The organism is Telluria antibiotica, assembly GCF_011682055.1.
Classification (GTDB): Bacteria; Pseudomonadota; Gammaproteobacteria; order Burkholderiales; family Burkholderiaceae_D; genus Telluria; species Telluria antibiotica.
On record NZ_JAAQOM010000010.1, the window covers coordinates 109,186 to 165,639 of the forward strand.

General features: G+C 66.1%; 55 protein-coding genes (2 of these 55 cut by a window edge). 32 read left to right on the forward strand and 23 right to left on the reverse strand.

Annotated features, from left to right (window positions below):
• The 10 genes from murG to lpxC form a co-directional block, all read left to right on the forward strand.
• Positions 1–383, forward strand: partial view of an undecaprenyldiphospho-muramoylpentapeptide beta-N-acetylglucosaminyltransferase gene (murG, locus tag HAV22_RS17235; protein WP_229421285.1) — the end only. 700 nt of this gene lie to the left of the window's left edge; only the last 383 of its 1,083 coding nucleotides appear in the window; the start codon falls outside the window, past its left edge; it ends in the stop codon at positions 381–383.
• Positions 380–1,777 carry a UDP-N-acetylmuramate--L-alanine ligase gene (gene murC, locus HAV22_RS17240; protein ID WP_166860664.1) on the forward strand — a complete coding sequence of 466 codons (1,398 nt, stop codon included), beginning with the start codon at positions 380–382 and terminating at the stop codon, positions 1,775–1,777. Before murG ends, murC begins: the two co-directional genes overlap by 4 nt.
• Entirely contained in the window at positions 1,774–2,745 is a 972-nt protein-coding gene (locus tag HAV22_RS17245; protein ID WP_166860665.1) for a D-alanine--D-alanine ligase, read from the forward strand. The genes murC and HAV22_RS17245 overlap by 4 nt, the downstream gene beginning before the upstream one ends.
• Before the next feature lie 17 nt (positions 2,746–2,762).
• A complete protein-coding gene (locus HAV22_RS17250; protein WP_166860666.1) occupies positions 2,763–3,581 on the forward strand; it encodes a cell division protein FtsQ/DivIB in 819 nt (272 codons plus the stop codon).
• 20 nt (positions 3,582–3,601) lie between these two features.
• The gene (gene ftsA, locus HAV22_RS17255; protein WP_052233471.1) at positions 3,602–4,834 is read left to right on the forward strand and encodes a cell division protein FtsA; all 1,233 of its coding nucleotides are present in this window, start codon (positions 3,602–3,604) and stop codon (positions 4,832–4,834) included.
• A gap of 216 nt (positions 4,835–5,050) precedes the next feature.
• Positions 5,051–6,253, forward strand: a complete 1,203-nt coding sequence (gene ftsZ / locus HAV22_RS17260) for a cell division protein FtsZ (RefSeq protein WP_166860667.1) — start codon at positions 5,051–5,053, stop codon at positions 6,251–6,253.
• Positions 6,254–6,483: 230 nt separating this feature from the next.
• Complete coding sequence (locus HAV22_RS17265) at positions 6,484–6,987, forward strand: peroxiredoxin (protein ID WP_166860669.1); 504 nt, start codon at positions 6,484–6,486, stop codon at positions 6,985–6,987.
• 7 nt (positions 6,988–6,994) lie between these two features.
• Positions 6,995–7,444, forward strand: a complete 450-nt coding sequence (locus HAV22_RS17270) for a GNAT family N-acetyltransferase (RefSeq protein WP_166860670.1) — start codon at positions 6,995–6,997, stop codon at positions 7,442–7,444.
• A gap of 50 nt (positions 7,445–7,494) precedes the next feature.
• On the forward strand, positions 7,495–8,337 hold the full coding sequence (locus tag HAV22_RS17275) for a DMT family transporter (protein WP_166860903.1): 843 nt from the start codon (positions 7,495–7,497) through the stop codon (positions 8,335–8,337).
• A gap of 72 nt (positions 8,338–8,409) precedes the next feature.
• Positions 8,410–9,345 (forward strand): UDP-3-O-acyl-N-acetylglucosamine deacetylase, encoded by a 936-nt coding sequence (lpxC, locus tag HAV22_RS17280; RefSeq protein WP_166860671.1) that lies wholly within the window; start codon positions 8,410–8,412, stop codon positions 9,343–9,345.
• Between the two features lie 144 nt (positions 9,346–9,489).
• Here lpxC and HAV22_RS17285 read toward each other — a convergent pair whose 3' ends face one another.
• Positions 9,490–9,993, reverse strand: a complete 504-nt coding sequence (locus tag HAV22_RS17285) for a DciA family protein (RefSeq protein ID WP_166860673.1) — start codon at positions 9,991–9,993, stop codon at positions 9,490–9,492.
• Between the two features lie 245 nt (positions 9,994–10,238).
• Here HAV22_RS17285 and secA point away from each other — a divergent pair, with 245 nt between their 5' ends.
• Both secA and HAV22_RS17295 read left to right on the forward strand, forming a co-directional pair.
• Positions 10,239–13,022, forward strand: coding sequence for a preprotein translocase subunit SecA (gene secA, locus HAV22_RS17290; protein WP_166860674.1), 2,784 nt, complete (start codon positions 10,239–10,241; stop codon positions 13,020–13,022).
• Between the two features lie 153 nt (positions 13,023–13,175).
• Positions 13,176–13,961, forward strand: coding sequence for a hypothetical protein (locus HAV22_RS17295; protein WP_166860675.1), 786 nt, complete (start codon positions 13,176–13,178; stop codon positions 13,959–13,961).
• Between the two features lie 28 nt (positions 13,962–13,989).
• Here the strand turns inward: HAV22_RS17295 and HAV22_RS17300 are convergent, their stop codons facing one another.
• Positions 13,990–15,000, reverse strand: coding sequence for a MerR family transcriptional regulator (locus tag HAV22_RS17300; RefSeq protein WP_166860677.1), 1,011 nt, complete (start codon positions 14,998–15,000; stop codon positions 13,990–13,992).
• 289 nt (positions 15,001–15,289) lie between these two features.
• Between HAV22_RS17300 and HAV22_RS17305 the strand changes: the two genes are divergently transcribed.
• From HAV22_RS17305 to HAV22_RS17315, 3 genes are all read left to right on the forward strand, one after another.
• Positions 15,290–15,676, forward strand: coding sequence for a hypothetical protein (locus HAV22_RS17305; protein ID WP_166860678.1), 387 nt, complete (start codon positions 15,290–15,292; stop codon positions 15,674–15,676).
• A gap of 595 nt (positions 15,677–16,271) precedes the next feature.
• The gene (locus tag HAV22_RS17310; protein WP_208296242.1) at positions 16,272–17,261 is read left to right on the forward strand and encodes a TauD/TfdA family dioxygenase; all 990 of its coding nucleotides are present in this window, start codon (positions 16,272–16,274) and stop codon (positions 17,259–17,261) included.
• Positions 17,255–18,175 carry an AEC family transporter gene (locus tag HAV22_RS17315; RefSeq protein WP_166860681.1) on the forward strand — a complete coding sequence of 307 codons (921 nt, stop codon included), beginning with the start codon at positions 17,255–17,257 and terminating at the stop codon, positions 18,173–18,175. Before HAV22_RS17310 ends, HAV22_RS17315 begins: the two co-directional genes overlap by 7 nt.
• Positions 18,176–18,181: 6 nt before the next feature.
• Here HAV22_RS17315 and HAV22_RS17320 read toward each other — a convergent pair whose 3' ends face one another.
• Positions 18,182–19,258, reverse strand: a complete 1,077-nt coding sequence (locus tag HAV22_RS17320; protein WP_166860682.1) for an AI-2E family transporter — start codon at positions 19,256–19,258, stop codon at positions 18,182–18,184.
• 173 nt (positions 19,259–19,431) lie between these two features.
• On the opposite strand from HAV22_RS17320, the gene argJ reads away from it, so the two are divergent.
• The 3 genes from argJ to HAV22_RS17335 are packed head-to-tail and all read left to right on the forward strand — an operon-like array spanning position 19,432 to position 21,989.
• Complete coding sequence (gene argJ / locus HAV22_RS17325; protein WP_166860683.1) at positions 19,432–20,670, forward strand: bifunctional glutamate N-acetyltransferase/amino-acid acetyltransferase ArgJ; 1,239 nt, start codon at positions 19,432–19,434, stop codon at positions 20,668–20,670.
• Positions 20,671–20,674: 4 nt separating this feature from the next.
• The gene (locus tag HAV22_RS17330) at positions 20,675–21,580 is read left to right on the forward strand and encodes an ATP-binding protein (RefSeq protein ID WP_166860685.1); all 906 of its coding nucleotides are present in this window, start codon (positions 20,675–20,677) and stop codon (positions 21,578–21,580) included.
• A complete protein-coding gene (locus tag HAV22_RS17335) occupies positions 21,573–21,989 on the forward strand; it encodes an NUDIX domain-containing protein (RefSeq protein WP_166860686.1) in 417 nt (138 codons plus the stop codon). The genes HAV22_RS17330 and HAV22_RS17335 overlap by 8 nt, the downstream gene beginning before the upstream one ends.
• 24 nt (positions 21,990–22,013) lie before the next feature.
• Here HAV22_RS17335 and HAV22_RS17340 read toward each other — a convergent pair whose 3' ends face one another.
• Entirely contained in the window at positions 22,014–22,505 is a 492-nt protein-coding gene (locus HAV22_RS17340; RefSeq protein ID WP_166860688.1) for a YfbM family protein, read from the reverse strand.
• A 251-nt stretch (positions 22,506–22,756) separates the two neighbouring features.
• On the opposite strand from HAV22_RS17340, the gene HAV22_RS17345 reads away from it, so the two are divergent.
• The 6 genes from HAV22_RS17345 to HAV22_RS17370 are packed head-to-tail and all read left to right on the forward strand — an operon-like array spanning position 22,757 to position 27,148.
• On the forward strand, positions 22,757–23,557 hold the full coding sequence (locus tag HAV22_RS17345) for a S8/S53 family peptidase (RefSeq protein ID WP_166860689.1): 801 nt from the start codon (positions 22,757–22,759) through the stop codon (positions 23,555–23,557).
• A gap of 12 nt (positions 23,558–23,569) precedes the next feature.
• Complete coding sequence (locus HAV22_RS17350; protein ID WP_166860691.1) at positions 23,570–24,487, forward strand: cyanobactin maturation protease PatG family protein; 918 nt, start codon at positions 23,570–23,572, stop codon at positions 24,485–24,487.
• The gene (locus tag HAV22_RS17355; protein WP_166860692.1) at positions 24,484–25,398 is read left to right on the forward strand and encodes a hypothetical protein; all 915 of its coding nucleotides are present in this window, start codon (positions 24,484–24,486) and stop codon (positions 25,396–25,398) included. The genes HAV22_RS17350 and HAV22_RS17355 overlap by 4 nt, the downstream gene beginning before the upstream one ends.
• A 26-nt stretch (positions 25,399–25,424) precedes the next feature.
• Positions 25,425–25,667, forward strand: coding sequence for a hypothetical protein (locus HAV22_RS17360; protein ID WP_166860694.1), 243 nt, complete (start codon positions 25,425–25,427; stop codon positions 25,665–25,667).
• Positions 25,664–26,602, forward strand: a complete 939-nt coding sequence (locus HAV22_RS17365) for a hypothetical protein (RefSeq protein ID WP_166860695.1) — start codon at positions 25,664–25,666, stop codon at positions 26,600–26,602. The genes HAV22_RS17360 and HAV22_RS17365 overlap by 4 nt, the downstream gene beginning before the upstream one ends.
• A 15-nt stretch (positions 26,603–26,617) precedes the next feature.
• A complete protein-coding gene (locus HAV22_RS17370; protein WP_166860697.1) occupies positions 26,618–27,148 on the forward strand; it encodes a hypothetical protein in 531 nt (176 codons plus the stop codon).
• A 13-nt stretch (positions 27,149–27,161) separates the two neighbouring features.
• Here the strand turns inward: HAV22_RS17370 and yidD are convergent, their stop codons facing one another.
• The 6 genes from yidD to HAV22_RS17400 form a co-directional block, all read right to left on the reverse strand.
• The gene (gene yidD / locus HAV22_RS17375; RefSeq protein ID WP_166860699.1) at positions 27,162–27,650 is read right to left on the reverse strand and encodes a membrane protein insertion efficiency factor YidD; all 489 of its coding nucleotides are present in this window, start codon (positions 27,648–27,650) and stop codon (positions 27,162–27,164) included.
• Positions 27,647–28,027, reverse strand: a complete 381-nt coding sequence (locus HAV22_RS17380; protein WP_166860700.1) for a tautomerase family protein — start codon at positions 28,025–28,027, stop codon at positions 27,647–27,649. Before HAV22_RS17380 ends, yidD begins: the two co-directional genes overlap by 4 nt.
• 17 nt (positions 28,028–28,044) lie before the next feature.
• Entirely contained in the window at positions 28,045–28,227 is a 183-nt protein-coding gene (yacG, locus tag HAV22_RS17385; protein WP_166860702.1) for a DNA gyrase inhibitor YacG, read from the reverse strand.
• A 25-nt stretch (positions 28,228–28,252) separates the two neighbouring features.
• The gene (gene zapD / locus HAV22_RS17390; protein ID WP_166860704.1) at positions 28,253–29,008 is read right to left on the reverse strand and encodes a cell division protein ZapD; all 756 of its coding nucleotides are present in this window, start codon (positions 29,006–29,008) and stop codon (positions 28,253–28,255) included.
• 73 nt (positions 29,009–29,081) lie between these two features.
• Entirely contained in the window at positions 29,082–29,732 is a 651-nt protein-coding gene (gene coaE / locus HAV22_RS17395; protein WP_371869672.1) for a dephospho-CoA kinase, read from the reverse strand.
• A gap of 44 nt (positions 29,733–29,776) precedes the next feature.
• Positions 29,777–30,649, reverse strand: a complete 873-nt coding sequence (locus HAV22_RS17400; RefSeq protein ID WP_166860708.1) for a prepilin peptidase — start codon at positions 30,647–30,649, stop codon at positions 29,777–29,779.
• A gap of 269 nt (positions 30,650–30,918) precedes the next feature.
• On the opposite strand from HAV22_RS17400, the gene HAV22_RS17405 reads away from it, so the two are divergent.
• Positions 30,919–31,377 carry a RidA family protein gene (locus HAV22_RS17405; RefSeq protein WP_166860710.1) on the forward strand — a complete coding sequence of 153 codons (459 nt, stop codon included), beginning with the start codon at positions 30,919–30,921 and terminating at the stop codon, positions 31,375–31,377.
• A 12-nt stretch (positions 31,378–31,389) separates the two neighbouring features.
• Here HAV22_RS17405 and HAV22_RS17410 read toward each other — a convergent pair whose 3' ends face one another.
• Together HAV22_RS17410 and HAV22_RS17415 are read right to left on the reverse strand one after the other, a co-directional pair.
• Complete coding sequence (locus HAV22_RS17410; protein ID WP_229421297.1) at positions 31,390–33,636, reverse strand: putative bifunctional diguanylate cyclase/phosphodiesterase; 2,247 nt, start codon at positions 33,634–33,636, stop codon at positions 31,390–31,392.
• Positions 33,637–33,790: 154 nt separating this feature from the next.
• Entirely contained in the window at positions 33,791–35,554 is a 1,764-nt protein-coding gene (locus HAV22_RS17415; RefSeq protein ID WP_166860714.1) for an ArnT family glycosyltransferase, read from the reverse strand.
• Between the two features lie 303 nt (positions 35,555–35,857).
• On the opposite strand from HAV22_RS17415, the gene HAV22_RS17420 reads away from it, so the two are divergent.
• Positions 35,858–36,193 (forward strand): sunset domain-containing protein, encoded by a 336-nt coding sequence (locus tag HAV22_RS17420; RefSeq protein WP_166860468.1) that lies wholly within the window; start codon positions 35,858–35,860, stop codon positions 36,191–36,193.
• Positions 36,194–36,240: 47 nt separating this feature from the next.
• On the opposite strand, the gene HAV22_RS17425 is transcribed toward HAV22_RS17420, so the two are convergent.
• Positions 36,241–37,476: an SGNH/GDSL hydrolase family protein gene (locus HAV22_RS17425; RefSeq protein ID WP_166860716.1), complete on the reverse strand. Its 1,236-nt coding sequence runs from the start codon at positions 37,474–37,476 to the stop codon at positions 36,241–36,243.
• Between the two features lie 97 nt (positions 37,477–37,573).
• On the opposite strand from HAV22_RS17425, the gene HAV22_RS17430 reads away from it, so the two are divergent.
• Positions 37,574–38,497 (forward strand): LysR family transcriptional regulator, encoded by a 924-nt coding sequence (locus HAV22_RS17430; protein ID WP_166860718.1) that lies wholly within the window; start codon positions 37,574–37,576, stop codon positions 38,495–38,497.
• Here HAV22_RS17430 and HAV22_RS17435 read toward each other — a convergent pair.
• The 10 genes from HAV22_RS17435 to HAV22_RS17480 all read right to left on the reverse strand — a co-directional run bounded on the left by HAV22_RS17435 (position 38,482) and on the right by HAV22_RS17480 (position 50,021).
• Complete coding sequence (locus HAV22_RS17435; RefSeq protein ID WP_166860719.1) at positions 38,482–38,721, reverse strand: hypothetical protein; 240 nt, start codon at positions 38,719–38,721, stop codon at positions 38,482–38,484. The genes HAV22_RS17430 and HAV22_RS17435 overlap by 16 nt on opposite strands.
• A 771-nt stretch (positions 38,722–39,492) precedes the next feature.
• Positions 39,493–40,731, reverse strand: coding sequence for a type II secretion system F family protein (locus HAV22_RS17440; RefSeq protein ID WP_166860720.1), 1,239 nt, complete (start codon positions 40,729–40,731; stop codon positions 39,493–39,495).
• A gap of 9 nt (positions 40,732–40,740) precedes the next feature.
• Entirely contained in the window at positions 40,741–42,474 is a 1,734-nt protein-coding gene (gene pilB / locus HAV22_RS17445) for a type IV-A pilus assembly ATPase PilB (RefSeq protein ID WP_166860721.1), read from the reverse strand.
• Positions 42,475–42,721: 247 nt separating this feature from the next.
• A complete protein-coding gene (locus HAV22_RS17450) occupies positions 42,722–44,029 on the reverse strand; it encodes an HlyC/CorC family transporter (protein WP_166860722.1) in 1,308 nt (435 codons plus the stop codon).
• A gap of 37 nt (positions 44,030–44,066) precedes the next feature.
• Positions 44,067–44,909, reverse strand: a complete 843-nt coding sequence (locus HAV22_RS17455; protein ID WP_166860723.1) for a slipin family protein — start codon at positions 44,907–44,909, stop codon at positions 44,067–44,069.
• Positions 44,910–44,937: 28 nt separating this feature from the next.
• The gene (locus tag HAV22_RS17460) at positions 44,938–45,654 is read right to left on the reverse strand and encodes a hypothetical protein (protein WP_166860724.1); all 717 of its coding nucleotides are present in this window, start codon (positions 45,652–45,654) and stop codon (positions 44,938–44,940) included.
• Between the two features lie 288 nt (positions 45,655–45,942).
• Positions 45,943–47,514 (reverse strand): methyl-accepting chemotaxis protein, encoded by a 1,572-nt coding sequence (locus HAV22_RS31680; protein WP_166860725.1) that lies wholly within the window; start codon positions 47,512–47,514, stop codon positions 45,943–45,945.
• A 67-nt stretch (positions 47,515–47,581) separates the two neighbouring features.
• Entirely contained in the window at positions 47,582–47,986 is a 405-nt protein-coding gene (locus HAV22_RS17470; protein WP_166860726.1) for a type 2 periplasmic-binding domain-containing protein, read from the reverse strand.
• An 11-nt stretch (positions 47,987–47,997) separates the two neighbouring features.
• Positions 47,998–49,245 (reverse strand): hypothetical protein, encoded by a 1,248-nt coding sequence (locus HAV22_RS17475; RefSeq protein WP_166860727.1) that lies wholly within the window; start codon positions 49,243–49,245, stop codon positions 47,998–48,000.
• A gap of 218 nt (positions 49,246–49,463) precedes the next feature.
• On the reverse strand, positions 49,464–50,021 hold the full coding sequence (locus HAV22_RS17480) for a ClpP family protease (RefSeq protein ID WP_166860729.1): 558 nt from the start codon (positions 50,019–50,021) through the stop codon (positions 49,464–49,466).
• 226 nt (positions 50,022–50,247) lie between these two features.
• Here HAV22_RS17480 and xdhA point away from each other — a divergent pair, with 226 nt between their 5' ends.
• The 5 genes in view from xdhA to HAV22_RS17505 are tightly spaced (at most 51 nt apart) and all read left to right on the forward strand, a layout consistent with a single transcriptional unit that may run on beyond the window.
• On the forward strand, positions 50,248–51,717 hold the full coding sequence (xdhA, locus tag HAV22_RS17485; RefSeq protein WP_166860731.1) for a xanthine dehydrogenase small subunit: 1,470 nt from the start codon (positions 50,248–50,250) through the stop codon (positions 51,715–51,717).
• Positions 51,718–51,727: 10 nt separating this feature from the next.
• Positions 51,728–54,073 carry a xanthine dehydrogenase molybdopterin binding subunit gene (xdhB, locus tag HAV22_RS17490; protein WP_166860733.1) on the forward strand — a complete coding sequence of 782 codons (2,346 nt, stop codon included), beginning with the start codon at positions 51,728–51,730 and terminating at the stop codon, positions 54,071–54,073.
• A 1-nt stretch (position 54,074) separates the two neighbouring features.
• A complete protein-coding gene (xdhC, locus tag HAV22_RS17495; RefSeq protein ID WP_166860735.1) occupies positions 54,075–55,082 on the forward strand; it encodes a xanthine dehydrogenase accessory protein XdhC in 1,008 nt (335 codons plus the stop codon).
• A gap of 1 nt (position 55,083) precedes the next feature.
• A complete protein-coding gene (guaD, locus tag HAV22_RS17500) occupies positions 55,084–56,391 on the forward strand; it encodes a guanine deaminase (protein ID WP_166860737.1) in 1,308 nt (435 codons plus the stop codon).
• A gap of 51 nt (positions 56,392–56,442) precedes the next feature.
• Positions 56,443–56,454 carry the 5' end (the start) of an adenosine deaminase family protein gene (locus HAV22_RS17505; protein ID WP_166860739.1) on the forward strand. It continues 1,479 nt past the right edge of the window, so 12 of the gene's 1,491 nt are visible here — the first part of the coding sequence; it begins with the start codon at positions 56,443–56,445; its stop codon lies off the right edge, out of view.

Below are 56,454 nucleotides of genomic sequence, written 5' to 3' on the forward strand. Positions count from 1 at the left end.
CGCAGGCAGGCGTGCAGGCGAATGTCGTCGACTTCATCGACGACATGGCGGCGGAATATGCGAACGCCGACCTCGTGATCTGCCGCGCGGGCGCGATCACCGTGTCGGAACTGACGGCGGCCGGCGTCGCGAGCGTGCTCGTGCCGTTCGTCGCCAGCACGACGAGCCACCAGCGCGACAACGCGACCTGGATGGCGGGGCAGAAGGCCGCGGTGCACCTGCCGCAAGGCGAATTGAATCCGCAGCGGCTCGCGCAGCTGCTGCAAACGACCACGCGCGACGACTGCCTGGCGATGGCCGAGGCGGCGCAGGCGGTGGGACGGCGCGACGCCAATGCGGCGATCGCGCGCGTACTCGAAGAACTGGCAAACGGCGGACAATGAAACACAAGATCAAACACATTCACTTCGTCGGCATCGGCGGCAGCGGCATGAGCGGCATCGCGGAAGTGCTGCTGAACCTCGGCTATAAAGTGTCCGGCTCGGACCTCGCGTCGAACGCGGCCAGCCAGCGCCTGCAAAGCCTCGGCGCCGACGTGCGCATCGGCCACGCGGCGGAGAACATCGCCGGCGCCGACGCCGTCGTCACGTCGACCGCCGTCAACGGAGCGAATCCGGAAGTCGTCGCCGCGCGCGCCGCGAAGGTGCCCATCGTCCCGCGCGCGATCATGCTGGGTGAGCTGATGCGCCTGAAGCGCGGCATCGCCATCGCCGGCACGCACGGCAAGACGACGACGACGAGCCTCGTCGCGTCGGTGCTCGCGCAGGGCGGCCTCGACCCGACGTTCGTCATCGGCGGCCGCCTGAACAGCGCCGGCGCCAATGCGAAGCTGGGCAGCGGCGAATACATCGTGGCGGAGGCGGACGAATCGGATGCGTCGTTCCTGAACCTGTCGCCGATGATCGAGGTGATCACGAACATCGACGCCGACCACATGGAGACGTACGAGCACGACTTCGAAAAGCTGAAGGGCGCGTTCGTCAACTTCACGCACCGCCTGCCGTTCTATGGCCGCGCCATGATGTGCATCGACGACGCGAACGTGCGGGCCATCCTGCCGCAGGTGACGAAGCCCGTGACGACGTACGGCTTCTCGGAAGACGCGGAAGTGCGCGCCCTGAACGCGCGCGCCGAGGGCATCCAGATGCATTTCACCGTGCGCCAGCGGGGCTATCCGGACACGGAGTTCGTGCTGAATCAGCCGGGCATGCACAACGTGCTGAACGCGTGCTCCGCGATCGCGATCGCGCGCGAGATCGGCGTGCCCGACGCGGCGACGGCGCAGGGCCTGCGCGAATTCAATGGCGTGGGCCGGCGCTTCACGCGCTACGGCGACGTCGCGCTGCCTGACGGCGGCAGCTTCACGCTCGTCGACGACTACGGCCACCACCCCGTGGAAGCCCAGGTCACGCTGGCTGCCGCGCGCGCCGCGTATCCGGGCCGCCGTCTCGTGCTGGCATTCCAGCCGCACCGCTATTCGCGCACCCGCGACCTGTTCGAGGACTTCGTCAAGGTGCTGGCCGCGCCGGACGTGCTGCTGCTGGCGGAGGTCTATCCGGCCGGCGAAGCCCCGATCGTCGCGGCCGACGGCCGCGCGCTCGCGCGTGCGCTGCGCGCGGGCGGCCAGGTCGAACCGATTTTCGTGGAAGCGATCGCCGACATGCCGGCGACGATCTTCAAGGTGGCGCGCGACGGCGACGTCGTGCTGACCATGGGCGCCGGCTCCATCGGTGGCGTCCCCCATCAACTGACTTCGAATCAAAAGGTAGCATCGTGAGCATTTCTGAAACCGACGCAAAAGCCCTGGGCAAGGTCGGGGTGTTGTTCGGCGGCCGGTCCGCCGAGCGCGAGATTTCGCTGATTTCGGGCAGCGGCGTGCTGCAGGCGCTGCGCTCGAAAGGCATCGACGCCCATCCGTTCGACCCGGCCGCGCGCTCGCTGGCCGAACTGGCCGCGGAAAAATTCGACCGTGTGTTCATCGCACTGCACGGCCGCTACGGCGAGGACGGCACCCTGCAGGGCGCGCTGGAACTGCTGGGCATTCCGTACACGGGCAGCGGCGTGATGGCATCCTCCGTCGGCATGGACAAGGTCACGACGAAGATCGTGTGGCTGGCGGCCGGCGTGCCGACGCCGACGTACGTGACCATCGCCGCCGACGCGGCCGTCGACGCCGATGCGATCGTCGCCGAGCTGGGCCTGCCGCTGATCGTCAAGCCACCGCTGGAGGGTTCCACGATCGGCATCACGAAGGTCACGGACGCCGCCGGACTGCAGGCCGCCGTCGACCTGGCGCGCCAGTACGACAAGGTGGTGCTGGTCGAGCAGTTCATCCAGGGCCGCGAATTCTCCGTGCCGGTGCTGGGCACGGGCCCCACGGCACGCGCGTTGCCGATCGTCGAGATCGTCGCGCCGGAAGGCAATTACGACTACCAGAACAAGTACTTCACGGACGATACGCAATACCACTGCCCGGCGCCGCTCGACGCGGAGACGACGGCCGCGATCCAGGCGCATGTGGTGAACGCGTACCGTGCGCTCGGCTGCGAAGGCTGGAGCCGCATCGACGTGCTGCTGCGCGACACGGACAACGCGCCGTTCCTGCTGGAGGTGAACACGTCGCCGGGGATGACGACGCACTCGCTCGTGCCGATGGCGGCGCGCGCGGAAGGCACGAGTTACGAAGACCTGTGCGTGGATATCCTGCGCTCCGCCAGCCTGAAGGCCGGCCAGGCGAAGAAGTAAAGGACTAGGGAATAAAGATGTGGCATGACGTGCGAGCTCTGAACGCAATCGCCAGCGCGCTCACCGCGCTGGTGGCGCTCGCCTGCGTGGCGTCGGGAGTGTGGTGGCTGTCGCAGCGCCCGATGTTCACCTTGCGCGCGGTGCGGGTCGAGAGCATGTACGGGCTGGACCTGCAGCACGTGAACGAGCTGACGGTGCGTAACGGCGTGATCGGGAAGATCAGCGGTAACTTCTTCACGACCGACCTCGAACAGGTACGGACCACGTTCGAAGCCGTGCCGTGGGTGCGCAAGGCCAGCGTGCGGCGCGAGTGGCCGAACCAGCTGATCGTGCAGGTGGAAGAGCACGAGGCGCTGGGCACGTGGGGCGAGGACGGCAAGCTGCTGTCCGTGAAGGGGGACGTGTTCACGGCCAACCTGGCCGAGGCCGACGAGGACCACGAACTGCCTGCGTTCGAGGGTCCCGCCGGCAGCGAGAAGGAAGTGCTGACGCGCTTCGCGGAACTGCGCGGCTGGTTCGCGCCGATCCGCCTGGTACCGGAGTCGATCAGCCTGTCGAACCGGTACGCGTGGACCGTGAAGTTGAACAATGGGATGAGCGTCGAGCTGGGACGCGAGAAGGACAACGACACGCTGCATGCGCGGGTGCAGCGGCTGGTGAGCATCTATCCCCAGCTGGTCGCGAGGTTGCAGGAAGGGCGCATCGACACCATCGACATGCGCTATCCGAACGGCCTGGCCCTGTCGTCGGCAGCACTGAGCATCCCCGCGGATGCGACCAAGCCAGTCAAGGCGGCTAAGAAAAAAACGACTACCAAAACAACGAAGCAGATCTAACTAAGCAGGCGACAGCAAACATGACAAAAGACGCGAAGAACCTGATCGTCGGCCTCGACATCGGCACCTCGAAAGTGGTGGCGGTGGTGGCCGAGGTGATGGCCGATGGGCGCCATGAAGTGATCGGACTCGGTCAGCACGAGTCCAAGGGTTTGAAGAAGGGCGTTGTCGTCAACATCGAAGCGACCGTCGAATCCATCCAGCGCGCCCTCGAGGAAGCGGAGCTGATGGCCGACTGCAAGATCCGCAACGTGTATGCAGGGATCGCCGGCAGCCATATCCGCTCGTTCAATTCGAGCGGCATGGTCGCCATCAAGGACAAGGAAGTGACGGCCACGGACGTGGCCCGCGTGATCGAGACGGCGAAGGCCGTGAACATCCCGACCGACCAGCAACTGCTGCACACGGTGCCGCAGGAATTCATCGTCGACAACCAGGAAGACGTGCGCGAGCCGATCGGCATGAGCGGCATCCGCCTCGAGGTGCGCGTGCACATCGTCACCGGTGCGGTGTCGGCCGTGCAGAATATTGTAAAGTGCGTGCGCCGCTGCGGGCTCGAGGTCTCGGACCTGATCCTGCAGCCGATGGCGTCGGCCGATTCCGTGCTGACGAACGACGAGAAGGAACTGGGCGTCGTCCTCATCGACATCGGCGGCGGCACCACCGACATCGCGGTCTTCAGTGACGGCGCGATCCGCCACACGGCCGTGATCCCCATCGCCGGCGACCAGATCACGAGCGACATCGCGATGGCTCTGCGCACGCCGACGGGCGAGGCGGAAGAGATCAAGATCCGCTACGGCGTGGCCAAGCAGGTGCTGGCCGATCCGGGCGAGACGCTGGAAGTGCCGGGCCTCGGCGACCGCGGACCTCGTTCGCTGTCGCGCCAGGCGCTGGCCGCCGTGATCGAGCCGCGCGTCGAAGAACTGTTCGCGATGGTGCACCAGGTCGTGCGCGAATCCGGCTACGAAGGCGTCCTGTCGTCGGGCATCGTGCTGACGGGCGGCTCGTCGATCATGCCGGGCATGATCGAGATGGCGGAAGACATATTCCTCAAACCGGCGCGCCTCGGCACGCCGGAATACCGCGGCCAACTGGCGGACGTCGTGCGTAGCCCGCGCTATGCGACGGTCCTCGGTCTGCTGCTGGAAGCGAAAAAGCAGTACCTGCGCGGTCACATCGTCACGCGTCAGGATGGTTCGGTGAAGGCGGTGTGGCAGCGAATGAAAGAGTGGTTCCTCGGGAATTTCTGAGGCGGCGAAGGACCGCAGCGCGCGTGGGCCAGGATTGGAACAACGTAAACGCAACGCGTGGCGGGTTTTTCGAGGTTTAGTAACAGCTAGTAGCAGATTTGCTTGGTAACGGACACGAAACATTTTTAAAATAGTGGCGCGTTTCCAATCTCGAGTCCTGGCGATGTCCGCGAGGATTCGGGCTTGGAAACGGCTCATCGAGATTAGGAGTTCATCATGGAGTTCGATATGGTCGATAACGCAGCATTGGGCACGGTCATCAAGGTCGTCGGCGTTGGCGGCGCGGGTGGTAATGCGGTTCAACATATGATCAACAAGGGCGTGGCGGGCGTGGAATTCATCGCGGCCAACACCGACGCCCAGGCGCTGGCCGCATCGGGCGCCCACAACATCATCCAGATCGGCGAGTCCGGCCTGGGTGCGGGCATGCGTCCGGAAATCGGCCGCCAGCTGGCCGAGCAATCGCGCATGCGCATCGAAGACGCGCTGCGCGGTGCGCACATGGTCTTCATCGCCGCCGGCATGGGTGGCGGTACCGGCACGGGCGCCGCGCCGATCGTCGCGGAAGTCGCCAAGAGCCTGGGCGCGCTGACCGTGGCCGTCGTCTCGAAGCCGTTCTCGTACGAAGGCGCGAAGTGCATGGACGTCGCGGAAAACGGCCTGGCCGAACTGACCAAGCACGTCGACTCGCTGATCGTCATCCTGAACGAGAAGCTGGAAGACATCTACGAAGACGAATCGATGCTGGACTGGATGAAGCATGCGGACGACGTGCTGAACAACGCCGTCGCCGGTATCGCCGAGATCATCAACGTCCCGGGCCACATCAACGTCGACTTCAACGACGTGAAGACCATCATGAGCGAGCAGGGCAAGGCCATGATGGGCACGGCGACCGCGTCGGGCGTCGACCGCGCGCGCATCGCCGCCGAACAGGCCGTCGCATCGCCGCTGTTGGACGGCATCGACCTGTCGGGTGCGAAGGGCGTGCTGGTAAACGTCACCGCGTCGCGCGGCCTGAAAGGCAAGGAGATCAAGGAAGTCATGGCTGCCGTGCGCGCGTTCGCCGCACCGGACGCCGCGATCGCACAAGGCATCGCCTACGACGACGAGATGGGCGACGAACTGCGCGTGACCGTCGTCGCGACGGGCCTGGGCAAGAACAAGGCCAGCATCTCGCTGGTGCAGCCGCAGCAAGTCCTGCGCACCGGCACGTACGGCGCGCCGATGATGTCGGGCACGCCTGGTGTGACGGGCGGCGTGACGATGGGTTCGGCCACCGGCGCCGGCGCGATGGACGGCATGAAGCAGCCGGCCGTGTGGCGCCGCGAGCAGGCGTCCGAGCAGGTGCGCGCGATGCAGAACAACGGCGTCGAAACCTACGACATCCCGGCGTTCCTGCGCAAGCAAGCCGACTAAGCAGCACACTCCAACGCCGGCTGACCACCGGCGCTCCATGATGCGGGGCCAGGCTGTTCCAAGCAGCCTGGCCTTTCGTTTTATGCGCGTTACGCCGACGTCGCGCGTGGGCACGGGGGGCCACCCTACGATTGTCCGATGCCGTAGGGTGGGCACCCCGTGCCCACCAAGCCGAAATCTGGCATATCAGGCATACTTGCGGATTCTTCAAACTCGAAAGGAATCCCATCATGACCATCCAGATCGGCGACCGCCTGCCGGAAGGCACCCTGCAAGAATTCATCGACGTCGAAACCGAAGGTTGCGCGCTCGGCCCGAACACGTTCAACGTGTCCGACCTCGTGAAAGGCAAGACCATCGCCATTTTCGGCCTGCCGGGCGCATTCACGCCGACGTGCTCGGCCCAGCACCTGCCGGGCTACATCAAGCTCGCGGACCAACTGAAAGCCAAGGGTGTCGACGAGATCTGGTGCATCTCCGTCAACGACGCGTTCGTGATGGGCGCGTGGGGCCGCGACCAGAAGGCCACCGGCACCGTGCGCATGATGGCCGACGGCAGCGCCGCGTTCACGAAGGCCCTGGGCCTGGAATTCGACCTCGTCGCCAAGGGCTTCGGCGTGCGCTCCCAGCGCTACTCGATGCTCGTGCAGGATGGCGTCGTCAAGCAGCTGAACGTGGAAACCGGCGGCTTCGACGTGTCGTCGGCCGAGACGCTGCTGAAGCAACTGGGCTGATCGACCCTTGATCATCAACACCGAAACGCCGGACCAGCTCGAGGTGCGCGACATGCTCGCGCGCCTCGACGCGTACTGCGCCGCGCTGTATCCGGCCGAGAGCAACCACCTGCTGGACATCGCGTCGCTGATGCAGGGCGACGTGCTGTTCCTCGTCGCGCGCGACATCGACGGTGGCGCGGTCGGCTGCGCGGCGCTCGTCAACAAGCAGCACTATGGCGAAGTCAAACGCATGTTCGTGGACGAGCGCAAGCGCGGTCTCGGCACGGGCCGCAAGCTGCTCGAGCATCTGGTGATGTTCGCGCGGATGTCCGGCCTGTCGGTGTTGCGCCTGGAGACCGGTATTCATCAGCCGGAAGCGATCGGCCTGTATGAGCGCCTGGGCTTCGAACGGTGCGAACCGTTCGGCGACTATCGGGACGACCCGCTGTCGCTGTTCATGGAGAAGCCGCTGTGAGGGACGCTCCCGTGAGCCGGCTCGCGGGGAATATGCGCAGCATCCGCGCGATGCTGGTCTGCGTCGCCATGTTCTCCATCATGGACATGACGATGAAGCTGCTGTCCGCGCACTTCCCCGCGATGCAGGTGGCGGCGATCCGCGCGTTGTCCGCGCTGCCGCTCGTCGGCGCCTATCTATTCTGGCGCGGCGGCCAGCGCTCGCTCTTGCGCATCCGCTGGCCGCTGCACCTGCTGCGCGGCGCGATCGGCATCGCGATGCTGTCGCTGTTCACCTACGGCCTCAAGACCTTGTCGCTGGCCGAAGCCTATTCGATCTTCTTCGTGGGCCCGATCCTCATCACGGCGCTGTCCGTCATCGTGCTGGGCGAGCGGGTGAACGGTGCACGCTGGATCGCGATCGGCGTCGGCATGGCCGGCGTGCTCGTGATCCTGCGCCCGACCGGTGCCGGCTTCTTCTCGCTGGGCGGGCTCGCCGTGCTGGCCGCGGCCGTGTGCTATGCCGTGTCGGCCGTCGCCGGCCGCGTGCTCGCGCGCACGGACCGGGGCGAGCACATGATGTTCTGGCTGATGGTGTTGATGGCCGCGGGCGCGACGCCGCTCGCCGCACCTGCCTGGGTGTCCGTGCAGGCGGAGCACTGGGTCCTGATCCTGTCGCTGGCCATCAGCGGTTTCTTCGGCCAGCTGGCGCTGACGGAAGCGTTCAGCCATGGCGAGGCGTCCGTGGTGGCGCCGTTCGAGTACACGGCGCTGGCCTGGGGCGTGGCGATCGACTGGCTCATGTGGAAAACCTTGCCGGATGCATATACCTTGCTGGGCGGCGCCATCATCATCGGCAGCGGCTTGTACCTGATCCGCCACGAAACCGTGCACGCCGAGGCCGAGCATCCCTGAAAACGTGGTGTTCCCGCCACCGGTCCGAGGAGCCCGCCGGCGCGTCCGAAAGCCCTACGATATAATCGAACGATGCTCAAACAACGAACCATCAAACAGCTCGTGCGTACAACAGGTGTCGGCCTGCACTCCGGCACCAAGGTCGAGCTGACCCTGCGCCCCGCGGCCATCGATACGGGCATCGTGTTCCGCCGGGTCGACCTCGACCCCGTCGTCGAGTTCCCGTCGAATGCCGACATCGTGGGCGATACCCGCATGGCGTCCGTGCTCACGCAGGGCAATGCGCGCGTCTCGACCGTCGAACACCTGATGTCGGCCTGTGCCGGCCTCGGCATCGACAACCTGTACGTGGACGTCACGGCCGAAGAGATCCCGATCATGGACGGTTCCGCGTCGTCGTTCGTGTTCCTGCTGCAGCAGGCGGGCGTGCAGGAGCAGGCCGCTGCGAAGAAATTCATCCGCGTGCTGAAACCGGTCGAAGTCCGCCAGGGCAGCGGCGCCAACGAGAAATGGGCGCGCCTGACGCCTTACGATGGCTTCAAGCTCGACTTCTTCATCGAATTCAACCACCCGGCCGTGGACGGCACGACGCAGCGCGCCGTCGTCGACTTCGGCAAGGTCTCGTACGTGCACGAGGTCGCACGCGCCCGCACGTTCGGCTTCATGCAGGACGTGGAAAGCCTGCGAGGCATGGGCCTGGCGCGCGGCGGCTCGCTGGAAAACGCGATCGTGATGGACGAGTACCGCATCCTCAACGCGGACGGGCTGCGCTACGAAGACGAGTTCGTGCGCCACAAGATCCTCGACGCGATCGGCGACCTGTACCTCGTCGGCGCGCCGCTGCTGGCCAGCTACGAGGCGCACAAATCGGGCCACGGCCTGAACAACCTGCTGCTGCGCGAGCTGCTGGCGCAGCCGGAATCGTACGAGATCGTCACGTTCGACGCGTCGGAAACGGCGCCCGTGTCGTATGGCGCGCAGATGGAGCGGGAGTGGGCGCTGACGTAGGGCGATCTCCTGCCGACGTGTAACGCCAACACTTCGCAAATGTCCGCGTGGGCACGGGGTGCCCACCCTACGAAATCTCGCAGCCGTAGGGTGGGCTCCCCGAGCCCACGCGTAACGTGCGCGTCGTGTTGAGGTCCGCGCCGGTCACGTGTTTTTGCGCCGCTCCGCCAGCCGCTTGAGCGCCGCTTTCAATGCCGCATTCTGCGGCGTCTCCGGCAAACTCTCTCCCAATTCCTCGAACGCTTCCACCGCCGTCGGCGGCAACGTCAGCGATGACGGTTTCAGCTCCTCGCGCACGGGCACGTTCGGCCGCATCTGGATCTTGATGCGCACGTTGTCCACCTGCCAGCCCTTCTTCTGCAAGCTCGCCTGCAGCTTCGGCAGCTGCTGCTTGAGCTTGGCCGCCACGGCCGAGGAGGGCACGGCGAGGGTCAGCACGGCATCCTGGAACGACAGCACGTCGCAGCCGGCGTACATCGGCGGCAGGATGTTCTTGACGTCGCGCTGCAGGTTACCGACGCGCAGCGCGGTCGGCATGAGCGCGGCGAGGCGGTCGTTGGCGCGCAGGAAGTCGGTGGCGCCGAACGACGTCTTGCGGTCGCGGGTGCCGTAGATGTGGAAGGGACGCTGATTGTTCGGGGACTGCATGCTCGGAACATACCACAGCCGCGCCCCCTGCCGCGAACAATCGTGCGCGCTGTGTGAAATCGAATGCAGTTTGATAACATTTTTTGCCAGCCGCACTTGTGATACGCCCCGCGACCCCCAAGTGTGGCCGGATCGCATGATAAAATCGGTGGCTTTTTGCCATTGGCGCTCTCAGGAGGATATGTTTTTGCTATCATCCGGGGCTCCTCGGACCTTTTTCGCGGCGTACTTTTGAAGAACACAGCATGTCATTCCTGACCAAGATTTTCGGCAGCCGTAACCAGCGTCTGCTCAAGCAATACCAAAAATCCGTGCGCGACATCAACGCGCTCGAGCCGCAGATGGAAGCGCTGTCCGACGCCGATCTCCAGGCAAAGACGAACGAATTCAAGCAACGCCTGGCCGGGGGCGCGACGCTGGACGACATCCTGGTGGAAGCGTTCGCCGTCTGCCGCGAAGCCGCGAAGCGCGTCATGAAGATGCGCCACTTCGACGTGCAGCTGATCGGCGGCATGGTCCTCCATTACGGCAAGATCGCCGAGATGGGCACGGGCGAAGGCAAGACGCTGATGGCCACGCTGCCCGTGTACCTGAACGCGCTGTCCGGCAAGGGCGTGCACGTCGTGACGGTCAACGATTACCTGGCCCAGCGCGACGCCGAGCAGATGGGCCGCCTGTACGGCTGGCTCGGTTTGACGACGGGCGTGAACCTGTCGCAGATGGACCACGACAGCAAGCAGAAGGCATACGCGTCCGACATCACCTACGGCACCAACAACGAGTACGGCTTCGACTACCTGCGCGACAACATGGTGTACGAGATGCGCGAGCGCGTGCAGCGTGGCCTGAACTTCGCCGTGGTCGACGAAGTGGACTCGATCCTCATCGACGAGGCACGTACCCCGCTGATCATTTCCGGCCAGGCCGAGAACCACACGGAGCTGTACCACAAGATCAACGAAGTCCCGCCGCTGCTCACGTTGCAGATCGGCGAAGAGACGCCGGACGGCAAGGGCCAGGTCGAAGTCCCGGGCGACTACACGAAGGACGAGAAGGCGCACACCGTGCTGCTGACCGAGGCCGGCCACGAAAAGGCCGAAGCCATCCTGACGAAGATGGGCCTGCTGCCGGAAGGCGCGTCGCTGTACGACGCCGCCAACATCACGCTGATCCACCACCTGTACGCCGCGCTGCGCGCACACGTCCTGTACCACAAGGACCAGCACTACGTCGTGCAGAACAACGAAGTGGTGATCGTCGACGAATTCACGGGCCGCCTGATGACGGGCCGCCGCTGGTCCGACGGCCTGCACCAGGCCGTGGAAGCGAAGGAAGGCGTACGCATCCAGAACGAGAACCAGACGCTCGCGTCCATCACGTTCCAGAATTACTTCCGCATGTACGGCAAGCTGTCCGGCATGACGGGTACGGCCGACACGGAAGCGTACGAATTCCAGGAGATCTACGGCCTGGAGACCGTGGTCGTCCCGCCGAACAAGCCGTCGCAGCGCAAGGACCGCCAGGACCAGGTCTACAAGACGGCGCAGGAAAAATACCAGGCCATGCTGGTCGACATCCGCGACTGCTACGAGCGCGGACAGCCGGTCCTCGTGGGCACGACGTCGATCGAGAACTCGGAACTGCTGTCGGGCATCCTGACGAAGGCGGGCCTGCCGCACAACGTGCTGAACGCGAAGCAGCACGCACGCGAGGCGGAGATCATCGCGCAGGCGGGTCGTCCGAAGATGATCACCATCGCCACCAACATGGCGGGCCGCGGTACCGACATCGTCCTGGGCGGCAACGTCGAGAAGCAGATCCAGTTCATCGAGGCCGACGAATCGCTGTCGCCGGAGCAGAAGGAAGAGCAGTCCGCGAAGCTGCGTTCGGAATGGCAGTCGCTGCACGACCACGTCGTGGCGCAGGGCGGCCTGCACATCATCGGTACCGAACGCCACGAGTCGCGCCGCGTCGACAACCAGCTGCGCGGCCGTTCGGGCCGCCAGGGCGACCCGGGCTCGTCGCGCTTCTACCTGTCGCTGGACGACCCGTTGCTGCGCATCTTCGCGGGCGACCGCGTGCGCGCCGTGATGGACCGCCTCAAGATGCCGGAAGGCGAACCGATCGAGGCGGGCATCGTCTCGCGCTCCATCGAAGGCGCCCAGCGCAAGGTCGAGGCCCGCAACTTCGACATCCGCAAGCAGCTGCTCGAATACGACGACGTCGCCAACGACCAGCGCAAGGTGATCTACACCCAGCGTAACGAGCTGCTGGAAGCGGCCGACATCTCCGAGCTGATCGCATCGCTGCGCACGGGTGTCTTCACGGACGTCGTGCGCACGCACGTGCCGGCGGAATCGGTGGAAGAGCAGTGGGACATCCCGACGCTCGAACGCGTGCTGGCCGACGAATGGGCGCTGCAGGTGCCGCTGGCGAAGATGCTGGAGGACGAGCCGAACCTGAACGACGACGACATCCTCGAGCGCGTGCTGGCTGCGGCCGAAGCGTCGTACGAGGCGAAGGTCGGCATCGTCGGCAAGGAAGCGTTCGGCGGCTTCGAGCGCAACGTCATGCTGCAGAACATCGACACGCACTGGCGCGAGCACCTGGCCGCGCTGGACCACCTGCGCCAGGGCATCCACCTGCGCGGCTATGCGCAGAAGAACCCGAAGCAGGAATACAAGCGCGAAGCGTTCGAGCTGTTCGGCGCCATGCTGGACCAGATCAAGAACGAAGTGATCCGCACCATCATGACGGTCCGCATCCAGACCCGCGAGGAAGTCGAGGCGGCGGAAGCCGCGATGCAGGCGGCCGCCGCGCACCTGGAAAACATCAACTACCAGCACGCCGACTTCGACCCGACGGCGGCACCGGAAGAATTGATGGCGCCCCTCGCGGCGACGCCGGGCACCACGGCGATGGCGGACGATCCGGCCACCACGTACCTGGGCATGAAAGTCGGCCGCAACGACCCGTGCCCGTGCGGCAGCGGCAAGAAATTCAAGGCTTGCCACGGCAAGCTGGCGTGATGCCGTAGCACCCGACGAAAAGCACCCTGCGGGGTGCTTTTTTTTGTCCCGGCCGCGCTGTCGGATTTGATAAACCGGATAAACGATATTCATGATTTTTCCGGCGCGGCGGGCCGGGTAACATCGTGGTTCCGCGTTGATCGAGGACCGACCATGTTGACCGATGCCGCCGCACCGCCGCTACCGCCGCGCCGCACGTTCGCGCCCAGCCACCCCGCCGACGGTGTGCTCATCCTCATCTATGTCGGGTTGATCTGGCTCGGCATGATCCTCGGCTTCGGCGGCGAGGTCGCGCGCCACGTCAGCAACGGCGACCCGCCTTACCCCGCTATCCTGCACGTGCATTCCGCCGTGTTCGTCGCATGGCTGGTCGGATACACGGCGCAAGTCCTGCTGGTACGGTCGGCGCGGCCGGCGCTGCATCGGCGCCTCGGCGTGGCGATGGGGTGGTGGATCGCCGTGATGGCCATCGTCGGCACGGCGACGGCGTACACGATCCAGACCCGGAATTTCGGCACGGACCACAGCGACCCCGCGTTTTTCAGCGTCCAGATGGGTGACCTGATCGGCTTCGTGGGCCTGAGCGTGGCGGGTATCGTGTATCGCAAGCGGCCGGCGGCCCACCGGCGCCTGATGCTGCTGGCGATCCTGCAATTGAGCACGGCGGGCTTCGCGCGCTGGCTCGGCGGGGCGGTCGGCGCCGCCTACCCGTTCGGCCACTGGGGCCAGAGTTTCTGGGCGACGTTCCTGACCCTGCACCTGACGAACGACGTCATGGTGCTCGGCATCGGCGCCTGCGACCTCGTCACGCGGGGCCGCCTGCACCCCGCCTACGTGGCGGGCCTGATCTGGAGCTTCGGTGTGCAGGTCACGCACGTCAGCCTGTATCTTTGGCCGGCCTGGCTGCCCGTCGCGAAGATGCTGCTCGGGCATGGATAACGGCCCGCGGTGGCGGGCCGTGCGGACGTCAGGCGCTCATCGCCTTGCGCAGCCAGGCGATCGTCGCATCGCCGATGCCCGGGCCCATGCGCAGCAGGGGATCCGTCGCCGTGCCCTTACGGAAGGCGTCGACGTCCTGCGGATCGTCGCCGACCATGTCGTGGAACAGCGCCAGCCACTGGCGCCCGAGGTCGCGCGCGCGCGCGCCCGTTGCTTCCGGGTCGGCTTTGATCTCGGCCTGCACTTGCGCGATCAGCGGTGTCCACTCGTGGCCGCGCGCGGTGAAGTGGCGGCGCATGCGGTCGATGACTTCCGGCCGCATGTATTTCGCCCAGGCGTCGAACTTGAGTTCGCCGACGGCGGCCTTCACGTAGTCGAAGACGTGCGCCGGCAAGCCGACAGCCTCCTTCTCCTGCGCTGCCATCACGTTCAGTTTCGCCTGCAGCGCCGGGTCGCCGCCCGTATCGCGCTCGAAGACCTGCAGCCAGCGCAGGGCGAAGGCCTTTGCGGCGCCCGCGGTCGGCGGCACCTGTGACTCCATCAGTCCGCGCGCCTGTTCGACCATGCCTTGCCACTCGGCCTGTGCGGCGTCGCTGCCGCTCATCGGCATGCGTTGCAATTCTTCCTTGCTGAAATAGCGTTCGTACACGTTCGTCATGTCCATGGTGTTTTCCAGTGTGGTGAGCCACGTGGACAGGTCCGGCGCGGTGCCGCGCACGAGTTGTTCGCGCACGCGCAGCAGCTGGCCGCGCAGGCGCCGGGCTTCCGCCATGCGCACCTCGAGCGATTCCAGCTGGCGGTCGACGATCGCCAGGGGCGAACCCGCCGGACTGTCCAGCGTGAGGCCGATGTCGGACAGGCTCATGCCGAATGCGCGCAAGGCCTGGATACGGTGCAGGCGCGCCACGTCATCGCGGTCGTAGAGCCGGTAGCCGGCATCGGAACGCGCCGAAGGACGCAGCAGCCCGATGCTGTCGTAGTGGTGCAGGGTGCGCACCGTCAGGTTGGCCAGCGCGGCCAGCTCTCCCACTTTCAGCATCGTGTCTCTCCGTTCTTCAGCGTGATGCCATGGTCAGGCCTCACGTGGCGTGAGGGTCAAGAGGTTCCGGCGCTGGAAAGCAAATAATGCGTGTCCAGGTCTGTTACGCCGACTGACGCAAGTCGAGACAGATAAATCGGATAAACCTTTTTGCCATCAGGTTTATCCGTTCGTATCCGTGGGCCCGAGCCGGTTGCGCAGTATCGCACAACCTCTACAATTCACGCGATATATGTTACCCTTGCGCAAAATACGCCGACATGTCGGCCATTTAAAAATGAGTCCATGCATGAATAAAATTGATTTCCCTGAATTGTCGCAACTGGCCGCCGCATCGGCTGCCGTGACGGCGACCTGCAAATGCAGTGCCGTTCCATTGCTGGCTTGGCAAAAACTGCCTCTTTCGCTCGATCTGGACGGTCTTGAGGAAATCGGAACCCTCGTCGACGATCCTTACGACGAACCGACGTTCAGTGAATATCATCCGCAAGGCACGCGGTATGAGAGCGAAGACGCGCCCATTGCACCGCGTTATTTCCCCTGCAATCGTAGTCAAGTATTGCGCTGTCAGGCATGTGGACGTCATTTCTTGCAATATAACGAGGCAGGCGGTTATTTCACTGAACTGCGAATCCGTGCCTTGAGGCCAGAGTTGCTGATTGATGCTCCGCTATAAGCCGGTGTTTTGATCATATCGACATGCCACCGCCTCGGTGGCAGTGTGTCGCTCCTCGGCGCTGTCCTGACACACCGATTCGCTTGTCCCTGCGCAACTCGCGCACTTCCCGCTCCAACCTGCTCACGCTCTTCATCACTGGTAGTCGGTCCAGGCCATGGCTATTGGTACTGCCAAACAATAAAGCCACCGAAAACCGCGGCAATTCAAGGTTTTATTCTGATTGGACAAATAATTGGAAAAAGATATCGGCTGATGTCTGATTTATTGGAAATATCGGTGCGATGCGAATATTGGAAATCTTGATGGTTAAGCGATTGTCGCGAATATACACTCAGAAAATTCCTATTATTTATAGTTCATTTGTTTTGATATTGACACTGTAATTATCAAACAAGATAATTCCGTCGCTAAAGAATGAGTCTGCGATGCCTGTGCGGTGCCTTCGGCGCGCAATCAATTGTTCGTGGAGTCTTTTCAATTTCTCATATTGGCCCCGGTAGGTCATGCCAATTATCTGGATTCATGCGCGTCATGTATTCACCCGAAGCACGTGGAACATCACTAAAAAATGAATAATACTTGCCTTTTCAAATTGACCGACACCGAACGCGATCGCCTCGGTAACGCGTTAAACAAGATCGCCTATGATCCCAGCGGCTCGCTGGCCTACATCACGGATTTGCGCATGACGGCGATTTCGACGCTGCCGCGGCGTATCATCGACGCGCTGTCGGAACAGCGCGCATCCATCCAGCCGAGGTCGCATCTTGTTTTCGAAAACCTGCCGACGGACGAGCAGGTCTTCACGACGCCGGATCCGGACGTGTTCACGCCTGCATCCAAGAGCGGGCACGTCAGCGAAAACCTGATCATGGCGTTTGCAGCGCTGATCGGCGAACCGTATTCGATCCTGTTCGAAGGGGGAGACATCGTGAACAATCTCATCCCGACCAAGCGTGCAAAACGTGAATACACTGGCCTTGGTTCCGAAGTGGAACTGGATTTTCACATCGAGAACGCCGCATTGAAGTTCATGGGGGACTTCAATTTCTCGCCGCTGGGACTCTTGCTGACCGGGGTTCGTCACGACCCGGAAGGTCCACTGACCCGTTTGGCGGATGCGCGTATCGCCCTGCAGAACTTGACCGCGGAAGACATCGAATGTCTGCGCATGCCGCTGTACCGCATCAAGGTCCCTTATCGCTGGCGTCGAGGCAATATTGTCCAGACCGAACCTGTGCCTCTGGTGCGCGGCAGCGCGAGCCTGCCCGAGGTCAGCGCAGTGTTCTATCCGGACATGGTGGAACCTCAATCGAGTGCCGCTGCAGCCGCGATGGAGAATTTTTACGCGGCGATACGCGAAAGTTCATTTGGCGTCGATGTGACGCCCGGCCGCCTGGTGTATATCGACAATCGCTTCACCTTGCATTCCCGTGACAAGTTCAGCGGCACGAATGACGAGTTCGACAACCCGATGCGCTGGGTGCAGCGCGTCTTCGTTGCGGCCAACCTGTGGAACCACCGAAATCTCAATCCTGTGAAGTCCCGTGTGTTCCAGCCGGGAGAAACAGTCGAATGCTGAACATCTTTATGTCGGTGCTGCCGATCTTCCTGCTCATCACGGCAGGCTATCTGGTCAAGAACCGCTTCGTGCGCGACGACGGCTTCTGGAAGGCGGCGGACAAACTTGTCTACTACGTTTTTTTCCCATCGCTGCTGCTGCTTGACGTCAGCGATGCAAACTTCGCCAGTGCCAACACGTCCAGTTCGATCCTGGCGACCGTGGGCGGCACGCTGCTGGTCGCGATCTTCATCCTGGTTGCCCAACGTGTGGTCACCGTGCGCAACGATCTGTTCACGTCCATTTTCCAGGGCGGCGTACGCTACAACTCCTACGTGTTCGTTGCACTGGCACAGTCGCTGTCCGGAGCGGAAGGCGTGGCGATATCGGGCGTGTTCGTCGCCTATATGATCGTGCTGACGAACGTGATGAGTGTGCTCGTCATGAACCATTACGGCACCGGCGGCAAGAAATCGTTCAAGGGCACCGTGGCCGCCATGGTGCAGAACCCGCTGATCATCGGCGCCATGCTCGGCCTCGCGCTCAACGTGGCCGACTTGCATGTTGCTGGCGCCGCCAGGCAGTTCCTGACGTATCTCGGCAATGCGGCAACGCCGCTCAGTTTGATGTCGGTGGGTGCGGGCCTGATGCTGGTCATGCAAGCTCGCCAGGCGATCGCCACCGGTTATGCCGTCGGTCTCAAACTCCTGGTCATGCCGCTTTGCACCCTGACGCTGTTGAAGGTGCAGGGGGCGTCGGGAACGCCTGCCCACATTGCGTTGTTGTACTCATCGGTGCCATGCGCCGGCAATGCGTACATCATGGCGCGTCAAATGGGAGGCGATTCCGAAACCATGGCATCCATCATCACCTGGACGACGCTTTTGTCGGCAGTCACGATTACCGTCATCATCGGTACGATCACCCAGCTGTAGCAGGCCTCACGTCGGGTCGAGGTCCAGCGGTTGCGCTTCGCGCAGCGCGCGCGCTTCGTGCCACAAGGTGACGAACAGCGTCATCACGACGGGGCCGATGAACAGGCCGATCAGGCCCAGCGTCTCGACGCCGCCCAGGATGCCCAGCAGGACGGCGAGGAAGGGCAGTTGCGTGGCGTTGCCGATCATCGCGGGACGCACGAAATGGTCGGCCACGAACAGCACGACGACGCCGAGGACGACGATCGCGATCGCGGCGATCGTCGCGCCCTGCCACGCCAGCAGCGCGGCGGCCGCGCCGAAGGCGAGGGGAGCGCCGAACGGGATGATGGCGAGGATGCCCGTGACGGCGGCCCACAGCATGGCCGACGGTACGTGCGCGAACTGGTAGCCGATGCCCAGCAGGACGCCTTCCGCGAGGCCGACGAGCACCAGGCCGTTGACGGTGGCGCGCACGGCGACGGGCACCTTCAGAGAGAACAGCGTCCAGCGCCGCGTGCCGATCAGGTGGGCGCCGATGGCGTCCGTCTGGCGCTGCAGGGCGACGCCGTCCTTGTAGAAGAAGAACAGGCACAGGAACGCGAACAGGATGTCGACGAGGCGGTGCATGACGCCGCTGCCCACGCGCTTGAGGACTTCGCTCGCGGTCTGCATGCGCCCGACGGAGCCGTCCTGCAGCAGGTGCGCGAGGCCGTGCGGCTGGCCCAGGGTCGCGAGCCACCAGTTGTAGATGGCGTCGCCCGCGAACGGGATGCGGTGCAACCACTCGGGCGCCGCGAGGCCTTCCGTGTTGGCGTTGGCGACCACCTGGGCCAGCGCGGGCGCCTGGCGCGCGGCCTGCGTGACGCCCAGCGTGAGCGGCGTGATGAAGGCGATGGCCATCGCGATGGTGACAAGGGCCGCGGCGAGGATCGCGCGCCCCTTCAACGCCGTGCGGACGCGCACGTACAGCGGCCAGGTGGCGATGCACAGGATGGCCGCCCACAGCAACGGCAGGATGAAGCGCTGCGTCAGGAACAGGGCGAACAGCACGATCGCCAGCGAAAAGCCGGCGCTCGCTACGTCGCGTTGGTTGTCGGTCATCGATCCTCCGGTAGATGGGGCATCTTACCAAAGAGGCATGTCCCCGTTCGTGATGTTTCCGATTATCAATTGACCAACTTAAGCATGTATTAACACCGGCGGCTTACCGGTGTGCTCGCCGATGAGGCGTTACAATACCGGACCTTCTTTCCATCTTTTCATTAGAGAACGCCATGGCCGTCAATTCCCCCCTGCCCGTCGCCGCCGAACTGAAACCCGTCGCCGGCATCGAACTCGGTTACGCCGAAGCCGGCATCAAGAAGCCGAACCGCAAGGATGTGCTGGTGATGAAGCTCGCCGAAGGGGCGACCGTCGCCGGCGTGTTCACGAAGAACCGCTTCTGCGCGGCGCCGGTCCAGGTGAGCAAGGCGAATCTGGCGGCAGTGAAGGCCGGGGGCAAGCCGATCCGCGCCCTGGTCGTCAACACGGGCAATGCGAACGCGGGTACCGGTGAACCGGGCCTCGCGAACGCGCAGGCCACGTGCGCGGAAGTCGCGCACCTGCTGGGCCTCGATGCGCAGCAGGTGCTGCCGTTCTCCACGGGCGTGATCCTGGAACCGCTGCCCGTGCAAAAGATCGTCGCGGGCCTGCCGGCCGCCATCGCGAACCTGAAGGCCGACAACTGGTTCAATGCGGCGGAAGCCATCATGACGACGGACACGCAGCCGAAAGCGGCGTCGCTGACGACGACGGTCGGCGGCCACACCGTCACGATGACGGGCATCAGCAAGGGCGCCGGCATGATCAAGCCGAACATGGCGACGATGCTGGGCTACCTGGCATTCGACGCGAAGGTCGCGCAGCCCGTGCTGGACGAACTCGTGAAGTACGCGGCCGACCGCTCGTTCAACAGCATCACGATCGACGGCGACACGTCGACCAACGACTCGTTCATCCTCGTCGCGACGGGCGCCGGTTCGCTCGTCGTCGATTCGACCGACAGCCCGGACTACATCGCGCTGCGCGACGCCGTCACCGGCATCTCGCGCCACCTGGCGCAGCAGATCATCCGCGACGGCGAAGGCGCCACCAAGTTCATCACGATCACGGTGGAGCAGGGCCGCGACATGGACGAGTGCCGCAAGATCGCCTACGCCATCGCCCACTCGCCGCTCGTCAAGACCGCGTTCTTCGCGTCCGACCCGAACCTGGGCCGCATCCTCGCGGCCATCGGCTACGCGGGCGTCGACGACCTCGATACGGCCAAGCTCGACCTGTACCTGGACGACGTCCTCGTCGCCAAGTCCGGCGGCCGCAATCCCGAGTACAAGGAAGAGGATGGCCAGCGCGTGATGAAGAAGGCCGAGATCCTCGTGCGCGTCGTGCTCGCGCGCGGCGACGCGGACGCCACCGTGTGGACTTGCGACCTGTCGCACGACTACGTCTCGATCAACGCCGACTACCGTTCCTGATTCGATGAACCAGCTGGAGAATTTCCTGCACCGCGCCGAAGCCCTGCTGGCGCGCGTGGAGGCGTTATTGCCGCCCGCCGCGCCGCGCGATCCGGATTTCCGCCACGGCTACGCGTACCGCTGGCGCAAGCGTCCGGGCGCGGGCAACGTCAAGCATCTGCAGGCGGTGACGCACGCATCGCACATCCGCCTCGACGACCTGCAGCACATCGGCCAGCAGAAAGAACAGATCGAGCAGAACACGCGCCAGTTCGTGGGCAAGCGCCCCGCCAACAACGTGCTGCTGACGGGCGCGCGCGGCACGGGCAAATCGTCGCTGATCAAGGCGTGCCTGAACCAGTTCGCGCCGCAGGGCCTGCGCCTGATCGAAGTCGACAAGGCCGACCTCGCGGACCTGCCGGACATCGTCGACCTCGTGGCGGGCCGGCCGGAGCGTTTCGTGATCTTTTGCGACGACCTCAGTTTCGAAGAGGGCGAAGCGGGCTACAAGGCGCTGAAGGTGGCGCTGGACGGCAGCATCGCGGCGCAGTCGGACAATGTGCTGATCTACGCGACGTCGAACCGCCGGCACCTGATGCCGGAAAAATTCTCGGACAACGACGGCTACAAGCACGTGGCCGACGACGACCTGCACCCGGCCGAGACGGTCGAGGAAAAGATCTCGCTGTCGGAGCGCTTCGGCCTGTGGCTGTCGTTCTATCCATTCCGCCAGGACGACTACCTGGACATCGTCGGCCACTGGCTGACGAGCTTCGGCTGCACGCCCGAGCAGATCGCGGCCGCGCGCGGCGACGCGCTGCGCTGGGCGCTGGGCCGCGGCTCGCGCTCGGGCCGCGTGGCGTGGCAGTTCGCGAAGGATTACGCGGGCAAGCTGCCGCCCGCGCCTAGTCAGGAACAGGTCGATGTCTGAGAAGCCGGTCGATGTGGCGGTGGGCGTGCTGATGCGCCCGAACGGCGACGTGCTCCTCGGCCAGCGCCCTGACGGCAAACCGTACGCCGGCTACTGGGAATTCCCGGGCGGGAAAGTCGAACCTGGCGAGGACATCTTCCACGCGCTGCAGCGCGAGTTCGTCGAGGAACTGGGCGTGAAGGTGATCTCGGCCGAGCCCTGGTGCTGCGTCGAACACGTGTACGAGCACGCGCACGTGCGCCTGTACTTCTACATCAGCCGCGAATGGGAAGGCGAACCACAAAGCCTGGAAGGGCAGGCCTTCGCGTGGCAGGGCGCGTATGCCGTCAGTCCGCTGCTGCCGGCGACGATTCCGTTGCTGGCGTGGCTGGATCAGGTGCGGTATGCGGGGCGCGGCGAGGCTGCTTGAGCCTCGTGCGCCGACACGGGACGATCAAGTCAGGCAGTGGATCACGACGTCACCGCGCGCGGCCGCGTCCGTATAGAACCGCTGCAACGCCGAGTAGTAACCGAGCAGAAACTCGAGCCCCTCGTTCCCTTCCTCCGCCCAGATGGCGGGGTAGACGTTCTTCTCTTCCATCGCGCCCGGATCGTACCGTTGCGCCAACGTCTCCGGCGTGAGCGCGGCCAGCGCTTGCGCGACAGTTTTGACCTCGTCCGGCGTCAGATAGCGTGCCGGTCCATAATCGAGATCCGGCCCGATTTCGGCTCCATCGAGAATCGCCAGCGATAACGGTGGTTCGCCGCCCACGGGGTCACCCGTCAGCAGGTAATGCAGGCCATGCCAGGCTTTGTCCAGGCTCATGGAATTCGGCGGCAAGCTATCGTAGTCCGGATACAGCAGCGCTTCGACCATGTCGGGGTCTTCCAGAAATTGCCCAAGCGTTTGCGGTGTAATCGAAGCAAAGAAAGCGCGAATGCCCACGGATGGCTCCTTGTTAATTGACGGGAAACTTCGTCGGCAGTGTACGCAGGCACGCGCAGTTTGACAATCAGTCACCACACCACCGCGCGCGATCGCATTCGTATAAAACTGTTGCGACATCGAGTCGAAATCGAATAGAGACGCGCGCCCTCGTCGCCATTGCTGCGATCGGACTGGACACGGCGTGCAAACCTGCTAACCTTCTAACCTGACTGCCTGTAGCACCTCTCCGATTACCAAAAGGAATCGCGATGACGGGTCTGGACCTCACCATGCAGCGCGAAGTGCTGTACGCGGGCCTCGGTTTCCCGCGCCTGCTGCGGGCACGGTGTGCGATGCGTGCCACCACGGTCGCGCTGCTGGACGGACCCGTCGACGCGACGGCGCCCCACTTTGCGCGCGTCTCGTTGGTCGCCCGGGGCGACCCGGAGGCGATGCAGACGCCATCCGACCACGCGACGGCCATGGCATCGCTGCTCGTGGTGCCGGGCGCGGACGACCACATGCACCTGCTGTGCTGGCCCACGCTGGGCGACGCGCAGGCAGCCGGTGCGCGCTGCGCGCAGCACCTGCTGGAGGCGTGCGCGGCGCGGCCGGATTTCATCCTGCTGGGCTTCGAATTCCTCGGTACCGCGCCCGGCTTCCTGCAGGCTGCGCAGGCCGCGCTCGATACGGCACACGCTGCCGGCATACCCGTACTGGCGCCAGCCGGCAACCATGGCGGCGCCATCGCCCATCCCTTGTACGCGCACCCGGCACTCGTGCCCGTCACCACGGCCGGCAGCGCCTGGGGGCCGCGAGCCGCGCGCGGCATCGGCGCCCCGGGCCACGCGGTGCCCGTGGTGCTGGCCGGCGGACGCGCCACGACCGCGTCCGGCACGAGCTTCGCCGCGGCGCTGGCGGGCGCGGCACTCGCGTCACTGGTCGCGCGCAGTCCCTTGCCCGCCGCCCATCTGTGTGCCGCGCTGCATCGCGGCACCGGCCCGGCTAGCCGCACGCTGCCGCCCGACCTCGACGTCTGGCGTGCATTCCAGCATTTGCCCCTGTCCTGAAAGGAAGCCATCATGACCGAAGCCGCTCCGGACCACGCCAGCGCACCGCCCGCCCCAGCCCACGCGCCTTGCCCCAGCTGTGCCGCCCAGGCGGGGGCGCCGCCGCAGCAGTATGTGTACGCGCTTGGCCGGATCGAGGTGCGCTTTCCATCGCTGGGTCTGGAGCGAGAGTACCAGCAGCGCGAACGTGCATTGGGGCACGCGCCGGGAGGCCGGCTTGCGCGCCTGTGCGCGGTACTGGAAAAAAATCCGCACCTGGCCGCGCAAGCCTGCTACCTGTTCACCGTGGGCGGCAGCCCCGCCTACATCCTGGCGCCGGCCGGCAATTACCTGCGCGGCGCCTTGTTCGAGGCCTTGGCTGCCGGCGAAGCCCAGGATGCCTATGCCGTGGCGGTCGGACGGCTCGGGCCGATGGCGCCGCCGCAGGCGTGCGGCGGCGTGCTGGCCCCCGTGCTCCTCGTCGACCAGCTGTACACGTTCCGGCTCGACGAATGGAGCGGCACGCTGACGCACACGCTGGACGCGGCGCTGAAGGACCGGAACATTCCCGTGGACGCCTTCACCGATACGGCGCGTGCCCTGTTCCACCGCATCGTCCAGTCGACCGAGAACGTCGGCGCGACCGACGTGCACCGTGCGCTGAACTACCTGATCATGCAGCACCCGGGCATCTTCCTGGCCGCCGCCGAGAAGCGCGAACGGCACGTGCTGGAGCGGATCGAGACGCGGCTCGTGCAGGGCGTGTCCGCCCGGCGGCAGGTAGCGGTGATCCTCGGCTTCACGGAACGGTCCACCGGCATCACGGAGCGCTTGTTCACCCGCGTCGACGTCACCGAGGAATGGCCGTTCGTCTCCGATGCGGACGGCGAGCGCGGCCCGCTCGGGCTGCAGCCGTGGCTGGAAAACTCGATGCTGGGCATGCCGCTATGACTCTGCTGCCGCCGCCTTTGCCCGCGGCGGTGCTCGCGCTGTTGGGCGAATCCGCCGCGAACGTGGAATACAGCATCGATCACCGCGAGGGCGTGCAGGGCATCACGGTGCCGCTGCGCGGCGACGTGGGAACGGCGCTGGCCCGCGTCGCGGCAGCGGCAGGGCTGCCCGGGACGTGGCTGTTCACCGTGCAGCGGCTGGTCGCGGCCATGCTGCCGAACGCCATCCTGCTGCGCATCGACACGGACGGCCGCCGCATCGGCGCGCTGACCGCTTACCTGCGCTTTCCACAGGAGCCGGCCGCACCTGCGCTGCAGGCGCTGCTCGGTGCGACGTCACGGCTGCGGGTACGGTCCGACACGGTGGCCGCGCTCGCGCAGGCGCTGGGCTGTCCCGGCGCCCGCGGCCTCGGCATCCGGACCGATGCCGACGGGGGCGAACGGCTGGCAGTGTATTTCCGCGTCGAGCGCGACGTGCATGGGTTCGGCGCGGCCGCCTTGCAGCAGCTGGCCGGCGCGCTCGGCTGGCCCGAGGATGCCTGCGCGCCGATCGCCCGCGACTTGCGCGCGCTGCATCCCGGTGGCAGCGTCGGCGTGATCGGCGTCGACGTCGCGGACGACGGGGACATCGCCGCCCTCAAATGCGACCCGGCCAACGTGCCGCTGGCGCGCGCGCTCCCGTTCCTGCAGCAGCAGGGCGCAAGCCCGGAGCGCATCGACACCTGCCTGTCGCTGTGCCGCGCGCTGCGCGCCCGCACGCTCAGCTACGTCGGCGTGAAATACGACCGCAGCGGCCTCGCAGGCTGGCGCCTCTATTTTTCCTATCGCCCGCACGGGGCGGCGCGCAACGGCCAGCCGGCGCTGCTGATCGACACGCCGGGCACCGCCGCGCTGCGGATGCCCCATTACTGAACCCTGACCCACCCGAGGAGATTGCCATGCTGCCCGGTTTTACTGCCCTGTCCGATACCCCGCCGCCGATTGCGGCCGCCGGCGTCTGGGACACGCCCAGCGGCGAAGATTGCCGCTTCGCGCGCACCGATACCTTCTGCACGGGACTCGTCCTGTGGTGCAAGGAAGTCTTTGTATGCCGCAACAACACGATCCAGGGCTACGAGAAGACGAAGACGCCTTATCCGTGCGGCGTGTGCGTCGGCATCACCGACCCGTCGGACTGGTGAGCGGTCCGGCCTCCGGTCGGCTTGCCGCCGACGCCGCCGAACTGACGGCCTGCGTCGCCGATGCGCTGGCGCGGCGCCAGCATGGTGACGGCTTCTGGCGCGAATTCGCGCTGCAGCCCGGCGCGTCCGAGTGCTGGTGCACGGCCTGGATCGCATGGTGCCTCGCGCATGCGAGCCCGACGCCGGTGCTGCGCCACGCGCTGCAACAGGCGACGCGCGCACTGCTCGGCTGCGCCCGCCCGCAGGGCTGGGGTTACAACCGGGGCACCGGCTGCGACGCGGACAGCACCGCCTGGACACTGCTGCTGCTCGCCACCGCGGCCCCCGCGCAGGCACGCGCGGCCGTGCCCGTGCTGCTGCGCTACGTCGATCCGGCCGGCGACGCGCACACGTTCGACGAGCCGCGCTTCGGCGACTGGTGCGGCGCGCATGCGGAAGTGACCGCCGTCGCCTTGCTGGCCCTGCGCGCGGCCGGGTGCCCGCCGTCCACGCTGGCGCCGCTGCGTGCCGCCTTGTGCGCACGCGCGCCCGTGCCGTTCTGGTGGGAGACGCCCGCGTATGGCCACGCCTGGCGGGCAGTCGCGCTGGCCGGCACGGGCGGGGTGCCATCCACCGTGCTCGAGGAGCTGGACACGTGGCTGCTGGCGCAGGGCGGACAGGACGCGAGCGTGTTCGACCATGCGCTGCAGTTGCTGGCGCTGGCCAGCATCGCGCCACGCCACGCCGAACTCGCCGCCTGGCACGCGCACCGCCTGCTCGCGGCGGCCACCTGCGCGGGCTGGCCGGGCAGTTGCAGCCTGCTCGTGCCGCCACAAGGGCAGGGTGGCAACAACGACCTGCCGCGCGGCCCGCACCGCGACGACGGAACCATGACCAGCGCCCTGGCGCTGGCCGCCCTGGCACGCTGGCATCGCAACCTGCCGGCTGCCGCATAACGATGGAGGCATACGATGGAACGCATATTCCGGGGCCCCGCCAAGCGGGCCGTCGCGATCGTCCTTCTCGGCGCCGGGCTGGCCGGCTGCCCGCTGCCGCCGGGCGGCATCAAGATCGCCGTCATCCACTACGACCAGATCGGCGCCTGTAACACGGCGACACTACCCGACGGCACGGTCACGGCACCGCCGGGGCATGCGATCGTACTGTTCCGCATTAAGACCATCGACAACACCGCGCCGCCGGTCACCTGGCAATTCAACCCTGGCGCCCTGCAGGTCAATCCGCCGTCGGACGAACAATCGAACCTCGGCAGCATGGGCGGGCCCGTGACCGTACCCGCGAACGGCATTGTCACCGTGAACCGGCCGGTCGGGATCATGGTCGGCGGCACCTTGCCGGACGGGTCGGACGCGGCGACCTACAACTACACGCTGCTGTACCCGAATGTGCCGCCGGCACCGGGCACGATCAGCGTGAACGACACGCGGGACATCCACAATTTCCCGTGGAACCCGAACTGTAATGCGCTGATCGGCGGCTGAGGTTCCAGCGGATTCAGCGGTCTCGTTCGTCCCTGACCCTCGCTTCGCGCCGCCTGACTCGCTCCGCCGCCGCGTCCAGTTGCTCGCTGCGGCGCGTCCGCCCGCGGTGCCGACGTCCGTTGCACGACGGCCATCCGCAGTCGCTCGCATCAAGCACGCACTTCGCCGCATCGATGACGGTATCGGCGGGAACGCAGTGGCCATGCCCGTCACAGGGCAGGTCGCACGGCGCGTCGCAAAAACCCAGTTGGTACTTCAGTCGCGGATGTGGCGGCGGGCACGCGTGCGAGCGCCGGTGCACGTGCCCGCACAATGCGAACCGTCGCTGCAGCAAGCCGAGCCCGCGCACGAGCCCGAAACGTGCGATGACGGCGTGGCCATAGGCCCAGCAGCTGATGCCGCCCGTGGTCACGCGCAGCGCGCAGGAAAAGCCCTTGTACGGTGAGACGAAACGTTGGTAGAAGCGGATCCCGGCCAGCGCCAGCGCGGCCGCGAGCCTCACGTGTGGAGCAGCCGCCCACCGGCGAACGACCAGTTCTCCCAGCTCGTTTCCTTGAACACGACCAGCACGTTCTCGGGATCGAACCCGTCGGCGCGCAGGCGGTCCATCAGGTCGGCCAGCAGCTTCTTCTTCACCTTCACGCTGCGCCCGACGGACCAGACGATCTCGATCAGCACGAAGTCGTCCGTGCGCGTCGTCTGGACGTCGGGGTAGTGGGTGTCGTAGCGGAAGTCGGCCGCGTCGAGTTCGAGCACGCGCTGGAACCGGTCCGTGTCGGGCACGCCGGTCGCGACGAGCGCGGCGTGGACGGCAGCCAGGACCTTGTCCTTGAACGCGGCGGTCTTCGGCTTGCGGACGGTGAGCGTGACGAACGGCATGCGGACTCCTTGCTGTCTTATTCCTTCGAGACGGCATCCTCGTCGGCGTCGCCGGGCGGCGCGCCGGGGATCGTGTATTTCTCTTCGGCCCAGGCGCCCAGGTCGATTTGCTTGCAGCGGTCGGAACAGAACGGGCGGAACTTGTTGGCTTCCGTCCATTCGACCTTCTTGCCGCAGGTGGGGCAGGATACGACGGTCATGATGTGCTTCTAAAAAGGCTAAAAATCAGAAATTGCAGAGCGTGAGCTCGAACGGCACGTCTTCTTCCAGCGGCTTCGGCTTCAGGTCGCCGCCCTGCGTGGTGAAGCGCACCCACAGCATGTATTTGTTGGCGGAGATCTCGGGGATGGCACCCAGCGCCTCGTCGACGGACAGGCGCAGCATCTGGTAGACCTTCCCCTGCAGCATCTGCTGGTAGCTGCCGGACGAGGCGATCATCTTGACGGGACCGCCGGAATCGCGCAGCAGGCGCAGCACGAGGGCCAGCGCGTCGAACAGCGGGGCCAGCGGCGTGAACCATCCCATGATGTCGGCGTAGCGCTGCTCCGCGGAGCGCCGCTGCCATGCATGGTAGGACGGCAGGTCGAATTCGCAGGCGCCACCGGGGATGATCGTGCGGCCGCGGATGCTCATCAGCCATTCGTTGTCGCGTACGTTCTGGCCCGTCTTGCCCTGTGCGTTGACGAGGGCGTTGCTGACGGTGTCGAGCTCGGCCAGCACGGCGTCGAGCGCGTCCTTGGCGACGGCAGGGTTGCTGCGGTAGCCCAGCAGGCTTTGCCGCTGGCGCTCCAGTTCCTGCAGCAGGTCGGACTTGAGGTCGGCGCGGCCCGCCACTTCCAGCATGTCGAAGATCGTCGCGAGCGCGACATGATGCTGCAGAGGATGTTCCTGCGCTACAAAGAATTTGAACTTCTCGTACAGGTCCTCCAGCCGCAACAACGTGCGAATCCGCTCGTTGAATGGGTATTCATAGACGATCAAAATGACATTCCTCTCATTCCTCTGAATGTAGGCTGGCGGGCAACCTCGTGATTCTGAACCATCATGCACAAAATTACAAACGCTGGCTGGGTTGCTCTGCCAATCTTGCCGCTTCGTCAAGATAAAACCGGTGCAGGCGCTCCACCTGCGGCAGCAGGGCGTCGATGCCGGCGTCGTTGACGATCACGTCGTCCGCTTCGTCCAGGCGGCGCGCGCGCGTCACCTGCGCGGCCATGATCGCGCGCACCTGCTCTTCCGCCAAGCCATTGCGCGCCATCACGCGTGCGACCTGCGTCGCTTCCGAGCAATCGATCGCGAGCACGCGCGCGACGCGCTCGCGCCACGTGCCCGATTCGATCAGCAGCGGTACGACGAAGATCGTGTACGGGCCGTCCGCGAGCAACGCCGCGGCCGCCGTCGCATCGCGGATGCGCGGGTGCAGGATGGCTTCCAGGCGCGCGCGCGCGCCGGGATCGGAGAACACGAGGGCGCGCATGCGGGCGCGGTCGAGCGCACCGTCGGCGGTGGCGTAGTCGGGACCGAACGCGTCGATCAGCGCCGGCATCGCGGCGCCGTGCGGCGCGGTCAGGCTGTGGGCGATCTGGTCGGTGTCGATGACGGCGGCGCCGCGGGCGGCGAACAGGTCGGCCACGGTCGTCTTGCCGCAGCCGATGCCGCCGGTGAGGCCCACCGCGAAGCGGGGGCCGGGGTGAGATTTGGACACTGTCTGGCCGGAAGATTCCATGCGATCGTCGGGCCCGGCCGTGACTAGACGGCCAGGAAGCCCTGCGCGTAGCGGGTGAGCGGGATGCCGTACAACAGCGCGATCATACCAGCCGCCGCGAGATAGGGTCCGAACGGGATCGGATTGTTGCGGTCGCGCCGCGCGAACACGATCAGGCTGATGCCGGCGATGGCGCCCACGACGGACGACAGGATGATGATCGTCGGCAGCATCGCCCAGCCCATCCACGCGCCCAGCGCGGCCAAGAGCTTGAAGTCGCCGTAGCCCATGCCTTCCTTGCCGGTGGCCAGCTTGAACAGCCAGTACACGGCCCACAGCGACATGTAGCCGGCCATCGCGCCGATGACGGCGTCGCGCAGCGGGACGATCGTGCCGTCCAGGTTGATGAGCAGACCCAGCCACAGCAGGGGGAAGGTGAGATCGTCCGGCAGCGTCTTCGTGTCGTAGTCGATCAGGGTCATCGCGATGAGGAAGTACGCGAACACAAGGCTGGCCAGGCCCAGCCAGCCGCTGCCGAAATGCCAGACCAGCACGGCCGACAGGAGGCCCGTGACGGCTTCAACGATCGGATAGCGGGGCGAGATCGGCGCCTTGCACGCGCTGCACTTGCCGCGCAAGAACAACCAGCTGACGATGGGTATGTTTTCCAGCGCCGTGATCTGGTGGCCGCAGTGCGGGCAGGCGGAACGGGGCACCATCAGGTTGAAGCGGTCCTGATGCGGCAAGTCCTTGCCCGCTTCGTGCGCGATGTAGTTGTCGAGTTCGCGCTGCGCCATGACGGGCAGGCGGTACACGACCACGTTCAGGAAGCTGCCGATCAACAGGCCGAACAGAAGGGCGGCGAGCGTCGCGGCGAGGGTCGCTGGGGCGGCGAAGAGCAGGAAATCCGGTGACATGATGCTCCGAAGGGTGGCTGATTCCGTGAATCAACTATTCTAGGGGTTTTCCCGTCCTTTGGGCAGCACCATGAGGCGCCCACGCAACCGTGGCCGAAAGTGTGGTATTCCTGGCCCTATGCGTTCTGTGGTTTGACGGCGTACTTACGCCCGCTAGACTGGGCGGGCGCGGTGGTGCCTGCCAGTTGTTCCGTGCTTCCCTCCGGCCGGATGGTGGGCGCCGCGCTGCCTTCCGTCGTTCCCCCGTCCACGATAACGAAAGGAACATCATGAAGATCCAGCACTGCCTGGGCATTGCCCTCGTTGCATCGTTGCCGCTCGGTGCGGCTCATGGCGCGACGTCCGTGCCGCAGAAAGAAGTGGTCGCGAGCAAGGACGCGCCGGCCGCCGTCGGCCCGTATTCGCAGGCAATACGGTCCGGTGGCATGGTGTTCCTGGCCGGCCAGATCCCCATCGACCCGAAGACGGGACAGACGAACCTCGGCACCATCGAGGAGCAGACGGCGCAGGTGTTCGAGAACCTGAAGGCCGTGCTCGCCGCCGCCGGCATGACGCTCGATAACGTCGTGTCGACGACGGTCTACGTGAAGGACTTGAACGACTTCGCGAAGCTGAACGCCGTCTACGGCACGTACTTCAAGGACAAGCCGCCGGCCCGCGCCACCGTGCAGGTCCAGCGCCTGCCGAAGGACGCGGCCGTCGAGATATCCGCCATCGCCGTGCACTGACGGCGCCCGTGCTCAAGCGGCCTGCGGCTGCGCGATCAGGTCGAACAGGCGCGCGAGCGCCACCGGCCGGCCCGGCAGCCAGCCCTGGACGAGCGGACAGCCGAACTGGCGCAGGTAGCCCAGCTGGGCGTCCGTCTCGACGCCCTCGGCCACGACTTGCAGCTTCATGTGCCGGCCGAGGTCGAGGATCGAGCGGACGATGGCGCAATCGTTGCGGTCGTAGGGCACGCCGGCCATGAACAGGCGGTCGATCTTCAGGGACCCGATCGGCAGGTTCTTCAGCAGCGACAGCGACGAATAGCCCATGCCGAAGTCGTCCAGGCCGATGCCGAAGCCGCGCCGGCGCAGCTCGCGCATGATCGCGATCGACTTGTCCGCATGCTTCATGACGACGCCTTCCGTCAGCTCGAGGCAGATGCGGCGCGGATCGACGCCGGCCGCCGCAGCCAGTCCGGAGAGCCGCTCGGGCAATTCGGCGTCGATGAATTCCGGCGCCGCCATGTTGACGTGCACGCGCACGCCGTCCAGGCCGGCCGCGCGCAGGCGCGCGAGGTCGTGGCACGCCTGGCGCACGACCCAGTTGCCGATGTCGACGATCAGCCGGCTCTGTTCCGCGAGCGGGATGAACACGTTCGGCGGCACGATCTCGCCGTTCGGCCGGCGCCAGCGGATCAGCGCTTCCACGGCGTCGATCTCCATGTCCGTGCTCGTGCGGATCGGCTGGTATTCGAGGAAGAATTCGCCGCGCCGGATCGCATAGTGCAAGTCGGTCAGCAGGCTGATGCGTTGCCCCGCGTCGGCCGGCGTGCCGTCGACGCTGAAGTGGCTGGCCAGGTTGCGGCCGTTGCGCTTGCTGGCGTACATGGCCGCGTCGGCCGCGTGCAGCAGTTCGCGCGTGCTGGTGCCGTGCTCGGGATAGGTGCTGATGCCGATGCTGGCCGAGATCGCCAGGCGGTGCTCGCCGTAGACGAAGCGGCGCCGCGCCGCGTCCAGCACGGTCTCGGCCACGTGCCCCAGTTCGTCCGCCGTCGCGCCCGGTGCGGACAGCAGCGCGAATTCGTCGCCGCCCAGTCGGCCGATGCGCCAGCCCGGCGGCGCCAGCGTGCGCAGGCGCTGCGCGAACGCCGTCAGCACGACGTTGCCCGCGTCGTGGCCGAACGCGTCGTTGATGGGCTTGAACTGGTCGAGGTCGACGAACAGCACGCCGAACGTCTGGCCGGCCGGCACGTCGCGGCACAGGCGGTCGAGCTGGTCGTAGAAATGGGCGCGGTTCGCGAGGCCCGTCATCTCGTCGGTCTGGGCGCGCACGCGGATGCGCTCCTGCTGCGTCATGCGTTCGATGGCCTGGGCGATCATCGCCGAGATCGATTTGGCGAGGCCCGGCAGCTGGGCGTCTGGCTGGCGCTGCAGCACGCTGAAGAATTCCAGCACGCCGGGCCGCATGAGGCGCCCGTCGGACGCGACGAAGGTCACGGGAAAGAAGTACGCTGATTGCAGGCCGCACGCGCGAGCGGCATCCGCGCGCAGCAGGTCGGCCGTGCCGCTCGCATCTTCGATCCAGCGTGCGTCGCCGCTGGCCCAGACGGTGCCGATCATGCCTTCGCCGGGCGCCATCCCGAGCCGCCCGCTCGCACGGCGGAACGGCGCAAGCGCCTGCCGCGGCGCGTGCCACGCATAGCGGCAGCGCAGCATCGCCTGCGCGCCCGCATCGTCCTCGAGCGCCCAGAACGCGCCCCATTCCCAGCCCAGCTCTTCGCACACGAGCTGCAGGATGCCGGCGACGGCGTCGTCGATGCTGTCGGTGCCGACGAGGTACTGTGTCAGCGCGAAGTTGAAGCGCTCGCGCGCGGCGGCCTGCTTGGCGGCCGTGATGTCGACGAGGATGCCGCTCGCGACGGTGCCCGGCATCGCGACCTGCTGCAGGCGCAGCCAGCGCAGGCCTTGCCCGTCCGTGTGCACACGGAATTCGCATTCGGCGCCGCCGTCGCCGGCCACGATGCGGTCGAGGACGGTGCGCACGGCGTCGCGGTCTTCGCTTTCGATGCGGGCCAGGCAGGCAGCGGGGCTCGGATGGCGGTCGGTGCCGAAGAAGCGTGCGGCCACGGCCGACAGCGCGACGCGGCCGCCGGCGCGGTCGAGCCACCAGCGGCCGAGGCCGGCGGCATGGTCGCCCGTGTCGAAGCGTTCGGCCGCGGCCAGGGCGCGGCGCCAGCGGGCGCGCGCGGGAAGGGAGGTGATCTTGATGTTCTGGATGTCCATGAATGCCACGAATGTTCGACAGATTTGCACCAGAACCGGACGGATGGGTCCGATTTGCACCGAAAGTTCGTCGCGTCCGCACGCGGGTTGTGCCGGACGGCTGGTCGCTATCGCAAGATTGCGTTGCAGGGAGTCAATGCAATTTGCGTGCCGGTCATTCGCTGGAGCACGTTGCGGCGCCGGGCGGACGCCGGAACAGCCAGAAGTGTTCGTCGTGGTCCGCGGGGCGGGCGCCGTCCCAGACGGGCTGCCACGACGCGTCGTCGCTGCAGCGGGGCAGCCGGCCGCTCGGGTCTTCCAGCAGGATCAGCGTGCAGGAGGACGACGGCCGCGTCTCGAGCTGCTCCGTGACGATGCCCTCGTAGTAGTGCAGCATCGCGCGCTCGCTTTCGGCCAGGCCGTAGCTGGCCATGCAGCCCGCGGCGGGACCGCGCGCCGCCTGCAGCGAACGGAATACCTGCTGGTACGATTTCACCGCGTCGACCCACGGCATGAACAGGGTAGCGGCCAGCAGCCAGCACAGCGTGAGGCCGACGACCCACGTCTGCAGCGCCGCCTGCCGCCGTGGATGCAGCACCATGCACCACGCCGCGCCCGCCGTCGCGGCCAGCGCGCAGGCGAGCGGCAGCACGCCGATGTGGCGGTCGGGCGCGGGCGGCAGCAGGCCGTACAGCGCGTGTACGTGTAGCGGATCGCGCGTGAACATGACGTAGGCCCAGATGCACCAGAACGCCAGCGCGATGCCGCCGAACAGGCCCCGCGCGCCAGTGCGCCAGACGCGCTCGATGGACGGCGGAAGTGTCAGCGCCATGCGCGCGCCGAGCAGGGAGAGCGGCAGCAGCAGCGGCAGCACATAGCCGTCGCGCGCGGAGGCCGACGCGACGAGCACGCCCAGGATGACGGCCGCGAATACGGCGGCCGACTGCATGCGTTCGTCCGTGGCCAGCAGCGCGCGGTCGCGCCACAGGGCGGCAACGGCGAGCGGCGCGGCCGGGAACGTGAGCCACCACAGGTTCTTGGCCCAGAAGCCCGGATCGTTCGCCGCCCCCAGCACGGGCACGGCGAAGCCGACGAAGCGCCCGATGTTGTTCATCCAGAACCAGTCGTGGAACAGCGCCGGCGACCGGGACCACAGCACGGCCGGCCACAGCGTCAGCCACGGCAGCGCGGCCAGCAGCGCGACGAGGACAGTCTGCGCATACGCACGCGCGCGCCAGCGCGCGAAGCACAGCGGGAGCAGCAGCGCGGACAGGCCGAAGACGCCGGGCGCGAGCAGGCCCTTGGCGAGGAAGCCGATGCCGATGCCGGTGCCTACCTGCAGCCCGCTGGCGATCGGGCGCGTGCGCCAGCGGGGCAGGCCCGCCATGCCCAGCGCGATGCCGGCGAGGAGGGCCGTGTCCGTCAGCATCAGGTGCGCGTACGCGGCGAGGCCGAAGCAGGCGAGCAGCACGAACACGGTCGTGCGGCCGTACTGCGCGTCGACCCAGCGCCGGCCGCACTGCGCCAGAGCGGTGCAAGCCAGCAGGAGGAAGGCGCCCGTGGCCAGGCGCGCGCCGTCGTGCAGGGCGAGCACGGGTGACGTCAGCGACGCCAGCGCGCCTGCGACCCAGTAGAACAGCGGCGGCTTTTCCATGAACGCTTCGCCGGCCATGCGGGGCACGACGGCGTCGCCCGTCGTCAGCATGGTGCGTACGATGTCGGCGATGTAGGTCTCGTCCTGTTTCCACGGCTGGTGGCCGACGAGGCCGGGCCCAAAGTACAGCGCGAGCAGGACGAGCAGGGCCCACGTGCGGGTGCCCAGCATGAAGCGGCGCGACAGGAATGCATCGGCGGTGCCCGTCTCGTCGCGCACCGTCCCCGCGGCGTCGGTGCGCAGCAGCGGGGCGATCTCGTCGAGCTCGGGCGGCGGTTTGGACATGGCGGTCTAGGGCGATCCGGGCGGCAAGGGGGCCGTGGATACGACACGGCCCAGCCGCACGTCTGCCATATGCTCGCGCAGTCCGGGCCGCTCGTCCAGCAATTGTGGAGCGGCAAGAGGATAGATGTCGTCCATGTCTCCCCGTCCGAATGAGTAATGGGTATTTACAATGAATAAAATGTTAGCTCGGCGTCGGGCGCGCACACGTTACGGTTTGGTTATTTTCCGGTTCGACATGTTGTCTGCGAATATGATGCGACGCCGGCCGTGGCCGGTAAATCAGCACAACCACATGGAGCGATCATGAAAAAATATCTCATAGGCCTGTTGGGCGCATTGACGGCTGTCGCGGCCTTTGCCCAGACGACCGTACCGAATCCGCTCGGTCCGAGCGCCGCCCCGAGCACGGCGAGCCAGGCCAAGCCGGCGGCCGGCAAGACCGCGCAAGCGGCTTCGGCCGAGAAAGAGCAGGCGCCCGGCGGCGGTTCGGGGAAGGTCTGGGCAAACAGCTCGAGCAAGGTCTACCACTGCGAGGGCAGCAAGTACTACGGCAAGACCAAGAAGGGCGAGTACATGACGGAGGCCGACGCGAAAGCGAAGGGTTTCCACGGCGTGGGCGGGAAAACCTGCACCAAATAAACCTGCGTCTTGTGGCGTCGGTGCGCTGGCTGGACTTGGGCATCCGCTCACTGTAGCAGCCGCGCGATGTCGACGGCTTCGGCCATCGCGCGGTAGCCCGCATCGCCCGGATGCAGATGGTCGCCGGAATCGAACGCGGCGCGCAGCCGGCGTGGATGGCCGGGATCGCGCAGGACGGCATCGAAATCGACGACGGCATCGAACGCGCCGGCCGTGCGGATCCATCGGTTCAGCTGCTGGCGCATGCGCTCCTTGTCCGGGCTGTAGTGGCCGGCATAGGGCGTGCCCGCGAGCGCACCCTCGAACGGCGGCAGCGTACCGGCCGTCACGCGAACGCCGCGCGCATGCGCCGCCGCAGCCAGTTGCCGGTATGTGGCCGCCAGTTCATCGAGCGTGGCCGGAGGTTCGCCCGGCGCGAACGGGCTGCCGGGCCAGCCGATGTCGTTGATGCCCAATAACACGATGACGTCGGTGACGCCTGGCTGGCCGAGTACGTCCTGTTCGAAGCGGGCGAGGGCGCTGCGTCCCATGCCGTCGCGCGCCAGGCGCCCGCCCGAGATGCCCGCGTTGGCGACGGCGATGCCGAGCGGGGCCAACCGTTCGGCGAGCACGTCCGGCCAGCGGCGGTCCGCGTCCGGTGTCGAGCCGTTGCCGTCCGTGATCGAATCGCCGAGGACGACGACGGTGCGGGCTGCCGCCGGTGCCTCGACGAGCACGGCATTCAGGAACAGCCGGCCGCCGAACCGGGCGCTCTCCGCGAATGGACCCGCCCGCGTTGCATCGCCCGCCGCGAGACGCACGGTCTGCTGCGCACCCCAGTGAAAGCTGGCGACGGTCGTGGGCGCGGGAAGCCACGTCGTCACGGCCAGCCGAGACAGCGGCCGCACGGGGAGGGTCACGGGATCGCTCGTCACCGTGGCACCCGGCAGGATGGCCGCGCCGGGCTGGCCGGCAAACGTCAGGGCGCGGCTTGCGTCCGGATCGTCGGCCGGGCCGACGTGCACGGCGCCCAGCCGGACGGGCTCGTGCCCGTAGCGGTTCGAGAACACGAGCCGTACGCGCGGGCCGCCTGCACTGAGGCGGACGGTCTCGCGCAGGGTTGCGTTATCGACCTGGGCCGGGACGTTCATCGGCAGCGCAAAGCCGGCGTCCCAGGCGGGTTGCGGGGCGGCGTACCAGGACGTGATCCAGCGCTCGCCCGCGCATGCGTGCCGGGCCGTTGCGCCGAGCGTGAGGGCGAGGGTCAATGCCGCGATCGGGTGGGAAAGGGGTGGTCGGGTCATCGTGGGCTCCTTGGGTGAGCCGTCACGATAGGTCATTCTGGAATGCCGATGAAGATGGTAGGATTGCGGATTACTCATTCCAATTTGGAATATATCAATGGACACCTTGCATGCGCTGCGCGTGTTCGTGCGGACCCTCGAGCTGGGCAGCATGTCGGCCGCCGCCCGCGAATTCGGCACGACACAGCCCACCGTCAGCAAATCGCTCGCCCACCTGGAGCGGCAGTTGCGCGCGCGCCTGGTCGAGCGCAGCACGCGCGCGCTGGCGCCGACGGAACAGGGCCAGCGCTTCTACGCCGACGCCAAGCGCGTGATCGAGCAATTCGATGCCGCCGTGGGCAGCGTGCAGGGCATGACGGGACAGGCGGCGGGGCTGTTGCGCATCAATGCGCCCGTCGCGCTGGGCCAGTTCCGCATCAATGCGATGGTGCAGCAATTCATGGCGGACCATCCCGCCATCGACGTCGAACTGATCCTGAACGATCGTTTCGTCGACCTCGTCGAGGAGGGTGTCGACGTGGCGTTCCGGCTGGGCGGTACGCTGCCGCCGGATGCCGTCGGCCGGCACCTGGCGACGGTCCCGCGCTTTCTCGTGGCGGCACCCGCTTACCTGGCGCGGCGGGGCGTGCCCGCGGTGCCGGACGATTTATCCGGGCACGATTTCGTGCGTTTCGCCTGGACGCCCGGCACGACGGTGGAACTGTTCCGCGGGGACGAAGAGGTGCGCTTGCCGACCGCGAGCCGCTTCCGCGTGAACAATGCGCTGGCGATCCGCGAGGCGCTCGTGCTGGGCAGCGGGATCGGCGTGTGCCCGGCATGGCTGGTCCGCGACCTGCTGGACGCCGGCGAGCTCGTGCGGGTGCTGAAAGCATGGTCGGCGCGGGCACAGGATTTATATCTGCTGTATCCGTCGCGCCAGTTCCTGCCATTGCGGACCCGGCTGTTCATCGACTTCGCGGCCGGGCAATTCGAGGCGCTGGCCGGGTTCGACCGGCCGGGCCGCGCTCAGGACGAGCGTTGACGTTCGGGGATGATGCGCGCGACGCCGCTGCTGTCCGGCAAACGCTTCAGGAATTGGTGGATGTTCGGGTGGCGCGCCACGAACTGACGCAATTTCGGGAACACGAGCGAGCGTGCGCCGCAATCGCTGCACAGCAGGCGCTCGCTGCCCCACAGCAGGCGCATCGAGGGCGTGCGCGCGACCCGGCGCACGTACGTGGAACCACATTCGGGACAAGAGGGCATGATAAACCGATCAGTTGACAACAAGCTGTTCGAACTTATCAGCTATTGCCTGGTTGCACTGTGCGGTAGCGCACGGTCTTACCTATGGTGGATGGGTTAGCCGGGCTGCGCCTGGCATGCGCTCTAGGACGTCTTCGCATGTCGTGCCAGGTCCCATGACGTTGATTTACAGGGATTTTACCGAGCGGCCGCATGCGTGGAGGCTCCCCGAACAGCCACGTACTGCGCAATCCGTACGTTTCCTTTCGGGCTTCCTTGCCAAATATCAGAGTTCCTGCTTTTCGGCACGACATACTCGCCGAAAAGCGGCGTGGTCTTTGCCGATGAGACAAGGAGGAGCCTATGTGGAGAACTACCGTCGGACTATCGGCGCCGGCTATGGCGTCTTGAAACTAACCAGCGACGCGCCCCATTGGTCGGCAAATGGACACTGAAGCGGACAAGCAATATACCGCTCGGAACAACAACACATGCATCGCAGCCGCCGCAAGCAGCCGCGCACCGATCGAGGGCGTTGCTTGTCGGCGCACTTTGCGTCGCATGGAGTGCAGTCGCCCTGTCGCCCCCTGCGGGCGCTGCGCTCCTTTCCGGGGCCGGCGGCGCCGGCCGCAGGAGGCGAACAGCCGCGGCAGGAGCGCTCGTATTCGTGTCGCTGACGATGCCCGGCTGTCTTTTGCAAGGCATTCAAAAACAGCGCTACCAAGTACTGGTCGACAGCGCTGTCCTCCATGAGCATCCGGTAACACAGTCCTTCAACTCATCGACGTCCGATCAGACCACCGACCCCAGCTTGAAGATAGGCAGGTACATGGCGATGACGAGGCCGCCGATCAGCACGCCCAGCACCACCATGATCAGCGGTTCCATCAGCGACGACAGCGTCTTGACGGCCTCGTCGACTTCTTCCTCGTAGAAGTCGGCCACCTTGCCCAGCATGCCGTCCAGCGCGCCCGATTCCTCGCCGATGGACACCATTTGCGTCACCATATTCGGGAAGACATTGGCGTTCTGCATGGCGACCGTCAGGCTCGTACCGGTGCTCACTTCCGTCTGAATCTTTTTCGTCGCTTCCAGGTAGACGTTGTTGCCGGACGCGCCGCCGACGGAGTCGAGCGCTTCCACGAGCGGCACGCCGGCCGCGAACATCGTCGACAGGGTGCGGGTCCAGCGGGCAATCGTCGCCTTGCGGATCACGTCGCCGAACACGGGGAGGCGCAGCAGGATGCGGTCCATCGCCTGCTGCATCTTCAGCGACCTGCGCCAGGTCTGGAAGAAGAAGTACAACGCCGCGAAGATCGACGGGAAGATAATCCACGCCCACTGCACGACGAAGTCGGAAATGCCCATCACGATCAGGGTCGGGGCCGGCAGGTTGGCGCCGAAGCTGGAGAACACCGACTTGAACGCGGGCACGACCCAGATCATGATGACCGCGGTGACGATGAACGCGATGGCCATGATGGCGCACGGGTACATCAGCGCGCCCTTGATCTTGCTCTTCAGCGCCAGCGTCTTTTCCTTGTAGATCGCCAGGCGCGTCAACAGGTCTTCCAGGATACCGGCCTGCTCGCCGGCGCCCACGAGGTTGCAGAACAGCGGGTCGAAGTACAGTGGGTATTTGCGGAAGGCGTTGTTCAGGCTCGTGCCCGTCTCGATGTCGGCGCGCAGGTCCATGATCAGCTTCGACATCGACGGGTTCGCATGGCCCTTGCCGACGATGTCGAACGATTGCAGCAGCGGCACGCCGGCCTTCATCATCGTGGCCAGCTGGCGCGTGAACAAAGTCAGGTCCTTGTCCTGGATCTTCTTGCCGCTGCGATAAACCTTTTTCTTGACCTTCGTGACCATGATGCCCTGGCGGCGCAGGGTCACGTTCACGATGGTCTCGCCGCCGGCGCGCATTTCGCCGCGCACGGTCTTGCCGGTCTTGTCCTTGCCTTCCCAGGCGAAGATGTGTTCCTTGACCTGGGTGCCGGCGGCGCGGCGCGCCGGGACGGATGTCGTTGCCATAGCGGTTCCTTAATCGTTCGTGCAGCCGAGCACTTCCTCGAGGCTCGTGAGCCCTTGCTTCACTTTTAACAGGCCGGACCGGCGCAGCGAATTCACGCCGTCGGCCTCGGCCTGGGCGGCGATCTGCATCGCGTTGCCGTTCGCCAGGATCAGCGCTTCGATCGCGGGCGAAATCGGCATGATCTGGTAGATACCCACGCGCCCCTTGTAGCCGGAGCCGAGGCAGCGTTCGCAGCCGATCGGGCCGTAGGGCTTCCAGTCGCCGTCGAGGTCGCTGTCGCGGAAGCCGGCCGCCTTCAGCGTGTCGCGCCCGATCTCGAGCGGCTGCTTGCACGTGCACAGGCGGCGCGCGAGGCGTTGCGCGGTGATCAGGATGACGGACGACGCGATGTTGAACGGCGCCACCCCCATGTTCATCAGGCGGGTCAAGGTGGACGGCGCATCGTTCGTGTGCAAGGTGGAAAACACCATGTGGCCCGTCTGCGCCGCCTTGATGGCGATGTCGGCCGTTTCCAGGTCGCGGATCTCGCCGACCATGATGATGTCCGGATCCTGGCGAAGGAACGCCTTCAGCGCGACGGGGAACGTGAGGCCCGCCTTGTCGTTGACGTTGACCTGGTTCACGCCGGGCAAGTTGATCTCGGCCGGGTCTTCCGCCGTCGAGATGTTGATGCCCGGCTTGTTCAGCAGGTTCAGGCAGCTGTACAGCGACACCGTCTTGCCGGAACCCGTCGGGCCCGTCACGAGCACCATGCCGTACGGGCGCGTGATGGCATCGATCAGCTGCGCTTTCTGGTCGGGGTCGTAGCCGAGCGCGTCGATGCCCATCTGGGCCTGCGTCGCGTCGAGGATACGCATGACCGTCTTTTCGCCGAACAGCGTGGGCAAGGTACTGACGCGGAAGTCGATGGTCTTCGTGGGCGACAGCACGAGACGCATGCGGCCGTCCTGCGGAACGCGCTTTTCCGAGATGTCGAGCTTGGCCAGCACCTTGATGCGCGAGACGAGCTTGTCGCGGATCGACAGCGGCGGGGCCAGGTGGTCGCGCAGCACGCCGTCCACGCGCAGGCGGATGCGGTACTGCTTTTCGTACGGTTCGAAGTGGATGTCCGACGCGCCCAGGTTGATGGCGTCCATCAGCACCTTGTTCAGGAAGCGCACGATGGGCGCGTCCTCGACTTCGGCGGCGGCGGCGGCCGCTTCCTGGCCCTGCGGCGGCGGTTCCTCGTCGGCGAATTCGATGTCGCCTTCGTCGCCGACAAGCTCGCTCAAGTCCTGGTCGGCGGTCTTGGCGATGCTTGCCAGCAGCGCGAGCAGCGCGTCGTGCGCGACGATCACCGGTTCGACCGTCGATTCGCTCTGGAACTTGATCTGGTCGAGAGCCTGCGTGTTCGTCGGGTCGGACAGCGCCACCGACATCTTGTTGCCGCGCCGCGCCAGCGCCACGACGCGCTGGGCCTGCATCAGCTTCGGGTCGATCGCGTTGACGGGCAGGCAGTCGGGGCTGAACGACGCGAGGTCGAGCAGCGGATAGCCGAACGTCTCGGCGCAGAAGGCGGCCAGGGAACGGGGATCGATGGTGCCGCTGCCGAGCAAGGTATCGATGAAACCGGCCTTGTCGGCGGACGCCTTCTTTTGCAGCACGTCCGCTTGTGGAGGCGTGAGCCGTCCGGCCTGCAGCAGGGCACGCGCCAACCCGGGCAACGCGGTGCCAGGGGTGGTGTTGGGGAGGACTGCTGCCATATGGTTAAGGTCGGAAGGGCGACAAGAAGCCGGACCGGGAAGACGGTCCCGGCGGATGGTCTTGATGATGCCCGTGGGCATCAAATCGGTCAAGAGTTTGTCGTGGGGGAAGAGGTATACATACCACGTGGACGAAGTGGCATGTAACCGACACGCAATGCCGGGTCGATAACATCGTTATTCCTCGTGCAAGAACAAGGGCTTACCGCCGGATCGCGACCGGCGGCGCTGGGCCGATGCAGCCCGATCAGGCTGCGAGCCAGCGTTTGACCGCGACCGGCCGCAACAGTTTCACGACCTTGATGGCCTGGTTCTGCACTTGCACGACTTCGATCACACAGTTGCCGATCTTGAGGGCGATGGGGAATTCCGGAATCTCCTGCAACTGTTCCAGCAGCAACCCGTTGACGGTCTTCGGGCCGTCGAGGGGGAGGTCGAGGCCGAGCTTCTTGTTGATGTCGCGCAGCGGCGTCGTGCCCTCGAGCAGCACCTCGCCCTGGGCACTCCACGCCATCGCCTCGCTGCGCGCCGCGCCCGGCGTGGACGTCGTGAAATCGCCGATCATTTCCTCGATGATGTCCTCGAGCGTGACGAGGCCCTGCACCTCGCCGTACTCGTCGACGATGATGCCCAGGCGCTCCTTGTTTTCCTGGAAATACTGGAGCTGCGTGAAGACGCCTGTGTCTTGCGGAATGAAATAGGGTTCCGTCAACAGTTCGCGGAAGTGTTCGGTCGTGAGGTCGTCTTCCTCGTTCAGCAGCGCGACGGCCTTGCGCACGTGCAGGATGCCGACGATGCGGTTGATCTCGCCTTCGTACACGGGCAGCTTGTTGTGGTAGCAGGTGGTCAGCTCCGCCTTGAGCTCATCGACCGACAGCGCGAGGTTCAGCGCCTCGATCTGGCTGCGGGGCGTCATGATGTCTTCGACGGAGATCTTTTCCAGCTCGAACAGGTTCAGCAGGATGCTTTTGTGCTTTTGCGGGATGTAGCTGCCGGCCTCCAGCACGACGGACCGCAATTCTTCAGGCGACAGGCGCTGCTGGGCCTCCGCGTGCCCGACGCCCGCGCCGCGGATGCGCAGCAGGCGCAGCAGGACGTTGACGAACAGGTTGACGAACCAGATCGCCGGCTTCGCCACCTTCATCAGCGGCCGCAGCACGTAGCTGGATCCGAGCGAGATCCGCTCGGGGTACGTCGCGCCGATGATCTTCGGCGAGATCTCCGCGAACACGATCAGCAGGAAGGCGACGACGGCCGTCGCGATCGTGATCACGCTTTCCTCGTGGCCGAAGAACAGGATGGCGATCGCGGTGACGAGCGCCGTCGCCATCGCATTGATCAGCGTGTTGGCGATGAGAACGAGCGACAGCAGCTTGTCCGTGCGGTCCAGCAGCCACAAGGTGGTGATGGCGCCGCGGTTGCCTCGTTTCGCGAGATGGCGCAGGCGATATTTATTGGCCGCCATCAGGGCGGTTTCCGCCATCGCGAAGAAGGCCGAGCAGAGGATCAGCAGAGCGAGTGCGAGGATGAGCACCCAGAGTGGTACGGTTTCCAAGGATCACCGTCAAGAATCGTCAGAGGCCGATTCTAAGTCAAGGGGAGGGGGCTTGCAAGTTTGGCCAGACCGGCGCCGCGGACGGGTTCAGGCTGTCGACCATCGCACTCGGGATCAGGATCGTGGCGCCGCGCTCTTTCGTCGTTTCGTAGATGATGTTCATCGCCCGCAGCTGCAGGGCGGCCGGATGGCCCGCGTACATGCCGGCCGCTTCGACGAACTTCCCGGCGATGGCGGCTTCGGCGGAGCCGAGGATGACCCGTGCCTGCTTCTCCCGTTCGGCCTGCGCCTGGCGCGACATGGCATCCTGCAGGACGACGGGGATGGCGACGTCGCGGATTTCCACGGACCCGACGGTGATACCCCACGGCGCCGTCTTGCGGCCGATCGATTCCTTCAGTTGCGCGTCCGCCTCCTTGCGCTCGGACAGCAGCGCCGCCAGCATCGACATGCCGATCATTTCGCGCAGCGACGTCTGGGCCACACGGTCGATCGCCTCGCGGTAGTTCGTGATCGCCAGGGCGGCTTTCTCGGCATCGTGCACGTGCCAGAAGATGATGGCGTCGACGTTGACGGGGACGGTATCCTTCGTCAACGCCTGCTCGGCATTGAAGGCCGTCGTCTGGATCCGCCCGTCGATGACGGCCACGACGTTGTCGATGACGGGCACGATGGCGAACAGCCCGGCACCCTTGACGCTGTGGAGTTTCCCCAGCCTCAAGATGACGAATTTTTGCCACGTATTGGCCATCTTCAGCGAGAACGCGAGGAGCACGGCCAGCACGACGAACGGTAATCCGAGCAGCGGATTGACCCAGTAGACGAGGGCCGCGCCGACGCCGAGGCTGACGCAGACCAAAAATGATGTGACGGGGTTCATGATGGATCGTCGCGGGCACGCACGATCGTCAATGCCTCGTCCGCTCCCAGCCATGGCGTACGGCCATCTTGACCTTTTCCCACGCCGCCGCCGGACTGTCGCCGTGCCTGCGTTCCCAGTCGCTCTTCAGCACAGGCTCGACGTCTTCCCACGCCTCTCCGGCGCCGCCTTCGCTCGCAAGCATCGTGTCGGCGCGGGGCGGGTCAGGCGGCGGGGCTGGAATGTAGGCAAGGGGATCCTCCTCGTCCGGGTCGCTCCATTGCGCGATCGAGCCCAGCGATTCCCGGAAGGTGTTGCCGGCCGGTGGCGCCGACGCGTTCTGGGTGCCGAAATAATGGCTGTCCTCGCGTGGATGGTGTTGCAGGGCGCCGGGCGCGGTGCCGGGCGGATAGCGCCGCCGGATCGGGGCGCTGTCCGGTGCGGCACGCGGCACGGGCTCGTCACGGATGTCTTCGAGTGCCGCCGGATGGAAATGCGCGATGATGCCGGCGGCGCGCTCGGCCGCCGGATCGGATTCGGTGGTGAGCGTGACGACGTGGCGCTGTGTCCCGGCATCCTTGTGATGCAGGGCGCCGAGCAGCCGCGCGGCGGTGTGCCGGATCGACGTGGCAAGGCCTGCCGCGTGGTCGTCGTCGGTGTCCGAAAGCGCCAGGTCGGTGCTCGGATAGCCCGAAGCGAGCAATTCGTCCAGCACGTGCTGGGCATCGCTGCGGTGATCGAAGACTGCTTTCAAAGTGTGTCGCATGATGAACCCCCCGAGGTGTCGTGGCGAAGGGTATCGGCGAGCTTGGCGCTTCAGGCAGAGATGGCGCACGGTACCCTGTACCACGCGCGCCGTGCCGGCGAGTGGCCGTCACCGACGGCCGGGTTCCGTGCGTTGCCGTTGAATCAGCGCGACCAGGCAATGGGTCACTGCGTGCAGTACGGCGCTTGATGATTCAAGCATACTCCGAATCGGGGCAGGGTGCTTGGCTTCCGTTGCCCTCGAAGTGGCGGCACCCTTGGGCGGCACCCGCGCCGGGGTGCCGCGGCGTCAGCCGCGCGCCAGCGCCAGCCGCGCGTGGCCGGCGGACGGGGCCAGCGTGGGGCTGGTTGCCAGCTTGAACTGCGCCAGCGCGCCGGACAACTGCTCCGTCTGCTCCGCCAGCGATTCCGCCGCGGCCGACGCTTCCTCGACGAGCGCCGAGTTTTGCTGCGTCATCTGGTCCATGTCGTCGATGGCGCGGCCGATCTGCTCGATACCTTCGGCCTGGCGCTGGCCGGCCACGCTGATCTCGGCCATGATGTCGTGCACCTTGCGCACCGACGCGACGATCTGTTCCATCGTGGCGCCCGCTTCGTCGACGAGCGCGCTGCCGGCATCGACCTTCGCGACGGAATCGCCGATCAGCTGCTTGATCTCCTTGGCGGCGGCGGCCGAGCGCTGCGCCAGGCTGCGCACCTCGCCCGCGACGACGGCGAAGCCGCGGCCCTGTTCGCCCGCGCGCGCCGCTTCGACGGCCGCGTTCAGCGCCAGGATGTTCGTCTGGAAGGCGATGCCGTCGATCACGGAAATGATTTCCACGATCTGCTTCGCGGACGCGTTGATGGCGCCCATCGTGGTCACGACGTTGCCCACCACTTCCCCGCCGCGGGTGGCGATGTCGGTGGCGGACACGACGAGGGCGTTCGCCTGGTTCGTGTTGGCGGCGTTCGTCTTGACGGTGTCCGTCAGCGATTCGACGGCGCGCGTCGTGTGCTCCAGGCTGCCTGCCTGCGATTCCGTGCGGCCGGCCAGGTCGGCGTTGCCGCTGGCGATCTCGGCGCTGGCCGTCGCGATGGTCTCGGCCGACGTCTTGATGCCGGCCACCATCGTCGCGAGGCGCGTGCGCATTTCCTGCAGCGCGACGAGCAGGCTGTGCTCGTCGCCCTTCTCGAGGCGGATTTCCATCGACAGGTCGCCGGCCGCGACGGCGCGCGTGATTTCGCGGGCATACTCGGGCTCGCCGCCCAGCTGGTGCCAGATGGTGCGGATGACGAACCACGACACGCCGATGAGGGTCGCGATCACGATCAGTGCCGTGAGGATGGTGACGGACAACACGCGATTCACGCTCGAGGCGCTGCGCGCGATGCCGTCCTTGAATTTCTGCTGGGCTTGCTCGTTGAACTTCGCGACGTCGGCATTCAGCACCGTCAGCGCGCTCTGCATGCGCTGTACCGTGGCCTGCGGATCGCCTTGCTCGAGTTCGAGCATGATCTTGGCCGACGACAGGGCCGGCGCATAGTAATCTTCGAATTCTTTCGTGAGGCGCTTGCCCGTGGCATCCATGCCCGGGATCTTGGCGACTTCGGCCAGCTTGGCGCGGACCTTGTTCGCCTGGTCGCCGATCTGGGCGACACGGCTCTTGTCGCCTTCGGACACGGCATCGCGCAGGCCGTCCGTAATCCCCTGCAGGTCGGTCGTCAGCGCCTTCGCCGTGCCGAGCGCGGGATAGTCGACGGCTTCGGTCGTGTGGATCGAGTTCAGGGCGCCGTTCGCGATGCTGGCGGACACCGCCACGCCAAGGCCGAAGATGATGGTGGAGATGACGGGGAGTGCCCAGATCTTGCGCTTGATGCTCATGATGCCGTTTCCTCTAAATTCAAAATCCCTCCACCCGGCGGACCGGGGGGAGGGAGGTTAGGGACGCTTACGGTGTGTAAATGACTTTCACCGAGGCGTCGACCGCGCTCTTTTCGATGTAGCCGATGGCTTTCGGGTCGCTCGCCACCATCTTCTTGACGGCGGCGCTGTCCGCGGCTTCCTTCGGCATCGTGGCCTTGCCGGTGAACACCAGCTTGGACCACAAGGACTTGACCTGCGACGCTTCCTTGTCCGTCACCTTCTTGTAGAACTCGGCGCGGATCGGGGCGCTTTCCGGCTGGTCGACGGGGCTCATCGCCGTCGATTTGCCGAGGAAGAACTGGGCGACCTGGTCCTTCGTCATCGACGACTCGGCGGCTTTCGGATTCACCACGACCACGACTTCCGCCATGGCGGGCAGGGCGAGGAGCAGTACGGTGGCGGCGACGCCGCTCTTGATCAGATGTTTCATCGACATCCCTTTCAGAACACGAAGTCGAGCGCGACGGCGCCGACGTTGACGGGGCCATGGAAGCCCGGCTGCGAGTTGATCAGCAGGCCACCCTTCTGGCTCGGACGCACGTGGTCGAACTGCACCTTCAGCGCCAGCGAACGGTAGAAGTCCCAACGGACGCCGATCGAGTCGGTCTGCTGCTCGCCCTGGCTCACACCGGTGTAGCGCAGGCCGGCGACGAAGCCGGACAGTGCGGCGATCGTCGGCGTGCAGGCGGCCGGATAGCCGGCCGGGCAGGCCGCCGGCATGCCGTTGTGCACGGAATCGTCGATGGTCAGCTTGGCGTGGCTGTAGTACGGCAGGATCTTGCCGAAGCGGTAGCCGCCCATGACGTACCACGACGTCGTGTCGTTGACGTAGCTGTCGGTCTTGCGCTTCGCGTACTCGCTCTGCACGAGGACGTTGTTCCAGTCCAGCGTGGCGCCGAGCGACGTGAACGACGCCTTCTTGTCGCGCACGTCGATGTCCGTGGCCAGCTGGTTTGCCTGCGGGATGTGGTAGCCGGTGCCGAACGTGTTCAGCGAGGTCAGCAGCGTCGTCAGCGACGGCGATCCGGTCAGGTTCAGGTGACCGTCGACGCGGCCGAAGCGCACCGTCAGCGGGCCGTGCTCGGCCACGAGGTTCACGGCGGTCAGGCGCCGGCCTTCGAGTTTCGGGCCGCCGGCGATGTCGACGTCGCTCTTGCCGACAGCAAATTGCGCGGTGTACGTCGTGTCGCCATAGCTGTGCTGCCAGGTGATGTCGGCGCCATCGACCGTGTTGAACAGCATCTGCGCATACATCTCGGCCGGCGGACGCAGCATCGTGTTGGCATAGCCCACGTTGCGATAGTCGGAAATCATGAACGCGGGAACGCCCATGCGGCCCACGCGGATGGACACGTCATCCGAGACCTTGGCCTTGGCGAACGCCCAGGCCAGCTCGGCGCCGAAGTCGTCCTGCGCGTCCTTGCGCACCAGGCCCTGGCCCGTCACGGACAGCCAGCTGTTGACGGCATAGTCGGCCTGCACGCCGAAGTTGGAGTCGACGCCGGTGGTGACGTCCTTCTTCGCGCCGCTGGCCTGGTTCGGACGGCCGAACTCGGCCTTGTCCGTGTTGGTCCAGGTGAGGGCGCCGGTACCGAAGCCGCTGATGCGCACGGCGGAAGCGTCCTGCGCGAATGCGCAAGGCACGGCAAAAGACATAGCGAGCGCACTCGCGATGATGCGTTTTTTCATGGGATTTACCTGCTGAAGACTGCGGGTGGACGGTTTTTGTTATAGAGACACTGCCGTGGCGTTGGTTTCGGCCGGGTAACGAATCTGTAATAAATTGTAGAGCGCCATGAAAATTTGCCGCAAGGAAAATGCGCGAATAATCACTCTAGTTCGGCACGTTAGGGCTAACTTTGTTGTTGCAAACCGACACTACGTACTGTCAGTTTTTCATGACGATCTTAATTCCACCAGTGCGACGTCGTGCCCGCTTCCGGCAGCCGTGCCTGGCGCGCCGCGTGGACGATGCCGGCCTCCACCGCCTGCTCGGCCGTGTAGATGCGGGAGCAAGCCGTGAGGTAGGAGCGGATGTCGTGGGCGCCGGGCGCGCCGCGGGTGGCGTCTTCGTAGATGGCGGCATAGCGCTCGGCGTCGAAGTCGAGGCAGTCGCGCCATTCCGAGATGCGGGCGTGGTCCGCCGCGACGAGGTTGCCGAAGCCCCAGTGCAGCGGATGGATGAGGAAGCGCGTGCCGGGACAGGCGTAGCGCTTGCCGCCGGCCAGGAAGATGGCGACGCCGACGGATTCCACGCTGCCCACGTTCCACGTCGTCAGCGGCAGCGGCAGCGATTTGAGGAAGTAGTACAGGGCAAAGCCGGCCGTCATGTTGCCGCCTTCCGTCGACATGTGCAGTTCGAGCTCCGTCGCGCCGCTTTGCAGGGCCTGCAGGCACAGGTTGCGCACGGTGCACGCGGAATTCGCGTTGATCGGTCCGATGAAGTGAACGATGTGCAATGCCATGAAGCCTCCCGGTGACAGCCCAAGGATAGCAAGTTTCGCAACTCGGCCGCGTCCAGGATGGATTGCGTGCCGCCTCCAAGAGGGGCATGCTGGAGCATGCGGGCGCAGCGCGCCCCTTCTATATTGAAAATATCTGATATTCAAAATCGGCATCCAGATATATAAGGCCTGACCCCCGGTGCTACTCTTGCATCCTGTCAGCACACTTTCACCGTCCGAGGCAACGATGTCCACACCGATCCGATTTTTCTACCGCGGCGCCGTCCATGAAGTGAACGACGTGGCGCCGACGCAGACCGTCCTGCAGCATCTGCGCGAGGACCTGCACTGCACCGGCACCAAGGAAGGCTGTGCCGAAGGCGATTGCGGTGCCTGCACCGTCGTCATCGGATCGCTGGAGAACGGCGAGCTGCAAATGCGTTCCGTCAATTCCTGTATCCAGTTCACGCCCACCCTGGACGGCAAGGCGCTGTTCACCGTCGAGGACCTGGCGCAGCAGGACGGCAACCTGCACCCCGTGCAGCAAGCGCTCGTCGAATGCCACGGCTCGCAATGCGGCTTCTGCACGCCGGGCTTCGCGATGTCGCTGTGGGGCATGTACCTGAAGCAGGAGGGCCGCGAGCCGAGCCGCTGCGACATCGACGACGCCCTGTCCGGCAACCTGTGCCGCTGCACCGGCTACCGCCCCATCATCGACGCTGCCAAGCGCATGGTGACCTTGCCGCGCGTCGAATTCGACCGTGCCGCCGTCGCCCAGCAATTGCGTGCGCTGCAGCGCGACGCGGGCGCCACCTACGCATACGACGGCCAGACGTTCCACGCCCCGCGCACCCTCGACGAACTGGTTGCCGCGCGTGCCGCGCATCCGAAGGCGACGATCCTGGCCGGCTCCACGGACGTGGGCCTGTGGGTCACGAAGCAGATGCGCGAACTCACGGACATCATCTACCTGGGCCACGTGGCCGAGCTGAAGACCGTGCGCGAGCAGGACGGCTTCCTCGAGATCGGCGCCGGCATCTCCCTGGAAGACGCGTATGGCGCGATCTGCAAGCATTACGAGGCGCAACTCGGCGAGCTGTGGCAGCGCTTCGCCTCGCTCCCGATCCGCAATGCGGGTACGCTGGGCGGCAACGTCGCGAACGGTTCGCCGATCGGCGACTCGATGCCGTGGCTGATCGCACTCGGCAGCGAACTCGTGCTGCGCGGACCCGCAGGCGAGCGCACGATACCGCTCGAAAGCTTTTATCTCGGCTACCAGGTCAAGGATTGGCGCGACGGCGAGTTCGTGCAAGCCGTGCGCGTGCCGCTGCCGCGCAAGAACGTGGCGTTCCGCACCTATAAACTGGCCAAGCGCTTCGACCAGGACATCTCGGCCGTCTGCGCCGCCTTCGCCTTCACTTTGGAAGACGGCATCGTGGTTGAGGCGCGCATCGCCTACGGCGGCATGGCCGCGACGCCGAAGCGCGCGGCGCAGGCCGAGGCTGTGTTGAACGGCCGCGCTTGGGACGAAGCGGCCGTGCGCGACGCGATGGACGCATTGGCCAAGGACTACGCGCCGCTGTCCGACATGCGCGCCTCGAGCGCCTACCGCATGAAGACGGCGCAGAACCTGCTGCGCCGCTACTGGCTCGAAACGCGCAAGGACAACCCCCTGCCGCCCACCGCGGTCAACCCGTTCGCGACCGCATTGGCTTGAGGAGACACACATGAACGACGCAGGATCCCCCGCACTGACCAAGGCCGAATGGAAGCAGGTCGGCCTCGGCAAAGCCCATGAATCGGCACGGCTGCACGTGCTGGGCCAGGCCGACTACACGGACGACATCGCCGAGGTGCGCGGCACGCTGCACGCCGCGCTGGGCCTGTCCAGCAAGGCGCACGCCCGCATCCTCGACGTCGATTTTTCCGACGTGCTCGCGAGCCGCGGCGTGCGCGCCGTGCTGACGGCGAAGGACATCCCCGGCACCAACGACTGCGGCCCGATCATCCACGACGACCCGATCCTCGCGGACGGTCTCGTGCAGTACATCGGCCAGCCGATCTTCGTCGTCGTCGCCGACAGCCACGACCTGGCCCGCCGCGCCGCGAAGAAGGCGAAGGTCACTTATGAAGAACTGCCCGCGATCCTCACGCCGCAGGCCGCCCGCGCCGCCGGCTCGTACGTGCTGCCGCCGATGCGCCTGACGCGCGGCGATGCCGAGACGGCGTTCGAGCGCGCGCCGCTGCGCGTGAAGGGCGAGTTGTACGTGGGCGGCCAGGAGCAGTTTTATCTGGAAGGCCAGATTTCGTACGCGATCCCGCAGGAAAACGACGGCATGCTCGTGCTGTGCTCCACGCAGCACCCGAGCGAGATGCAGCACGTCGTCGCACACGCGCTGGGCCTGCATTCGCACAACATCGTCGTCGAGTGCCGCCGCATGGGTGGTGGCTTCGGGGGCAAGGAATCGCAGTCGGCGTTGTGGGCCGCCGCGGCATCCATCGCCGCGAAACGCCTGGGCCGCGCGGTGAAACTGCGCGCGGACCGCGACGACGACATGATGGTCACGGGTAAACGCCACTGCTTCCACTACCTGTACGAAGTGGGTTACGACGACTCGGGCCGCATCCTCGCGGCGAAGGTCGACATGGTGAGCCGCGCGGGCTACTCCGCCGACCTGTCCGGCCCCGTGGCGACGCGCGCCGTCTGCCACTTCGACAACACCTATTACCTGTCCGACTGCGACATCCGCGCGGCGGCCGGCAAGACGAACACGCAGTCGAACACGGCGTTCCGCGGCTTCGGCGGCCCGCAGGGCGCCATCGCGATCGAGTACATCATCGACGAGATCGCGCGCAACCTCGGCAAGGACTCGCTCGACATCCGCAAGCTGAACTTCTACGACAAGATCGACCGCAACGTCACGCCGTACGGCCAGCCCGTCGTCGACAACGTGATCCACGAACTGGTGGGCGAGCTGGAGGCGACGAGCGAATACCGTGCGCGCCGCGACGCGATCAATGCGTACAACGCGACGAGTCCCGTGCTGAAGAAGGGCCTCGCGCTGACACCCGTGAAATTCGGTATCGCCTTCAACGTGACGCACTTGAACCAGGCCGGCGCCCTCGTGCACGTGTACGTGGACGGTTCCATCCTCGTCAACCACGGCGGCACGGAGATGGGGCAGGGTGTCAACACGAAAGTGATGCAGGTCGTCGCGCACGAGCTGGGCGTCGATCTCACTCGCGTGCGCATCGCTGCGACGAACACGAGCAAGGTCGCGAACACGTCGGCGACGGCCGCATCGACGGGCGCGGACTTGAACGGCAAGGCCGCGCAGGATGCGGCGCGCCAGATCCGCGAACGTCTCGCCGCCTTCGCCGCGAAACAGTACGGCGGCGACGTCGCCGACGTGCGCTTCGTCGCGGACACCGTGTTCGCGAACGGCCACGAGGTCCCGTTCAGCGAACTGGTGGCGAAAGCGTACCTGTCGCGCGTGCAGCTGTGGTCGGACGGCTTCTATGCGACGCCGAACCTGCACTGGGATCCGAAGACGATGACGGGCAACCCGTTCTTCTACTTCGCGTACGGCGCGGCGGTCGCGGAAGTCGTCATCGACACGCTGACCGGGGAATGGAAGCTGCTGCGCGCGGATGCGCTGTACGATGCCGGCAACTCGCTGAACCCCGCCATCGACATCGGCCAGGTCGAGGGCGCCTTCATCCAGGGCATGGGTTGGCTGACGACGGAAGAACTGTGGTGGAACGCGCAGGGCAAGTTGATGACGCATGCGCCCTCGACGTACAAGATCCCGGGCGTGTCCGACTGCCCGGATGCGTTCACGGTGAAGCTCTTCAACAACCGCAACGTGGCCGATTCGATCCACCGCTCGAAGGCCGTCGGCGAGCCGCCGCTGCTGCTGCCGTTCTCCGTGTTCCTCGCGATCCGCGACGCCATCTCGGCCGTCGGCGACCACAAGGTCAATCCGCCGCTGCGCGCGCCCGCGACGAGCGAGGCGATCCTCGACGCCGTGTCCTTCGTCGAACAGGCCGTGCAGGAACACAAGGCAGCCTGACATGGACACCTGGCAGATCCCCACCGACCGGCCGGCCGTGCTGATCACGGTCGCGAAGGTCGACGGCTCCGTGCCGCGCGAACCGGGCGCCCGCATGCTCGTCGATGCCCTGGGTCAGTGGGGCACCGTCGGCGGCGGCCACCTGGAGCTGCGCGGCGTCGAGACGGCACGCGCGATGCTGGCCAGCGGCGAAGCGCGCCGCCTGGAGCGCTTCCCGCTCGGCCCCAGCCTCGGCCAGTGCTGCGGCGGCGTCGTGCACCTCGCGTTCGAGCTGGCCGACCGCGACCATTGCGCCGAGCTCGCGGCACGCCGCCATGAAGACGTCTGGCGCGCCGTCGCGCTGGACGGCGCACCCGACCTCGCGCTCGTCGACGCGCTGGGCCACACGATCCTGCGCCGGGGCGGCCGCTGGCCCGACTTCGCGCGCAGCGGCGGCACGCGCGTGCTGCTCGATGCCGCGGGCCGGCGCTGGCTCGTCGACCACGTCCCGGCGCCGCGCGCGCACGTGATGCTGTTCGGCGCCGGCCACGTGGGCGCGGCCATCGTGCGCCTGCTGGCCGACCTGCCGTGCAAGGTGACGTGGGTCGACGAGCGGGAAGACATGTTCCCGTCCGTCGTGCCGGCCAACGTCGTCGTCGAAGCGACGGACATGCCGGACGTCCTGGCACGCCAGGCCGCACCCGGCACGAGCTTCCTCGTCATGACGCACAACCATGCGCTCGACCAGTGCCTGACCGAAGCGATCCTCCGGCGGCCCGCCGGCCAGGACTGGTTCGGCCTGATCGGATCCGACACGAAACGCAAGCAATTCGAGCACCGCCTGCGCGACCGCGGCATTTCCCGCGCCCGCCTCGACGACATGGTGTGCCCGATCGGCATCCCCGGCATCGAGGGCAAGGAACCCGCCGTGATCGCCGTCGCCGTCGTCGCGCAACTGCTGATGGTCTGGGAGGCGGCGGCCCACGCCGCACCGCAGGCCGCAACCGAAGTCCCACTGGAACAAGACTGAGATGTCCAACGATACCCGCACCGTGCAGGCCTACCGAGCGAGCCTGCTGCACTTCCACGCCGATCCGGCGGTGGCCGAGAATGCTCACGCCTGGCACGAGGATGGTTTGCTCGTCGTCGAGAACGGCCGCGTGCTCGCCGCCGGCGACCACGACAAGCTCGTGTCCACGCTGCCGCCCGGCACGCCCGTCGTCGACTACCGCGGCCAGATCATTACGCCCGGCTTCATCGATACGCACCTGCACTTCCCGCAGACGGACATGATCGGTTCGCCCGCGCCGGACCTGCTGCCCTGGCTGGAGAACTACACGTTCCCGACCGAGCGCCAGTTCAAGGACCCCGTGCACGCGCGCACCGTCGCGGAGTTTTTCCTCGACGAGCTCCTGCGTAACGGCACGACGACGGCGCTCGTGTACTGCACGGTGCACAAGGAATCCGTCGATGCGTTCTTCGAGGCCAGCGCCGCGCGCAACCTGCGCATGGCCGGCGGCAAGGTGCTGATGGACCGGAACTGCCCGGACTTCCTGCGCGACACGGCCGACCTGCGCGACAGCGAAGACCTGATCCGCCGCTGGCACAACAACGGCCGCGCGCTGTATGCGATCACGCCGCGCTTCGCGCCCACGTCCACGCCGGCGCAGCTGGGCGCCGCAGGCGAGCTGGCGCGCGCGTTCCCGACCACGTACATCCAGACGCACGTGTCGGAAAGTCGCGACGAATGCGCATGGGTGAAGAGCCTGTACCCGGACAACCGCAGCTACCTGCAGGTCTATGAGCACTATGGCCTGATGCGCCCGCGCGCCATGTTCGGCCACTGCATCTGGCTCGACGACGCCGACTTCGCGCTGATGGCCGATACCGGCGCCGCGATCTCGCACTGCCCCACGTCGAACCTGTTCCTCGGCAGCGGCCTGTTCGACGTGGCGAAGGCCGACAGCGTGAAGGCGCATGTGTCCCTTGGCACGGACGTCGGCGCGGGCACGTCGTTCTCGATGTTGCAAACAATGAATGAAGCGTATAAAGTTGCGCGACTAAAAGGCAGCTATCTCCCGGCCCTGCGCATGTTTTATCTGGCCACGCTGGGCGCCGCACGCAGCATGCAGCTCGAAGGGACGATCGGCAATTTTGCCGCCGGCACCGAGGCGGACTTCATCGTCCTCGACCCGAAGGCGACGCCCTTGCTGGCGCGCCGCACGGCGAACGGCGACTCGCTCGAGGAAACCCTGTTCGCGCTGGCGCTGCTTGGCGACGACCGCGCGATCCGCGCCACCTACGCGGCGGGGAAGCAGGTGCACGAGCGGGCGCGCTGAGCCCCGGCGTCCCGGCTGCCTGAACGAATCCCTTTCACAGCCGAGACGATGATGACCAAAACC

What these genes read in the sequence shown, in the direction of transcription:
- HAV22_RS17455 (WP_166860723.1), bottom strand. Translation starts at nt 44,909, where the DNA reads ATGAACCCCGTCACATCATTTTTGGTCTGCGTCAGCCTCGGCGTCGGC.
- guaD (WP_166860737.1), top strand. Translation starts at nt 55,084, where the DNA reads ATGTCCAACGATACCCGCACCGTGCAGGCCTACCGAGCGAGCCTGCTG.
- HAV22_RS17295 (WP_166860675.1), top strand. Translation starts at nt 13,176, where the DNA reads ATGTTGACCGATGCCGCCGCACCGCCGCTACCGCCGCGCCGCACGTTC.
- HAV22_RS17470 (WP_166860726.1), bottom strand. Translation starts at nt 47,986, where the DNA reads ATGAAACATCTGATCAAGAGCGGCGTCGCCGCCACCGTACTGCTCCTC.
- HAV22_RS17440 (WP_166860720.1), bottom strand. Translation starts at nt 40,731, where the DNA reads ATGGCAACGACATCCGTCCCGGCGCGCCGCGCCGCCGGCACCCAGGTC.
- HAV22_RS17405 (WP_166860710.1), top strand. Translation starts at nt 30,919, where the DNA reads ATGAAGATCCAGCACTGCCTGGGCATTGCCCTCGTTGCATCGTTGCCG.
- HAV22_RS17315 (WP_166860681.1), top strand. Translation starts at nt 17,255, where the DNA reads ATGCTGAACATCTTTATGTCGGTGCTGCCGATCTTCCTGCTCATCACG.
- HAV22_RS17430 (WP_166860718.1), top strand. Translation starts at nt 37,574, where the DNA reads ATGGACACCTTGCATGCGCTGCGCGTGTTCGTGCGGACCCTCGAGCTG.
- pilB (WP_166860721.1), bottom strand. Translation starts at nt 42,474, where the DNA reads ATGGCAGCAGTCCTCCCCAACACCACCCCTGGCACCGCGTTGCCCGGG.
- HAV22_RS17480 (WP_166860729.1), bottom strand. Translation starts at nt 50,021, where the DNA reads ATGGCATTGCACATCGTTCACTTCATCGGACCGATCAACGCGAATTCC.
- ftsZ (WP_166860667.1), top strand. Translation starts at nt 5,051, where the DNA reads ATGGAGTTCGATATGGTCGATAACGCAGCATTGGGCACGGTCATCAAG.
- xdhB (WP_166860733.1), top strand. Translation starts at nt 51,728, where the DNA reads ATGAACGACGCAGGATCCCCCGCACTGACCAAGGCCGAATGGAAGCAG.
- HAV22_RS17410 (WP_229421297.1), bottom strand. Translation starts at nt 33,636, where the DNA reads ATGGACATCCAGAACATCAAGATCACCTCCCTTCCCGCGCGCGCCCGC.
- ftsA (WP_052233471.1), top strand. Translation starts at nt 3,602, where the DNA reads ATGACAAAAGACGCGAAGAACCTGATCGTCGGCCTCGACATCGGCACC.
- HAV22_RS17415 (WP_166860714.1), bottom strand. Translation starts at nt 35,554, where the DNA reads ATGTCCAAACCGCCGCCCGAGCTCGACGAGATCGCCCCGCTGCTGCGC.
- murC (WP_166860664.1), top strand. Translation starts at nt 380, where the DNA reads ATGAAACACAAGATCAAACACATTCACTTCGTCGGCATCGGCGGCAGC.
- HAV22_RS17370 (WP_166860697.1), top strand. Translation starts at nt 26,618, where the DNA reads ATGGAACGCATATTCCGGGGCCCCGCCAAGCGGGCCGTCGCGATCGTC.
- HAV22_RS17345 (WP_166860689.1), top strand. Translation starts at nt 22,757, where the DNA reads ATGACGGGTCTGGACCTCACCATGCAGCGCGAAGTGCTGTACGCGGGC.
- HAV22_RS17425 (WP_166860716.1), bottom strand. Translation starts at nt 37,476, where the DNA reads ATGACCCGACCACCCCTTTCCCACCCGATCGCGGCATTGACCCTCGCC.
- lpxC (WP_166860671.1), top strand. Translation starts at nt 8,410, where the DNA reads ATGCTCAAACAACGAACCATCAAACAGCTCGTGCGTACAACAGGTGTC.
- yacG (WP_166860702.1), bottom strand. Translation starts at nt 28,227, where the DNA reads ATGACCGTCGTATCCTGCCCCACCTGCGGCAAGAAGGTCGAATGGACG.
- HAV22_RS17330 (WP_166860685.1), top strand. Translation starts at nt 20,675, where the DNA reads ATGAACCAGCTGGAGAATTTCCTGCACCGCGCCGAAGCCCTGCTGGCG.
- HAV22_RS17335 (WP_166860686.1), top strand. Translation starts at nt 21,573, where the DNA reads ATGTCTGAGAAGCCGGTCGATGTGGCGGTGGGCGTGCTGATGCGCCCG.
- secA (WP_166860674.1), top strand. Translation starts at nt 10,239, where the DNA reads ATGTCATTCCTGACCAAGATTTTCGGCAGCCGTAACCAGCGTCTGCTC.
- HAV22_RS17460 (WP_166860724.1), bottom strand. Translation starts at nt 45,654, where the DNA reads ATGCGACACACTTTGAAAGCAGTCTTCGATCACCGCAGCGATGCCCAG.
- argJ (WP_166860683.1), top strand. Translation starts at nt 19,432, where the DNA reads ATGGCCGTCAATTCCCCCCTGCCCGTCGCCGCCGAACTGAAACCCGTC.
- HAV22_RS17250 (WP_166860666.1), top strand. Translation starts at nt 2,763, where the DNA reads ATGTGGCATGACGTGCGAGCTCTGAACGCAATCGCCAGCGCGCTCACC.
- HAV22_RS17320 (WP_166860682.1), bottom strand. Translation starts at nt 19,258, where the DNA reads ATGACCGACAACCAACGCGACGTAGCGAGCGCCGGCTTTTCGCTGGCG.
- HAV22_RS17400 (WP_166860708.1), bottom strand. Translation starts at nt 30,649, where the DNA reads ATGTCACCGGATTTCCTGCTCTTCGCCGCCCCAGCGACCCTCGCCGCG.
- HAV22_RS17285 (WP_166860673.1), bottom strand. Translation starts at nt 9,993, where the DNA reads ATGCAGTCCCCGAACAATCAGCGTCCCTTCCACATCTACGGCACCCGC.
- xdhC (WP_166860735.1), top strand. Translation starts at nt 54,075, where the DNA reads ATGGACACCTGGCAGATCCCCACCGACCGGCCGGCCGTGCTGATCACG.
- HAV22_RS17355 (WP_166860692.1), top strand. Translation starts at nt 24,484, where the DNA reads ATGACTCTGCTGCCGCCGCCTTTGCCCGCGGCGGTGCTCGCGCTGTTG.
- HAV22_RS17380 (WP_166860700.1), bottom strand. Translation starts at nt 28,027, where the DNA reads ATGCCGTTCGTCACGCTCACCGTCCGCAAGCCGAAGACCGCCGCGTTC.
- HAV22_RS17350 (WP_166860691.1), top strand. Translation starts at nt 23,570, where the DNA reads ATGACCGAAGCCGCTCCGGACCACGCCAGCGCACCGCCCGCCCCAGCC.
- xdhA (WP_166860731.1), top strand. Translation starts at nt 50,248, where the DNA reads ATGTCCACACCGATCCGATTTTTCTACCGCGGCGCCGTCCATGAAGTG.
- HAV22_RS17360 (WP_166860694.1), top strand. Translation starts at nt 25,425, where the DNA reads ATGCTGCCCGGTTTTACTGCCCTGTCCGATACCCCGCCGCCGATTGCG.
- HAV22_RS17305 (WP_166860678.1), top strand. Translation starts at nt 15,290, where the DNA reads ATGAATAAAATTGATTTCCCTGAATTGTCGCAACTGGCCGCCGCATCG.
- HAV22_RS17275 (WP_166860903.1), top strand. Translation starts at nt 7,495, where the DNA reads ATGCTGGTCTGCGTCGCCATGTTCTCCATCATGGACATGACGATGAAG.
- HAV22_RS17435 (WP_166860719.1), bottom strand. Translation starts at nt 38,721, where the DNA reads ATGCCCTCTTGTCCCGAATGTGGTTCCACGTACGTGCGCCGGGTCGCG.
- HAV22_RS17300 (WP_166860677.1), bottom strand. Translation starts at nt 15,000, where the DNA reads ATGCTGAAAGTGGGAGAGCTGGCCGCGCTGGCCAACCTGACGGTGCGC.
- HAV22_RS17475 (WP_166860727.1), bottom strand. Translation starts at nt 49,245, where the DNA reads ATGAAAAAACGCATCATCGCGAGTGCGCTCGCTATGTCTTTTGCCGTG.
- HAV22_RS17265 (WP_166860669.1), top strand. Translation starts at nt 6,484, where the DNA reads ATGACCATCCAGATCGGCGACCGCCTGCCGGAAGGCACCCTGCAAGAA.
- HAV22_RS17420 (WP_166860468.1), top strand. Translation starts at nt 35,858, where the DNA reads ATGAAAAAATATCTCATAGGCCTGTTGGGCGCATTGACGGCTGTCGCG.
- HAV22_RS31680 (WP_166860725.1), bottom strand. Translation starts at nt 47,514, where the DNA reads ATGAGCATCAAGCGCAAGATCTGGGCACTCCCCGTCATCTCCACCATC.